General features: G+C 68.8%; 61 protein-coding genes and 1 pseudogene (1 of these 62 cut by a window edge). 28 read left to right on the forward strand and 34 right to left on the reverse strand.

The features are described 5' to 3' along the window. Positions 1–101: 101 nt before the first annotated feature. The 6 genes from ACFV4K_RS07255 to ACFV4K_RS07280 all read right to left on the reverse strand — a co-directional run bounded on the left by ACFV4K_RS07255 (position 102) and on the right by ACFV4K_RS07280 (position 6,965). The gene (locus tag ACFV4K_RS07255; RefSeq protein ID WP_357097430.1) at positions 102–527 is read right to left on the reverse strand and encodes a GyrI-like domain-containing protein; all 426 of its coding nucleotides are present in this window, start codon (positions 525–527) and stop codon (positions 102–104) included. A 7-nt stretch (positions 528–534) separates the two neighbouring features. Continuing rightward, the gene (locus ACFV4K_RS07260) at positions 535–1,137 is read right to left on the reverse strand and encodes an effector binding domain-containing protein (RefSeq protein WP_379272806.1); all 603 of its coding nucleotides are present in this window, start codon (positions 1,135–1,137) and stop codon (positions 535–537) included. Between the two features lie 28 nt (positions 1,138–1,165). Further along, on the reverse strand, positions 1,166–3,379 hold the full coding sequence (locus ACFV4K_RS07265; protein WP_379272808.1) for a transglycosylase domain-containing protein: 2,214 nt from the start codon (positions 3,377–3,379) through the stop codon (positions 1,166–1,168). A 276-nt stretch (positions 3,380–3,655) separates the two neighbouring features. Then, complete coding sequence (locus tag ACFV4K_RS07270; protein WP_379272810.1) at positions 3,656–4,546, reverse strand: carbohydrate ABC transporter permease; 891 nt, start codon at positions 4,544–4,546, stop codon at positions 3,656–3,658. Then, positions 4,546–5,481: a carbohydrate ABC transporter permease gene (locus ACFV4K_RS07275; protein WP_379272893.1), complete on the reverse strand. Its 936-nt coding sequence runs from the start codon at positions 5,479–5,481 to the stop codon at positions 4,546–4,548. The genes ACFV4K_RS07270 and ACFV4K_RS07275 overlap by 1 nt, the downstream gene beginning before the upstream one ends. 179 nt (positions 5,482–5,660) lie before the next feature. Continuing rightward, a complete protein-coding gene (locus tag ACFV4K_RS07280) occupies positions 5,661–6,965 on the reverse strand; it encodes an ABC transporter substrate-binding protein (protein WP_379272812.1) in 1,305 nt (434 codons plus the stop codon). Positions 6,966–7,114: 149 nt separating this feature from the next. On the opposite strand from ACFV4K_RS07280, the gene ACFV4K_RS07285 reads away from it, so the two are divergent. Together ACFV4K_RS07285 and ACFV4K_RS07290 are read left to right on the forward strand one after the other, a co-directional pair. Continuing rightward, positions 7,115–7,957 (forward strand): DUF2786 domain-containing protein, encoded by an 843-nt coding sequence (locus ACFV4K_RS07285; RefSeq protein ID WP_379272814.1) that lies wholly within the window; start codon positions 7,115–7,117, stop codon positions 7,955–7,957. Between the two features lie 11 nt (positions 7,958–7,968). After that, the gene (locus ACFV4K_RS07290) at positions 7,969–8,481 is read left to right on the forward strand and encodes a TIGR04338 family metallohydrolase (RefSeq protein ID WP_379272816.1); all 513 of its coding nucleotides are present in this window, start codon (positions 7,969–7,971) and stop codon (positions 8,479–8,481) included. Positions 8,482–8,489: 8 nt separating this feature from the next. Here the strand turns inward: ACFV4K_RS07290 and ACFV4K_RS07295 are convergent, their stop codons facing one another. Beyond that, positions 8,490–9,416: an o-succinylbenzoate synthase gene (locus ACFV4K_RS07295; protein ID WP_379272895.1), complete on the reverse strand. Its 927-nt coding sequence runs from the start codon at positions 9,414–9,416 to the stop codon at positions 8,490–8,492. Between the two features lie 580 nt (positions 9,417–9,996). Between ACFV4K_RS07295 and ACFV4K_RS07300 the strand changes: the two genes are divergently transcribed. Next, positions 9,997–10,443, forward strand: coding sequence for a hypothetical protein (locus ACFV4K_RS07300; protein ID WP_379272818.1), 447 nt, complete (start codon positions 9,997–9,999; stop codon positions 10,441–10,443). 56 nt (positions 10,444–10,499) lie between these two features. On the opposite strand, the gene ACFV4K_RS07305 is transcribed toward ACFV4K_RS07300, so the two are convergent. Further along, positions 10,500–11,669, reverse strand: coding sequence for a thiolase family protein (locus ACFV4K_RS07305; RefSeq protein WP_379272820.1), 1,170 nt, complete (start codon positions 11,667–11,669; stop codon positions 10,500–10,502). 98 nt (positions 11,670–11,767) lie between these two features. On the opposite strand from ACFV4K_RS07305, the gene ACFV4K_RS07310 reads away from it, so the two are divergent. Then, entirely contained in the window at positions 11,768–12,268 is a 501-nt protein-coding gene (locus ACFV4K_RS07310; RefSeq protein WP_357274614.1) for a helix-turn-helix domain-containing protein, read from the forward strand. A 30-nt stretch (positions 12,269–12,298) separates the two neighbouring features. Here the strand turns inward: ACFV4K_RS07310 and ACFV4K_RS07315 are convergent, their stop codons facing one another. After that, the gene (locus tag ACFV4K_RS07315) at positions 12,299–13,369 is read right to left on the reverse strand and encodes an ABC transporter ATP-binding protein (RefSeq protein WP_379272822.1); all 1,071 of its coding nucleotides are present in this window, start codon (positions 13,367–13,369) and stop codon (positions 12,299–12,301) included. A gap of 220 nt (positions 13,370–13,589) precedes the next feature. Here ACFV4K_RS07315 and ACFV4K_RS07320 point away from each other — a divergent pair, with 220 nt between their 5' ends. After that, positions 13,590–14,039, forward strand: coding sequence for a hypothetical protein (locus tag ACFV4K_RS07320; RefSeq protein WP_379272824.1), 450 nt, complete (start codon positions 13,590–13,592; stop codon positions 14,037–14,039). Further along, positions 13,981–14,601: a hypothetical protein gene (locus tag ACFV4K_RS07325; RefSeq protein ID WP_379272825.1), complete on the forward strand. Its 621-nt coding sequence runs from the start codon at positions 13,981–13,983 to the stop codon at positions 14,599–14,601. The genes ACFV4K_RS07320 and ACFV4K_RS07325 overlap by 59 nt, the downstream gene beginning before the upstream one ends. Here the strand turns inward: ACFV4K_RS07325 and ACFV4K_RS07330 are convergent. Continuing rightward, a complete protein-coding gene (locus ACFV4K_RS07330; RefSeq protein WP_379272827.1) occupies positions 14,521–15,192 on the reverse strand; it encodes a hypothetical protein in 672 nt (223 codons plus the stop codon). The two genes, ACFV4K_RS07325 and ACFV4K_RS07330, sit on opposite strands and share 81 nt — an antisense overlap. Positions 15,193–15,239: 47 nt before the next feature. Then, positions 15,240–15,488, reverse strand: coding sequence for a hypothetical protein (locus ACFV4K_RS07335; protein WP_379272828.1), 249 nt, complete (start codon positions 15,486–15,488; stop codon positions 15,240–15,242). 839 nt (positions 15,489–16,327) lie between these two features. Between ACFV4K_RS07335 and ACFV4K_RS07340 the strand changes: the two genes are divergently transcribed. From ACFV4K_RS07340 to ACFV4K_RS07355, 4 genes are all read left to right on the forward strand, one after another. Then, positions 16,328–17,221: a helix-turn-helix domain-containing protein gene (locus tag ACFV4K_RS07340; protein WP_379272830.1), complete on the forward strand. Its 894-nt coding sequence runs from the start codon at positions 16,328–16,330 to the stop codon at positions 17,219–17,221. Next, entirely contained in the window at positions 17,218–17,403 is a 186-nt protein-coding gene (locus tag ACFV4K_RS07345) for a DUF397 domain-containing protein (protein WP_379272831.1), read from the forward strand. Before ACFV4K_RS07340 ends, ACFV4K_RS07345 begins: the two co-directional genes overlap by 4 nt. A gap of 190 nt (positions 17,404–17,593) precedes the next feature. Next, positions 17,594–17,797, forward strand: a complete 204-nt coding sequence (locus ACFV4K_RS07350) for a DUF397 domain-containing protein (protein ID WP_379272833.1) — start codon at positions 17,594–17,596, stop codon at positions 17,795–17,797. Positions 17,798–17,968: 171 nt separating this feature from the next. Then, complete coding sequence (locus tag ACFV4K_RS07355) at positions 17,969–18,745, forward strand: LLM class F420-dependent oxidoreductase (protein ID WP_379272835.1); 777 nt, start codon at positions 17,969–17,971, stop codon at positions 18,743–18,745. 93 nt (positions 18,746–18,838) lie between these two features. Here ACFV4K_RS07355 and ACFV4K_RS07360 read toward each other — a convergent pair whose 3' ends face one another. Together ACFV4K_RS07360 and ACFV4K_RS07365 are read right to left on the reverse strand one after the other, a co-directional pair. After that, a complete protein-coding gene (locus ACFV4K_RS07360) occupies positions 18,839–19,549 on the reverse strand; it encodes a glycoside hydrolase family 25 protein (RefSeq protein ID WP_379272897.1) in 711 nt (236 codons plus the stop codon). A gap of 104 nt (positions 19,550–19,653) precedes the next feature. Next, complete coding sequence (locus tag ACFV4K_RS07365; protein ID WP_379272837.1) at positions 19,654–20,994, reverse strand: glycogen debranching protein; 1,341 nt, start codon at positions 20,992–20,994, stop codon at positions 19,654–19,656. 226 nt (positions 20,995–21,220) lie between these two features. Between ACFV4K_RS07365 and ACFV4K_RS07370 the strand changes: the two genes are divergently transcribed. The 4 genes from ACFV4K_RS07370 (at position 21,221) to ACFV4K_RS07385 (ending at position 23,607) form a co-directional block, all read left to right on the forward strand. Beyond that, a complete protein-coding gene (locus tag ACFV4K_RS07370; protein ID WP_379272839.1) occupies positions 21,221–21,925 on the forward strand; it encodes an SDR family oxidoreductase in 705 nt (234 codons plus the stop codon). An 85-nt stretch (positions 21,926–22,010) separates the two neighbouring features. After that, a complete protein-coding gene (locus ACFV4K_RS07375; protein WP_379272841.1) occupies positions 22,011–22,811 on the forward strand; it encodes a polysaccharide deacetylase family protein in 801 nt (266 codons plus the stop codon). A 110-nt stretch (positions 22,812–22,921) separates the two neighbouring features. Beyond that, positions 22,922–23,338, forward strand: a complete 417-nt coding sequence (locus tag ACFV4K_RS07380) for a type II toxin-antitoxin system Phd/YefM family antitoxin (RefSeq protein WP_379272843.1) — start codon at positions 22,922–22,924, stop codon at positions 23,336–23,338. Continuing rightward, on the forward strand, positions 23,335–23,607 hold the full coding sequence (locus ACFV4K_RS07385; protein WP_379272845.1) for a Txe/YoeB family addiction module toxin: 273 nt from the start codon (positions 23,335–23,337) through the stop codon (positions 23,605–23,607). The genes ACFV4K_RS07380 and ACFV4K_RS07385 overlap by 4 nt, the downstream gene beginning before the upstream one ends. Before the next feature lie 133 nt (positions 23,608–23,740). Here ACFV4K_RS07385 and leuS read toward each other — a convergent pair whose 3' ends face one another. Further along, positions 23,741–26,614: a leucine--tRNA ligase gene (gene leuS, locus ACFV4K_RS07390; RefSeq protein ID WP_379272847.1), complete on the reverse strand. Its 2,874-nt coding sequence runs from the start codon at positions 26,612–26,614 to the stop codon at positions 23,741–23,743. A gap of 272 nt (positions 26,615–26,886) precedes the next feature. Here leuS and ACFV4K_RS07395 point away from each other — a divergent pair, with 272 nt between their 5' ends. After that, the gene (locus ACFV4K_RS07395; protein ID WP_379272849.1) at positions 26,887–27,300 is read left to right on the forward strand and encodes an SdpI family protein; all 414 of its coding nucleotides are present in this window, start codon (positions 26,887–26,889) and stop codon (positions 27,298–27,300) included. A 1-nt stretch (position 27,301) separates the two neighbouring features. Here the strand turns inward: ACFV4K_RS07395 and ACFV4K_RS07400 are convergent, their stop codons facing one another. Genes ACFV4K_RS07400 through ACFV4K_RS07420 form a run of 5 tightly spaced genes read right to left on the reverse strand, consistent with a single transcriptional unit; the run spans position 27,302 to position 30,364 of the window. Next, a complete protein-coding gene (locus ACFV4K_RS07400; protein WP_379272850.1) occupies positions 27,302–27,733 on the reverse strand; it encodes a GNAT family N-acetyltransferase in 432 nt (143 codons plus the stop codon). A 14-nt stretch (positions 27,734–27,747) separates the two neighbouring features. After that, positions 27,748–28,170, reverse strand: coding sequence for a cupin domain-containing protein (locus ACFV4K_RS07405; RefSeq protein WP_379272852.1), 423 nt, complete (start codon positions 28,168–28,170; stop codon positions 27,748–27,750). Between the two features lie 27 nt (positions 28,171–28,197). Next, positions 28,198–28,548 carry a hypothetical protein gene (locus ACFV4K_RS07410; RefSeq protein WP_379272854.1) on the reverse strand — a complete coding sequence of 117 codons (351 nt, stop codon included), beginning with the start codon at positions 28,546–28,548 and terminating at the stop codon, positions 28,198–28,200. Further along, the gene (locus ACFV4K_RS07415) at positions 28,545–29,429 is read right to left on the reverse strand and encodes a DUF692 domain-containing protein (RefSeq protein WP_379272856.1); all 885 of its coding nucleotides are present in this window, start codon (positions 29,427–29,429) and stop codon (positions 28,545–28,547) included. Before ACFV4K_RS07415 ends, ACFV4K_RS07410 begins: the two co-directional genes overlap by 4 nt. Beyond that, the gene (locus ACFV4K_RS07420) at positions 29,426–30,364 is read right to left on the reverse strand and encodes a TIGR04222 domain-containing membrane protein (protein WP_379272858.1); all 939 of its coding nucleotides are present in this window, start codon (positions 30,362–30,364) and stop codon (positions 29,426–29,428) included. The genes ACFV4K_RS07415 and ACFV4K_RS07420 overlap by 4 nt, the downstream gene beginning before the upstream one ends. A gap of 127 nt (positions 30,365–30,491) precedes the next feature. Between ACFV4K_RS07420 and ACFV4K_RS07425 the strand changes: the two genes are divergently transcribed. Next, entirely contained in the window at positions 30,492–31,460 is a 969-nt protein-coding gene (locus ACFV4K_RS07425) for a bile acid:sodium symporter family protein (protein ID WP_379272859.1), read from the forward strand. On the opposite strand, the gene ACFV4K_RS07430 is transcribed toward ACFV4K_RS07425, so the two are convergent. The 4 genes from ACFV4K_RS07430 to ACFV4K_RS07445 are packed head-to-tail and all read right to left on the reverse strand — an operon-like array spanning position 31,414 to position 35,948. Continuing rightward, positions 31,414–32,532, reverse strand: coding sequence for an aminotransferase class I/II-fold pyridoxal phosphate-dependent enzyme (locus ACFV4K_RS07430; protein ID WP_379272861.1), 1,119 nt, complete (start codon positions 32,530–32,532; stop codon positions 31,414–31,416). The two genes, ACFV4K_RS07425 and ACFV4K_RS07430, sit on opposite strands and share 47 nt — an antisense overlap. After that, complete coding sequence (locus ACFV4K_RS07435; RefSeq protein ID WP_379272863.1) at positions 32,529–33,572, reverse strand: 3-oxoacyl-ACP synthase III family protein; 1,044 nt, start codon at positions 33,570–33,572, stop codon at positions 32,529–32,531. The genes ACFV4K_RS07430 and ACFV4K_RS07435 overlap by 4 nt, the downstream gene beginning before the upstream one ends. A 9-nt stretch (positions 33,573–33,581) precedes the next feature. After that, on the reverse strand, positions 33,582–34,241 hold the full coding sequence (locus ACFV4K_RS07440; protein WP_379272865.1) for an SRPBCC family protein: 660 nt from the start codon (positions 34,239–34,241) through the stop codon (positions 33,582–33,584). A gap of 3 nt (positions 34,242–34,244) precedes the next feature. Next, complete coding sequence (locus tag ACFV4K_RS07445; protein ID WP_379272867.1) at positions 34,245–35,948, reverse strand: thiamine pyrophosphate-binding protein; 1,704 nt, start codon at positions 35,946–35,948, stop codon at positions 34,245–34,247. Between the two features lie 156 nt (positions 35,949–36,104). On the opposite strand from ACFV4K_RS07445, the gene ACFV4K_RS07450 reads away from it, so the two are divergent. Continuing rightward, entirely contained in the window at positions 36,105–36,620 is a 516-nt protein-coding gene (locus ACFV4K_RS07450; RefSeq protein ID WP_379272869.1) for an EXLDI protein, read from the forward strand. 57 nt (positions 36,621–36,677) lie between these two features. After that, a pseudogene (locus ACFV4K_RS07455) lies at positions 36,678–36,982 on the forward strand (ABC transporter); the annotation flags it as partial. Positions 36,983–37,115: 133 nt separating this feature from the next. Here the strand turns inward: ACFV4K_RS07455 and ACFV4K_RS07460 are convergent. From ACFV4K_RS07460 to ACFV4K_RS07470, 3 genes are all read right to left on the reverse strand, one after another. After that, a complete protein-coding gene (locus tag ACFV4K_RS07460; RefSeq protein ID WP_379272871.1) occupies positions 37,116–37,841 on the reverse strand; it encodes an anti-sigma factor family protein in 726 nt (241 codons plus the stop codon). Continuing rightward, positions 37,838–38,344 carry a sigma-70 family RNA polymerase sigma factor gene (locus tag ACFV4K_RS07465; RefSeq protein WP_379272873.1) on the reverse strand — a complete coding sequence of 169 codons (507 nt, stop codon included), beginning with the start codon at positions 38,342–38,344 and terminating at the stop codon, positions 37,838–37,840. Before ACFV4K_RS07465 ends, ACFV4K_RS07460 begins: the two co-directional genes overlap by 4 nt. 176 nt (positions 38,345–38,520) lie before the next feature. Further along, a complete protein-coding gene (locus ACFV4K_RS07470) occupies positions 38,521–39,135 on the reverse strand; it encodes a YqgE/AlgH family protein (RefSeq protein ID WP_379272874.1) in 615 nt (204 codons plus the stop codon). Positions 39,136–39,250: 115 nt separating this feature from the next. On the opposite strand from ACFV4K_RS07470, the gene ACFV4K_RS07475 reads away from it, so the two are divergent. Continuing rightward, positions 39,251–40,012: a lysophospholipid acyltransferase family protein gene (locus tag ACFV4K_RS07475; protein ID WP_379272876.1), complete on the forward strand. Its 762-nt coding sequence runs from the start codon at positions 39,251–39,253 to the stop codon at positions 40,010–40,012. Positions 40,013–40,015: 3 nt separating this feature from the next. Here the strand turns inward: ACFV4K_RS07475 and ACFV4K_RS07480 are convergent, their stop codons facing one another. Continuing rightward, a complete protein-coding gene (locus ACFV4K_RS07480; protein ID WP_379272878.1) occupies positions 40,016–40,339 on the reverse strand; it encodes a GNAT family N-acetyltransferase in 324 nt (107 codons plus the stop codon). 98 nt (positions 40,340–40,437) lie between these two features. On the opposite strand from ACFV4K_RS07480, the gene ACFV4K_RS07485 reads away from it, so the two are divergent. Beyond that, positions 40,438–41,553 (forward strand): glycerate kinase, encoded by a 1,116-nt coding sequence (locus ACFV4K_RS07485; protein WP_379272879.1) that lies wholly within the window; start codon positions 40,438–40,440, stop codon positions 41,551–41,553. Here ACFV4K_RS07485 and ACFV4K_RS07490 read toward each other — a convergent pair. After that, a complete protein-coding gene (locus ACFV4K_RS07490; RefSeq protein ID WP_379272881.1) occupies positions 41,550–41,906 on the reverse strand; it encodes a winged helix-turn-helix transcriptional regulator in 357 nt (118 codons plus the stop codon). The genes ACFV4K_RS07485 and ACFV4K_RS07490 overlap by 4 nt on opposite strands. A 75-nt stretch (positions 41,907–41,981) precedes the next feature. On the opposite strand from ACFV4K_RS07490, the gene ACFV4K_RS07495 reads away from it, so the two are divergent. Then, positions 41,982–42,977: an NAD(P)-dependent oxidoreductase gene (locus ACFV4K_RS07495; protein WP_379272898.1), complete on the forward strand. Its 996-nt coding sequence runs from the start codon at positions 41,982–41,984 to the stop codon at positions 42,975–42,977. A 148-nt stretch (positions 42,978–43,125) separates the two neighbouring features. On the opposite strand, the gene ACFV4K_RS07500 is transcribed toward ACFV4K_RS07495, so the two are convergent. The 3 genes from ACFV4K_RS07500 to ACFV4K_RS07510 all read right to left on the reverse strand — a co-directional run bounded on the left by ACFV4K_RS07500 (position 43,126) and on the right by ACFV4K_RS07510 (position 44,417). Beyond that, positions 43,126–43,251, reverse strand: coding sequence for a hypothetical protein (locus ACFV4K_RS07500; RefSeq protein ID WP_379272883.1), 126 nt, complete (start codon positions 43,249–43,251; stop codon positions 43,126–43,128). 82 nt (positions 43,252–43,333) lie between these two features. Beyond that, positions 43,334–43,771 carry a type II 3-dehydroquinate dehydratase gene (aroQ, locus tag ACFV4K_RS07505; RefSeq protein ID WP_357097348.1) on the reverse strand — a complete coding sequence of 146 codons (438 nt, stop codon included), beginning with the start codon at positions 43,769–43,771 and terminating at the stop codon, positions 43,334–43,336. Between the two features lie 28 nt (positions 43,772–43,799). Then, the gene (locus ACFV4K_RS07510) at positions 43,800–44,417 is read right to left on the reverse strand and encodes a hypothetical protein (RefSeq protein ID WP_379272899.1); all 618 of its coding nucleotides are present in this window, start codon (positions 44,415–44,417) and stop codon (positions 43,800–43,802) included. A gap of 460 nt (positions 44,418–44,877) precedes the next feature. On the opposite strand from ACFV4K_RS07510, the gene ACFV4K_RS07515 reads away from it, so the two are divergent. Then, positions 44,878–46,431 carry an NTF2-like N-terminal transpeptidase domain-containing protein gene (locus tag ACFV4K_RS07515; protein WP_379272885.1) on the forward strand — a complete coding sequence of 518 codons (1,554 nt, stop codon included), beginning with the start codon at positions 44,878–44,880 and terminating at the stop codon, positions 46,429–46,431. Between the two features lie 7 nt (positions 46,432–46,438). On the opposite strand, the gene ACFV4K_RS07520 is transcribed toward ACFV4K_RS07515, so the two are convergent. The 3 genes from ACFV4K_RS07520 to ACFV4K_RS07530 all read right to left on the reverse strand — a co-directional run bounded on the left by ACFV4K_RS07520 (position 46,439) and on the right by ACFV4K_RS07530 (position 49,650). Beyond that, the gene (locus tag ACFV4K_RS07520; RefSeq protein WP_379272886.1) at positions 46,439–46,822 is read right to left on the reverse strand and encodes a DUF3054 domain-containing protein; all 384 of its coding nucleotides are present in this window, start codon (positions 46,820–46,822) and stop codon (positions 46,439–46,441) included. A 190-nt stretch (positions 46,823–47,012) separates the two neighbouring features. Beyond that, entirely contained in the window at positions 47,013–48,128 is a 1,116-nt protein-coding gene (locus tag ACFV4K_RS07525) for a YbhN family protein (protein ID WP_379272888.1), read from the reverse strand. 4 nt (positions 48,129–48,132) lie between these two features. Beyond that, positions 48,133–49,650, reverse strand: a complete 1,518-nt coding sequence (locus ACFV4K_RS07530) for an adenylate/guanylate cyclase domain-containing protein (protein WP_379272900.1) — start codon at positions 49,648–49,650, stop codon at positions 48,133–48,135. A gap of 220 nt (positions 49,651–49,870) precedes the next feature. Here ACFV4K_RS07530 and ACFV4K_RS07535 point away from each other — a divergent pair, with 220 nt between their 5' ends. The 6 genes from ACFV4K_RS07535 to ACFV4K_RS07560 all read left to right on the forward strand — a co-directional run. Further along, on the forward strand, positions 49,871–50,950 hold the full coding sequence (locus tag ACFV4K_RS07535) for an AI-2E family transporter (protein ID WP_379272901.1): 1,080 nt from the start codon (positions 49,871–49,873) through the stop codon (positions 50,948–50,950). A 21-nt stretch (positions 50,951–50,971) separates the two neighbouring features. Beyond that, the gene (gene macS / locus ACFV4K_RS07540) at positions 50,972–52,162 is read left to right on the forward strand and encodes a MacS family sensor histidine kinase (protein ID WP_379272902.1); all 1,191 of its coding nucleotides are present in this window, start codon (positions 50,972–50,974) and stop codon (positions 52,160–52,162) included. Between the two features lie 14 nt (positions 52,163–52,176). Further along, positions 52,177–52,839: a response regulator gene (locus tag ACFV4K_RS07545; RefSeq protein WP_379272889.1), complete on the forward strand. Its 663-nt coding sequence runs from the start codon at positions 52,177–52,179 to the stop codon at positions 52,837–52,839. Positions 52,840–52,945: 106 nt separating this feature from the next. Further along, on the forward strand, positions 52,946–53,590 hold the full coding sequence (locus ACFV4K_RS07550) for a DUF1707 domain-containing protein (RefSeq protein ID WP_379272903.1): 645 nt from the start codon (positions 52,946–52,948) through the stop codon (positions 53,588–53,590). A 42-nt stretch (positions 53,591–53,632) separates the two neighbouring features. Continuing rightward, positions 53,633–54,442, forward strand: a complete 810-nt coding sequence (locus ACFV4K_RS07555) for an alpha/beta fold hydrolase (protein WP_379272890.1) — start codon at positions 53,633–53,635, stop codon at positions 54,440–54,442. An 89-nt stretch (positions 54,443–54,531) separates the two neighbouring features. Next, positions 54,532–54,772, forward strand: partial view of a DUF2339 domain-containing protein gene (locus tag ACFV4K_RS07560; protein ID WP_379272892.1) — the 5' portion only. It continues 1,952 nt past the right edge of the window; the window shows 241 of its 2,193 coding nt (coding positions 1–241); its start codon is at positions 54,532–54,534; its stop codon lies off the right edge, out of view.

Here is a 54,772-nt window from a genome sequence, read left to right on the forward strand (position 1 = left end):
CCCGAACCCCCGATGGGAGATGTGGGGGCTCCGCCCCCACACCCCCGAAAAGAAAGGGCGGCATCGCAATCGCGATGCCGCCCTTTATTGCTCTTTCGACGTCAGTCGAGGGAGACGTAGACCTCGACGGACGTGGGACCGGTGTAGCGCTCGATCTCCGCGGCGTGGGAGCGGGTGATGGTGCCCGCGTTCTCGGCCTTGGCGACCTGGGCCCAGGCGGTGCGGAGCAGGTCGTAAGGCTTGTCCGAGACAACGAATTTCGCGTAGCGGCCCGAGGGGATGCGGGTCATCACGTCGCCGGTGTCCAGGTCGGGCAGGCCCGAAAGCTCGTACCCGAGAACGGCTACCGCGTGATCGTTCTGGCCGATGTAGGCGGCGACGCGTTCGGCCTTCTTCTCCCGGGCCAGGTAGCGGTCCCAGGTGAAGTTCACCAGGTCCAGGTCGCGGGCGGTGACCTCGCGGCCCGCCAGGGGGATGGTCAGCCCGCCGACCAGGAATTCCTCCAGGGTGACGATTTCGAAGTCCACTGCTCCCCTACCCCTCCGCGCTCTGATCCAGCGCGACGAAAACCTCCACCGTCCGGTTGTCCGGATAGTGCTCGAAATCCCCGGTGTAGGCGCGCACCAGGCTGCCGGCCGCCTCGAGGTCCCAGACCGTCCGCCAGATCGACACGATCACGTCGCCGAGATTGTCGCCGCTGCGAATGAAGCGCGCGAATACGCCGCCCGGGATACGCGCCAGTACATCGCCGGGCAATAGGTCGTCCGGATTCTTGCATTCGTAGCCGACGATATGGGTCAGATACGAACCGATCTCGGGTGCGTGATCCACGTACGCGGTCGCGGGCGGGCCCGGCAGATCACGTGCGATCGTTCGTTTCCAGGCCTCCTCGACCTTCGCGCGGCGCGGCCCTTCGACCGCGAGTGCCGGGCTGCGTAGCACCGTTCCGGCTACCAGCGTTTCGTGGCGTTCAACAACATTGAATTCCACCGGCGTCGCCCCTATGTCTCGTGCTGTCTCCGACCCCACCCTGCTCCCAACCCGCATCCTGCCACCGGCATTCGGAGTCGCTGAATCCGGTAGCGGGTTCCACAATATCCGCGGCCGCGCGCGGATGGAGCGGTAGGCACGAAACATGATCAACAGGACATGAATGTTATGAACGCTACCCGGGGACGGGGACGTTGAGGCCGGGGAAGATCTCGACCTCGCGGGGCGTGGGAGCGGGCGGGATGACCAGGACCGGTGCCTGCGCGGGGGCCGAGGTCGGCGGATTCAGGATGTCGTAATTGCTGTTGGCCGGGGGATTTCCGGCGACCGGCGCCGGACCGGGAAACTGGTCGACCGGTGTTCCGGCCAGCGCGGCGTCCATGGTCTGCTTCCAGATGTCGGACGGCATGCCGGAACCGTAGATGGCGGCGCCGCGGGCTGTCCGGATCGGTTGGGGCTGTTCGGTTCCCACCCACACCGCGGTGGACAGGGCCGGGGTGAAGCCGACCATCCAGGCGTCCTTGTTCTGGCCGGTCGTGCCGAGCTGGGTGGTGCCGGTCTTGGCCGCGGACGGGCGGCCGGCCAGGGCGTGGCCGTTGGAGTAGGCGGCGATCGGGAGCATGGCCTGGGCGACGGAGTCGGCGACGCCGGCCTGGATGCGCTGCTCGGACCGGCCGGGCGTGGCGTCGCGGTCGAGCAGCACCCGGCCGTCGCCGGTCACGACCTTCTGCACGAAATAGGGTGCGCGGTAGGCGCCGGAGGCGGCCAGGGTGGCGTAGGCCGAGGCCATGTCGATCGGGCGCACCGAGTACGCGCCCAGCACGATGGCGGGCAGCGGCGGGCCGCCGCCGTCCTCGGTCAGGGTCTTGCCGGACACGCCGGGGATCTGGTCGGGGATGCCGGCCTGGTGGGCCGCGTCGGCGATCGCCTTCGGGCCCTCGAACAGGGTTCCGGACAGCCGGTAGAAGCTGGTGTTGAGCGAGCGCTTGAACGCCTCCCTGAGCGAGCAGGTGCCGCAGGATTCGCCGTCGACGTTCTGGATCTTCTCGCCGTTGACGGTGAGTGGCGCGCTGTCGAGCTGGTAGGTCAGCGGAATTCCCTGTTCCAGCGCGGCGACCACCGCGAAAGTCTTGAAGGCGGAACCGGTTTGCAGCGGGGCCTGCGCGAAATCGAAGCCGATGCCGTCGGGTCCGCCGTAGTAGGCGCGCACCGCGCCCGTGCGCGGATCGACCGACACCACCGCCGAGCGCAGTTCGCCCGGCTGCCCGGCCAGCGCTCTGCCGACCGCGGTCAGCGCGGCCTGCTGGGCCTTGGCGTCGATGGTCGTGATGATCTGCAGGGCGCCGGTATTCAGTTCGCGCTCGCTGATCCCGGAGGCGCGTAGTTCGCGCAGCACCTGGGCGCGGATCAGGCCCTCGGGGCCGCGCGAGGTGCCGTCGTCCGCCGCCGTGCCCGGGATGATGAGCGGGAACTGGGTGGCGGCGCGGTCGTCGCGGGTCAGCGTGCCCATCTCGACCATGCCGTCGAGCACGTAGGCCCAGCGGGCGCGCAGCTGGTCGAGGTGGGTCTCCGGGTCCAGCAGCGACGGGGTGCGGATGACCGAGGCCAGCACCGCGCCCTCGGCCAGGGTGAGTTCGGGGGCGGGCTTGCCGAAGTAGGCGTGAGCGGCGGCGGAGATGCCGTACGCGCCGCGACCGTAGTAGATGGTGTTGAGGTAGGCGGCGAGGATCTCGTCCTTGCTCCATTCGCGGGCCATCTTGGCGGAGATGATGAGCTCACGCATCTTGCGGCTCAGGGTGCGTTCCGAACTCAGGAAGGCGTTCTTCACATACTGCTGGGTAATGGTGGAGCCGCCGCCCGCGTCGTCGCGGCCCAGCAGGTTGTCGCGGGCCGCACGCAGGAACGCCGAGGTGGAGTAGCCGGGATTGGAGTAGAAGTTGCGGTCCTCCGCCGATAGGACGGCCTGGCGTACGGGTAGCGGTACGTCGGTGAGCGGCACCGGCACCCGATTACCGTCCGGCGGAACGACCTTCGCGATCACGGTGGCGCCGTCGGAGGTGAAGATGGTGGCGATCTGGTTGGTCTGCACCGCGTTCGGGTCCGGGATCTCGGCGCTCCAGTAGGCGACGCCCAGCAGGGTGGTCGGCATGACCACCAGGACCAGGAACAGTGCCAGGACCAGTCGCCGGATCTGCTGGCCACGAGTGCGTGCCGGCGGAATGCCAGGCTGATCAGGGTCGACGGGCGGCTTGGCCCGCCGCCGTGGGCGGCTCGGCGACGGATGCCGCTGCCGATGGGATGCGCTGGCCGCCAGCTCGTTCCACTCCGCCCTGGTGGCGGACGCTTCCGGTTCTCCTGCGTGCCGGTCGTGGGACGAGCTCACGAGCATCCCCTTCCGGAGCGTCGACAAAGCGCGGTTCGACCCCACCGGGGCGGGGAGCGTACAGAAACCCCGTGACACCGGCCGCGGCTCGCCCCATGCTAATCGACGCTCCGGCCACTCGGCGCAATTGACGGGGCCGACGGCTACGCCACCGGGGCCGGAAGACCCGGTGGTTCGCGGCGCGTCTCGTTCTGGACCGAGTGGAGCGGGGGAGCGGAGGGAGGGAAGAACGAGACCTCCAGCGCCGCGAACCCAGCCGGAGCGAAGCGGAGGCAATCAAATTCAGCTCTTGACGCCGCCCGCGGTGAGGCCGGAGATGATGCGGCGCTGGAAGAGCAGCACCATGATGACCAGCGGAATGGTGACGATGGTGCCCGCGGCCATGATCGCCGTGTACGGCTGGACCAGCGGGTTGTTGCCCGAGAAGCGGGCCACCGCGACCGTCACCGGTTCGGTCTTGTCGCTGGAGAGCAGTCGCGCCAGCAGGTATTCGTTGACCGCCGCGATGAACGCGAGGATGGCGGTGGTGAACACGGCGGGCGCGGCCAGCGGCAGCATGATCAGGCGGAACGCCTGGAACCGCGACGCGCCGTCGATGCGCGCGGCTTCTTCGAGCTCCCAGGGGAGTTCGGCGAAGAAGGACGCCAGGATGTACACGGTCATGGGCAGCACGAACGAGATGTTCGGGATGATCATGGCCTGGTAGTGGCCGATCCAGCCGAGGTCGGTGAACAGCTGGAACAGCGGGGTCACCAGCACCACCACGGGGAACATGGAGGCGGACAGGATGAGTCCGGACACCAGGTACTTGCCCTTGAAGGTGAGCCGCGCCAGCGCGTAGGCGGCCATGATGCCGATCAGCAGCGCCACCACCGTGGTGGCCGCGCCGATGATCACGCTGTTGCCCAATGCCCGGCCGAAGTTGTTGCCGCGGCTGGTGTCGAAGGCGTTGCGGAAGTTCTCGAGCGTGACGTGGGTGGGCCACGGCGTGTTGTCGAAGGTGTAGGCCGGATCGCGCAGCGCGGTCACGACCATCCAGTAGAACGGTCCCAGACCCCACACCAGCACGATCAGCGCGCCCAGGTAGACGCGGCCGGACGCGAGTCGCTTGCTCCACGGAACCGCTTGCGGCGCGGGCTTGTTCGCGGCCCGCTCGACGACGTTGGTGCTCATCAGTGGGCCTCCCGCTGTTCTTCCTGGGTGCGAACGGCATTCGCGCCCAACACCTTCACCAGGAAGAACGCCACGGTGAAGATGAGCAGGAAGGTGATCACCGACAGCGCCGACGCGCTGTTCGGGCCCTGGCGCACCTGATCCACCACCAGCATGGAGATGGTGCGGGTGGCCGGGTTGGACTGGGTCATGATCGCGGGCAGGTCGTACATGCGCAGCGCGTCCATGGTGCGGAACAGCACCGCGACCAGCAGCGCCGGCTTCAGCAGCGGCAGGGTGATGTGCCGGAACCGCTGCCACGCGGACGCGCCGTCCACGCGCGCGGCCTCGTACACGTCCTCCGGAATCACCTGCAGGCCGGCGAGGATCAGCAGCGCCATGAACGGGGTGGTCTTCCACACGTCGGCGGCGATGACCGCGAAGCGGGCGGGCCACGGGTCGGCGGTCCACAGGATGTGGGTGCCGAAGATGCGATTCACCACGCCGTCGTACTGGAACATGAACTCCCACAACCGCGCCGTGACGGCGGTCGGGATGGCCCACGGGATGAGCACGGCGGCGCGCAGCAGGGCGCGACCCTTGAAGGTCTTGCCCATGATGACCGCCATGCCGAGGCCGATGGTGGCCTCCAGCGCGACGGTCACGACGGTGAACAGCAGAGTGACGCCGATGGCGGCCCAGAACTGCGAGCCCAGGTTGCCGGTCGGGCAGTCCACCGTCTCGCCGAGCGAGTTGGTGCACTGCTGCAGCAACCAGTGCGTGTAGTTGCTGAAGCCGGCGCCGCCGCCCTCGACGAACATGCCGGTGGACTTGTCCAGGCCGGAGTCCTTCTGGAAGGACATGATCACGGCCCGGACCACCGGATAGCCGATGACCACGGCCAGGGCGAGCAGCACCGGTGTGACGAACACCCATGCCCGGGCGGAGACGCCCAGCCGATCACCCCGGCGCTTGGTCTGCGGCGCGTTGTTCTGTGGCGCTACGGATTTCACGCTCGGCTCCGTACGGTCGGGCGACTCGATATCGGTCGCTCCCGAAGGACGTGACACCTGTTCTCTTCTCCTACGGGACTCGGCCCTTGATCGTTCTCCGGGGCTTCGCCGTCGAGCACGCCCTACGATCCGGCGGTCTCGATGCCCTTCTGCATGCCCGCGATGGCATCGTCGACCGACTTGTTTCCGGTCAACGCAGCATAGGCGTTGTCCTGGATGGCCTTCGACACCGCGGGGTAGAAGGGGGTCACCGGCCGCGGCACCGCGGAGGCGATGGATTCCTTCAGTGCGGGAAGATACGGCATCTTGGCGATCAGCGCCGGGTCGTCGTAGACCGAGGCGCGGACCGACGGCAGCGCGCCGGAGGCCACGATGTGCTGGGCGTCCTCGCTGATCAGGAAGCGCAGGAAGTCCAGCGCGGTGGCCTTGTTCTTGGAGAAGGCGCTGATCGCGGCGTTGTAGCCACCGAGGGTGGAGGCGCCGACGCCGTCCTTGCCGGGCAGCGGGGCGACGCCGAACTTGTCCTTCACCGCGGAGGCGTCGGAACCGGCGTCGCCGAAGGTGGACGGCCAGCCGCGCATGAACATGAGCTTGCCGGTGACGAAGGCGTTCTGCGACTCCGGTTCCTTGAAGGAGATGCCCTCCTTCGGGATGTCGCCGTTCTTGTAGGCGTCGACCAGGGTCTGCAGGCCGGCCTTGGACTGCGCGCTGTTCACGGTCGGGGTCTTGCCGTCGGCGCCGACGAAGCTGCCGCCGAAGGCATTGATGACCTCGGCGGTGTTCACGGTCAGACCCTCGTAGGGGGCCAGCTGGCCTGCGTAGCAACCGATTCCGGCGTCCCGGGCCTTCGGGCACAGGGAGATCATCTCGGCCCAGGTCTTGGGCGGCTCCGCCGTCAGGTCCTTGCGGTAGAACAACAGGCCGCCGTTGGTGTTGCGGGGCGCCGCGTACAGGGTGCCGTTGTAGGTGGCCGAGGCGACCGGCGGCGACAGCAGCGTGGAGGTGTCGATCTGGAAGGAGTCCTTCAGCGGCTGGATCCAGCCCTTGGCGGCGAACTCCGCGGTCCACGGCACGTCCAGCGCGACCACGTCGTAGTCCGACGCCTTGGCCTGCATGTGCTGCTTCAGGTCGTCGTACTGCTGGGAGGCGTCGTTGGACTGCTCCTTGAACGTCACCTTCTCGTCCGGGTGGGCGGCGTTCCAGCGCTCGACCAGCTGCTTCACCGCACCGGTCTCGGTGGTGTCCTTGCCCTCCACATAGGTGATCGGGCCACGGCCGGTGAGGTTCTCACCGATCGATCCGTTGCCGCTGGAGCTGCTCGAGCAGCCGCTGGCGAACGTCGCGGTCAGCAACGCCGCCGAGGTGACGGCCAGCACGGCACGCGGCACCAACGTCGAACGTAGGGAGGACACCTTCTTCAAAGCCATCGCGGATACTCCAGGGTCGAGACGTGAGCGGCGGCACACCCAGCCGGTTGCACAAGGGAAGATACATGGTGGCCGTTGCCCGTGCCGGGAGTACCTGGTCCGATCGCGCGTGACCACCGCGATCACCGATACCGCTACGCTGGGTCGCGATGTCTTCTCAGGACAAGATGCTCACGCGGATCGGGGGCTTGCTGCGGCAGGCCGAATCGACCGATAACGAGCATGAAGCCGAGGCCTTCCTCTCGGCCGCGCAGCGGCTCGCGACCGGCTCGTCGGTGGATCTGGCGGTGGCGCGGGCGCATATCGCGAACCGGGAACGACGCCCCACGCCGACGCAGCGGGTGATCCCGATCGGGGAACCCGGAAAACGTGGTCTACGCACGTATGTTCAGCTGTTCGTGGCCATCGCCGCCGCCAATGACGTGCGCTGTGATGTGGCCCGCAGTTCGACGACGGTGTACGCCTACGGTTTCGACACCGATATCGACACCTGTTCGGCGCTGTACACCAGCCTGCTGGTGCAGATGGTGCGTGCCTCCGACCACTACATCAAATCGGGCGCGTACAAGACGGCCACCGCGCAGAAGGTCGTCGTCGAAAGAAAATACGGCCGCGTCTACCACCATCCGGTGGAGGTGCCGGTCGCGGCGGTGACGGCTCGCCTGAACTTCCAGATGGCCTTCGCCGCGCGGATCGGCCGCCGGCTCGGCGAGGTGAAGGCGGAGGTCGAGAAGGAAGCCGTGCGGGCCGATGCCGCCGGAGCCGCGCCCACGGGCACCGCGCTCGCGTTGCGGGACAAGGAACTCGAGCTCACCGACTACTACTCCCGCACCTCCGAGGCGCGTGGCACCTGGCGCGGCCCGCAGGCCTCGGCCGGGTACTCGGCGGCCGCCCGGCGGGCCGGGGACCGGGCGGGCAAGGCCGCGCGACTGGGCGGCGCCGCCGAACTCGGTGGCGCGCGCGGGCAGTTGCCGCGCGGTTCGGGCGAATAGCGAACGCGCGCATGGCTGCCCGGGATGCGCAGCGGTCCCAGGTGTACGACGCCGAGGGGCTGGTGCGCGGAATGTTCGACCGCGCCGACGAATTCGAGACGCGGACGGTCGAGGTGCACGGATCGCAGCTGACGCTGCCCATCGAGCGGCGGTTCGGGTCGGTGGAATCGGTGCAGACCTACGCGGACCGGGTGCTGGCGCTGAACTGGGTGCGTGCCCGGTGGGATCGGGCGGGGGCGCCGGTGGCGGTGCGCGCCCGGGCCGGGACCAAGGCCGCGCACTACGAGTCGGCGGGCGCCGTGCTCGCGGTGCCGCTGCACGCCGGGGGAAGTGCCTGGGCGCTCCGCGAATTGGTGATCTTGCACGAGCTCGCGCACCATCTGGACCCGGAGCTCACCGAGGCCGCGCCGCACGGCCCCGAGTTCTGCGCCCGATATGTGGAGTTGGTGGACGGCGTCATCGGGCCCGAAGCCGCATTGTTGTTGCGCACCACGATGTACTCGTGCGGCGTCCGGATCGCCTGAACAGCGCGCTAGGGCAGCAGTTCCCGGACCCGGGCCAGGCGCTGACGCCACCATTCGGTGCGTTCGGCGTCGGGGTGGCGGTACCGGTCCAGGAGTTCGGGGTCCGGGGCCGGGGGAGTGCGCGGCACGTCCAGCCAGCCGTCGACCGGGCGTAGCGGCGCGGTGACCACATCGCCGGTGAGCAGCGACAAAGTGTCGAGGCCGCAGGCGAAATCGAGGTGGGGGAGGGCTCCGGCCAGCGCGACCTGCGCGGCCAGTCCGACGCTGGTCTCCAGCGCCGACGACACCAGGCACGGCAGCCCGGCCGCCTCGGCGACCTCGAGCGCACGCCGCACCCCGCCCAGCGGAGTGCATTTCAGCACCGCCACATCCGCGGCGCCCGCCACCGCCACTCGCAGCGGGTCCTCGGCGCGGCGGATGGACTCGTCGGCGGCGATGCGGACCTCCACCCGCTTGCGCACGGCCGCCAGTTCCTCGATGGTCCGGCAAGGCTGCTCGACATATTCCAAACCGCCTGCGGCCCGGTCGATCCGCCCGATCCGGTCGATCGCGGTGTCCACGTCCCAGAGGCCGTTGGCGTCGACGCGCACGGCCCCGTCCGGTCCGAGCGCGTCGCGCACCGCCGCGACCCGTTCCAGGTCCTCGCCGAGCGATTCCGGATGGTCGGCCACCTTGACCTTCGCGGTCCGGCACCCCGACGCCGTCACGATCTCGTACGCCCGTTCGGGCCCGACGGCCGGCACGATGCAGTTGACCGGCACCCGATCCCGCACCGCCTCCGGCCATCCCACCGTGGCCTGCTCCACCGCCGTGGCCAGCCACGACGCGGCCTCGCGATCGTCATATTCCGGGAACGCGCAGAACTCGCCCCACCCGGCGGCCCCGGGAATCAGCATCCCTTCGCGAACGGTGATCCCGCGGAACCGGGTTCGCATCGGAATCGCGTACACCACCGCCGACTCGAAATCCACCGTGCTCTCGTTCACCCACCGCACCCTACCCACCGTCCGCGCCGACCCGAGGTGGCGGCGCGGCCCGCTCCCGGCGACAATGCCGAAGGAAGCCATTCCGGCTCCACAGCCCTGCGCCTTGGGGGAGACCGCAATCATGAACCCGCCCAACGAGCCCCACCGCCCGCGACCGCCCGGACCGGGGGGACCCACGGACGGGTTCGGTCCGGCGGGACCGGAAGGCCCAACCCTGCCCAGTAGCGGCAGGCAGGCCCCGCCGCCTCCGCCGCCCGGACCGCCGGTCGGCGGGCCGCGTCCCGGCCCGGGGGATCCCGCCGCCGCCACCGTGCACCTGGGTGGCCGTCCGGCCCCACCGCCCCGGATTCCGCCTCAGGCACCCGTAAACGCCGGTCCCCCATCGCGATCGGGCGGGCCGGTCGGTATGCCGCAGGATTCGCGCCGGCCCCCGCCCACCGGCCCGCGCGGACCGCAGCAGCCGCCACGGAATCCCGCGGCGAACCAGGTCCCGCCGCCGGGGCCCGGCAGTCTCGTCGTGGGATCGCCGGTGGATGCGGACGATCGCACCATGCCCGCCCCGCTGCCGCAGGCCGAGACGGCAGCACCGGCGCAGACCGCCGCACCCGACGAACGGAAGCCGCTGCACCGCAAGGACATCGCGCTGTCGCTGGGCCTCTACCTGCTCGGCGTGGTCGCGGCCTTCGGCTTCGGCTACGACCTGTTCGCGAAGCTGTTCGACCTGGTCCACAACCGCTGCACCGCGAAAAGGGATTTCTCGGTGCAGTGCATCGTGATCCGCCCGCCCGCCTCGGCCCTGTGGGGCTTGCTGATCGGCGGGGGCGGCATGTTCCTGGCGCTGGTGGGGGCCATGGTGCTCGCCTCGGTGGCGGCCATGACCGGTCGTCGCGCGTGGATCTGGACGGCCATCGCGCTGCCGGTGATCCTCGTCGCGGGCGGTGCGGGGCATGTCCTGGTGGCCACGGCCATCAGCTGAGCGCGCCGCGCTTCGATGAGTCGCCGCACCGGTGGTTGCCGGGGCGGCGTTCGGTTTCAGAGTCGTTCGTAGATGGTGGCGTTGGCGAGACCGCCCGCCTCGCACATGGTTTGCAGGCCGTAGCGGGCGCCGCGGTCGTGCATGGCGTGCACGAGGGTGGTGGCCAGGCGGGCTCCGGACGCGCCCAGCGGGTGGCCGAGGGCGATGGCGCCGCCGTTCACATTGACCTTGGACAGGTCGGCTCCGGTTTCCCGGGCCCAGGCCAGGACGACGGAGGAGAAGGCCTCGTTGACTTCGAACAGGTCGATGTCGGCGAGGTCGAGTCCGGAGCGCCGCAACACCTTCCGGGTCGCGGGGATGACCGCGGTGAGCATGAGCAGCGGGTCGTCGCCCGCGACGGCGAAGCTGTGCACCCGGGCCAGCGGACGCAGGCCCAGCTGGGCGGCGCGTTCGCCGGTCATGATGAGGGTGGCGGCGCTGCCGTCGTTGATCTGGCTGGCGTTGGCGGCGGTGATGTTCCAGCCGATCTGCGGGAAGCGGGCCGCCATCTCCTCGCTGTAGTACGCGGGGCGCAGCGCGGCCAGGGTCTCGAGGGTGCTGCCCAGACGGATGCCCTCGTCCTCGGACAGTCCGTTGAAGGGCGACAGCTGGGCCTCGAAGGCCCCGTTCTTGGTTGCGGCGGCGGCCTTCTCGTGGCTGGCGAGCGCGAACTCGTCGAGCTGGGTGCGGGTCAGCCCCCACTTCGCGGCGATGAGCTCGGCGCTGATGCCCTGCGGTACCAGGCCCTCCGGATACCGTTCGGCGAAGCCGACCCCGGCGATGTCCTCGGCTCCGATCAGATTGGCCCCCATGGGAATCCGGCTCATGGATTCCACGCCCGCGGCCACCACGATGTCGTAGGCCCCGGCGATCACGCCCTGGGCGGCGAAGTGGATGGCCTGCTGGCTGCTGCCGCACTGCCGGTCCACGGTGGTGGCCGGGACCGATTCGGGATATCCGGCGGCCAGGGCGGCGCGGCGGGTCAGGTTGGAGCCCTGTTCGCCGACCTGGGTGACGACGCCGCCGATCACATCGTCGATCAGCGCCGGATCGATCTCGGAGCGTCGCACCACTTCCCGCAGGCTGTGCGCGAGCAGGTCGGCGGGGTGCACGCCGTGCAGGGCGCCGGTGGCCTTGCCCTTGCCGATGGGAGTGCGGACGGCTTCGACGATGACTGCGTCTCTCATTGACGTTCCCTTCCGAGCGGGCATCTGACTAGATGTCTCTAAAGTCAGAGTAAGAGCTGGCCATAGTGAAGGCAAGTCAGCAAGGTATGATGTACGCCATGTCGGCCGTACTGGAGGGAAAACTCAGCGACCTGAGCTCGTGGAAGCCCGAGGAGTGTTCGATCGCCAAGGCGATGGACATCGTCGGAACCCGCTCGGCCGTGCTCATCCTGCGGGAGTCGTACTACGGCACCACACGCTTCGACGGCTTCGCGGCGCGGGTGGGGATCACCGACGCGGCGGCCTCGAGCGCCCTGCGCAAACTCGTCGACGCCGGACTGCTGGCGAAGCGGCCCTACCAGGAAGAGGGCAAGCGCACCCGCAACGAATACGTGCTCACCCAGATGGGACGGGACCTGCTGCCCGCCGTGGTCGCGCTCTGGCAGTGGGGTGACAAATACCTGCAGGACGGGCCCGCGCCGCTGGAACGGCTGGAGGACTCCAGCGGCGAGCCGGTCCGCGCCGAACTGCGCAGCGCCTCCGGAAACGAAGTGCCGCTGGAGAACCTGCGCATTCGGGTGAACGACGAATGGCGGCGGAAAGCCCGCCGCCATTCCTGAAACCTGAACCGTCGGTGCGAACCTGAGCCGTCAGTGCAGCCGGCTGCCGTCCTCCGGGTGGAAGAAGTAGGTGTGCGCCGGGTCCGCGACCAGCGAGAGCTGCGCGCCCTTGGTCGGCGGGTTGCGCCAATCCGCGCGCGCCACAATCGATTCCCCCTCACCGAAGGTGCGGCCGTAGATGTAGGCGTCCGAGCCCAGCTCCTCGACCACGTCCACCTCCATGGCGATGCCCACCCCGGTGCCGACCAGGTCCAGGTGCTCGGGCCGGATGCCGACCACGACCCGCTCGCCGGTGGCCGCCGCCACCGAGCGCGGCAGCGGCAGCGGGCAGCCGCCCAGCGTCACCGAGCCGTTGCCGACCGGCAGCGTGAACAGGTTCATGGCGGGCGAGCCCATGAAGCCCGCGACGAACAGGTTGGCCGGATCCCCGTACAGGTCGCGCGGGGACGCGCACTGCTGCAGCAGCCCGTCCTTGAGCACCGCCACCCGGTCGCCCATGGTCATGGCCTCGACCTGGTCGTGGGTGACGTAGACGGTGGTGGTGCCGAGCCGGCGCTGCAACTGGGCGATCTGGGTGCGGGTCTGCACGCGCAGCTTGGCGTCCAGGTTCGACAGCGGCTCGTCCATCAGGAACACCTGCGGGGACCGGACGATGGCGCGCCCCATGGCGACACGCTGGCGCTGACCGCCGGACAGGGCCTTGGGCTTGCGGTCCAGGTAGGGCTCCAGGTCCAGCAGCTTGGCGGCCTCGAGCACGCGCTGCTGCCGCTCCTCCTTGGAGACCTTGGCCATCTTCAGCGCGAAGCCCATGTTCTCGGCCACGCTCATGTGCGGGTACAGCGCGTAGTTCTGGAACACCATGGCGATATCGCGTTCCTTGGGCTCGGCGTGCGTGACGTCCTTGTCCCCGATCAGGATTCGGCCGTCGCTCACCTCCTCGAGCCCCGCGAGCATGCGCAGCGAGGTGGATTTGCCGCAGCCCGAGGGGCCGACCAGCACCAGGAACTCGCCGTCGGCGATCTCCAGGTTCAATGCGTCGACGGCGGGCTTGCCCGAGCCGGGGTATAGCCGGGTGGCCTGGTCGAAAGTCACCGTTGCCACGGTTAACACTTCCCTTCACCGGCAGGAACGTGCCGGACGATCCGTAGTAGAGGGTCGGCCCAGAGCGTAGCGGAGGAGCGGGGTGGCCCAATCGATCGCCTGGAGCAGGGGTGCTACAGGATGTTCCAGCTGATCGGCCTAATCCGTACGCAGCGTGCGCAGTTCCCGAAGATCCCTCGCCCTACCGTTCTCTGCCTCGTCCTCGATCTCGATTTCGCTCGTGCTCCTGCCGCTCATGTTCGTGACGGGCTCGCTGGGCCGCCTGTTCGGCCTGGCCGGTCCGTTCTCGCTCACGTTGGGCCTGGGCTTCCGACGGCGTCATGTTCGAACGGGCGAATGTGCGAACCACGTCGTCGGGCGCGTTAGGCATCGCCCGCCTGAGTTCCTGCTCCCGGGTCTCGAACTCGCGTTCACGCCCTTCGCGACTTTGTGGACGTTCCCGCTCGCGCTCGGCGGCCAGTCGTTCTCGCTCCCGTTCCTTGGAACGTTCTACGGCCTCGTGCAGTCGAGCTTGCTCCCGAACCCGGGCGAGTCGTTCCCTCTCGCGCTGCTCGCGGAGCAGTTCGGCGATGTCGTGAAGTTCACCCTGGTCCCCTTTCGGGAAGCCATTTTTGAACGCCGAGTTGTTCGGCGCGCCTACAGTGTTCTCGGCTCTCGCGCTCGACATTGAACCGCCCAGGAAATCGTGCTCGCATTCGATCCAGCTGACGCTGAACGATCTGGTCGACTTGGGTATTCTCGCGCATGATGTAGTTCTGCACGTACTGCTGGTTCGTCTCCAGGATTTCCCAAATCTTCGCCAGCTGTGGAAGTTCTCTGGCGTCGAGGCGGCGGCGGTTCTTGTATTCCGACCCCTCGCGAAGCCGTCCCCTCTCGTCGTCCCGCGCGGTGTCATGGCGTCGACCGCCGAGGCTCGTTTCCGTGGTCTGTTCGTGCTTCCACCCCTTGTCCGGGGTCTCCCCCCTGAGCTGGGCCATGCCCTCGTGGAAGTTCCGCCCGCGCTCGTTGGACTTTCGGGCCCGTTCACTCCGGCGTTCTCGTTCTTTGCGTTCGCGGCGCGCGGCCTCGGCTGCCCACTGTTCCCGCTGACGACGTTGCTGATCTTGCTGTTCTTGGTCTTTGTCGGTCGCCACTGGGCACCGGCCACCGACTCAAGAACGACCGCGCTGGCCCGTCACTTCGTCGTCTGGATACGGGTGCCCGAGCGTCTTCTTGTATTCGGCGACCCGTGAGTAGATGCCGGTGCTGATCACACCGAAAGCATCAGGCCCGCCGTCGATCTCGACCGCCTCATAGAACATGTCGGTGAGGTCGTCCGAGCCCTGCCAGTTCCAGCGGTAACCGACCTTCGGGGTGAACTCCAGGTCGAACAGGGGTGAGGGATACTTGGTGCCGCTAGCGAACCACTCACCGTTGGCCAGAATGCGCAGCGCCTCGCCGAAGTAGGTGACGAGCTGTCCTGCCACGGCGCGATTCTCCGGTGCCTCCAGCGCATCTACATCCGTGAAGATCTCGTCGAAGACTTCCTCGCAGAGCCAGTCGATCATCTCGAAGCTGAAACGATCGACGTTCGGCGGCTTCTTGCGGCGGGCAGGGACGGTGTCGGCGAACAGTGCGTCGATCCGGGCGGCGATGGCATCCGGCTGCACCCACGCGACCCACAAGGGGTTTTGCTGGGCGGCCTCGTCGAAGGTGCCGGGGCTCAACTCGTAGTCATCGCTGCTCACGGATTTGATCACCCCCTCGTCGGCGTAAGGCACGATCAGTCTAGCCGCCGGGCGCGGCGCGGCCTGCGATAACCGGTGCGGGGTGTCGGTGGTCATGGTTACTCCCGATATTGATCGGTGCCGGTATGTCCGGCGTCGGGTTGCTATTGACTGGGATCTGTTCTGTCCAATAGGAATCGGATGACTTCGGCCAGGCCGTCGGTAGGTTCGGTGCAGCCGGCGATCTCGATCGCGGCCCGCTTGCGCAGGCAGTCATGCGGCACGCAACCGATGTGGATGGTTAAGACCTCGATGGCGTGGGCATGGTTCATCGGGGGATCTCCGGGTGGAATGTCGCAGAAGTGCAAACGCTCGAGGTCCCTGCCGATGATCCGGTAGTCGTTGTTACGCAACGGAAGGCCGTCGTCCCCCAACGCCGCGCCGAGTGGTCATCGGATCGGAATCTCGGGTCCATCATTACCTCCCGCGGCGCGAGCGAGCCTGGGGTGCCCGCCTCGGATCGAGGGCTCCAGTGGAGAGCGTGGGGGACGTGGTCGGCCGTGGCCACGACCAGCCGCGCTCTTCATGGATCTTGGCGAGTTGCGCTAAGGCGCTGCACGATTGGCGGGTGTTGCCGCTACCCACGATGCAGTGGCGGTGCGGCCAAATCCAGACCTTCACCGCGTCCGACGTTGGCGGCGAATCCGGCGACAACAGGAGTCTGGAATGGCTTATGCGCGAGTAGGTCCGCGACATCAGGGGTACCGCCGGTGGCGCGCCCGACCTGCGGCCGCCTCTACCGTCAGCAACGGCAGTCGTTTGCCGTTCAGAAGTTCGACCGTCCGGTCCCAATTCGGCTCCCTGTCACGGAAGCCCAATGCGGTGCAACCGATGATGACGAACAAGGACGGAATGATCGGGAATACGAGTGACCACCATTGACTGAACATCATTGTGTCCCTTGGTAGCTGCTGAGTTGAATGACCCGAAGTCGGAGATGCAAGGCTTCGCCGTTCAGCCCGCTCACTTCGAACTGGTTGACGCCCTCCGACGTTCGTAGGGGGTTTCGAATCACTGGAGGTCACCCCGGCTCCGGGTACCTTCCAAGTAGACACCAAATTCGCCTCTTGGAACGTCCACCAAATCGTTTTCCACGAAATATGCTGGAATCACACAGTGGACTGGTTCACCAATGAGCGGTCCAGCTTACGGCGGTCCACCCTGGCGATCCTCAGATAGCGAGGCTAACGAAATGGCCGGAAGTACAGTCCCCCGCAGGGCATTCGGTCGGTTCCTTCGCACCCTGCGCGGCGACAGATCGCTTCTATCCGCTGGCGTCCACGCCGACACGTCGAAGCAGACTGTCATGCGGATGGAGGAAGGGCTGCCGACGAAACTCTCTACCCCCCAACTGGAACGCCTGCTCGACTTCTACGAGGCAGGCGCCGATGAGCGCCGCGAGGCGATGACGCTGTGGGATGAAGTCCGAAAACTGGCGAAAGCGGCGAAAGAGCAAGGCACACACAAGGGCTGGTGGCAGTCCTATGCGGGGCAGTACGGCAGTTGGTTCGACCACTACCTGAAGCTGGAGACCGGTGCGCGGCGAATGACCTCCCACCAACTAGCGCTCATCCCAGGAATTCTCCAGACCTCCCAGTATCGGCGCGCAATCATTATGGCGACGATGCCGGGGTTGTCGGCCGTCGATATCGAACGCCGGCTGGAGCTGGCGGCCCGTCGACAGGCTCGGCTGGTCGATGACGATCTTCACCTCGACGCACTGATCTCGATGTCGGTACTACACCATCAGCCCGGCGGCGCACCCGCCATGGTCGAACAGCTGAACCGACTGGCGGAGCTGTCCGAGCGACCGAATGTTTCAATCCGAGTCGTTCCACATGGGGCAGGCATGCACCCCGGGCTTGTGGTTCAATCGTTCACCCTTCTCGACTTCCCACCCACGGCCAGCCGGCTCATCGAACCGCCCGTTGTCTACACCGAGGGCGCGGAAGGTGCGCTCTACCTGGAGCGTGACGACGTGATCACCCGATACAGGCAGGCCATCGAGGGGATTCAGAAGGTAGCGTTGGATGATGACGACACCAAAGAACTGGTGCTGAAGATGGCGAAGGAGTACGCGGCGTGACCAACAACCCGCCCACCCGCACTTGGTTCAAGTCCAGCCGTTCCGCGCAGGGCAATGAATGCGTGGAGGTCTATCTCGACGGCGACCAGGTCGGCGTCCGTGATTCGAAGAACCCTGGCGGGCCTGAACTGTTCTTCACCGGTGAGCAGTGGGACAGCTTCATCCGCTTCGCGGGCCAGTAGCCCCAGCAACGAAGCCCCGAGCCGAAAGCGGCGGGTTCACGCGATCGTCGCAACGCCCTCGATTTGAGGGGTTGTGGCGATCGTGTCGTTTTCGGGGTTAATCCCCTTCGGCCGAACACATTCAGCGGCTAGCGTTGGATGAAGAAGACACCAGGAAACTGGTGCGTGCGATGGCGGAGGAGTGTGCGGCGTGGCCGTGGATCTGTCCGGCGCGAGATGGTTCAAGAGCAGCTTCAGCCAGCCCAGCGGGGACTGTGTCGAGGTCGCCGTCGTCGTCGGCGACGCCGCGCGCCAGGTCGGCGTGCGGGACTCCAAGGACCCCGCAGGCCCGGCGCTGGTGTTCCCTGGCGAGATGTGGGACTGCTTCCTCGCCAGCGACATTTGGATGCGCTGAGCCCAGGCGCAGCAAGCCACCTCCTCGGCGGGACGTCTCAGCTTCGGCCTCGCCCACAAAATCACCGCCGCGCGGCGCATCCCGCCGTAGCTCGCCGGTTCATGCGTATGCGCCTGCTGGGTTTGCCGAGGGCAGAATGGGCGGCAGTGATCACCGAGACCAGGAGCATTCATGAGCCGACCGGTTCGTATCGGAGTCCAGCTTCAGCCGCAGCACGCGCCCGCATACGGGTTGATTCGGGATGCGGTGCGGCGGTGTGAGGACGTCGGGGTGGACATCGTCTTCAACTGGGACCACTTCTATCCGCTGTACGGGGATCCGGAGGGGGCGCACTTCGAGTGCTGGACCATGTTGGGGGCGATCGCTGAGCAGACCGAGCGGGTGGAGCTGGGGGCGCTGGTTACCGGCGGCGGCTACCGGAATCCGGATTTGCTGGCGGATATGGCACGGACCGTGGATCACATCAGCAATGGGCGGTTGATTCTCGGTATCGGTGCGGGGTGGTTCGAGAAGGACTATGACCAGTACGGGTACGAATTCGGTACGGCGGGAAGCCGTCTCGCGGAGTTGAAGGAGGCGATGGCCCGCATCGCCGTCCGGCTGGCCAAAGTGAATCCGCAGCCGGTGCGCGATATCCCCATCCTGATCGGCGGCGGTGGCGAGAAGAAGACGCTGCGGCTGGCGGCCCAGTACGCCGACATCTGGCACAGCTTCTCCGACATCGACGTGCTGCGGCGCAAGATCGGCATTCTGGGGGAGCACTGCTCCGCGGTCGGCACCGATGCCGCCGCGATCGAGAAGTCGGTGGCCTGGCCGGGCCTGGACCAGGCCGACGACTATCACGCGGCGGGCGTCACCTTGTTCACGGTGGGCACCGGCGGACCCGACTACGACATCGCCCGGGTTCAGGAGGCGGTGGCCTGGCGCGACCGCGTCAATCAGGGGTAGACCGAGTGGTGCCAGTTCCTGCCTCGAGTGCTGTGACCGCGACCAACTCTCGGACTCTCAGGGGTACCCCCTGAAACCCCAACAGCGAGTGGGTCAGCTGCTGCCCGCGAAAGGCAGGTTCGCGTACCGCGCGAAATCCCCCTGGGCTCCGCTGTAGACGTTCATGTCCACGCCCGCGGCGATGCCGGGGATCCGGCCGGCGTCGGTGGTCTGCCAGAACGTCCAGTGCGGCCAGCCGCCCGGGACCTCGGGCTGGTCGTTGCCGCGGTAGTCGGCGATCCACAGCGGGTAGGCGGTGAACTCGTTGGAGTCGGCCATGGCCGTCTGCCAGAAGCGCGGATAGGTGTAGATGATCGGCATCCGGCCGGTCAGGGCGCGGACCGTGTTCAGGTAGCGGTGGGTCCAGTCGATGAGCGCGGCCGGGGGCAGCCCGCCGGAGTCCTCGAGGTCCAGCACCGGCGGCAGGTCCATGGGCCCGTTCTGGCCCAGGACCAGGGCCGAGTAGAACGCGGCCTGCGCCTCGGGGAGCAGGTTCGGGCGCGCGAAGTGATAGGTGCCGCGCGCGACGCCGGCCACCCGCATGGACAGGCTGTCCTGCACGAAGTACGGGTTCACGTAGTTGAGGCCCTCGGTCGCCTTGAGCATGGCGAACGAGTATCCGGCGGCGCGCACGCCGAACCAGTTGATGCTGCCGCCGCCGGGGTGTTGCCACGAGGCCACGTCCGGGCCCTCGATATCGGCGGCAGCCACTCCGGCGGGGGTAGCCATGAAGATGCCTGTAGCCGCGACAGTTAGCACTTTCATCAGTGTGCGTCCGGTCATGCCTGAAAACGCTAGGACGAACCGCCGCCGGAGCGGTGAAGGCGCGACTGTCTAATTCGCCAATCGTTAGCCGGACTGTCCGGCAGTCAGCCGAGCCAGTCCAGCACCGACGCCGCGGTCCAGGACTGCTGCATGCTGCCCAGGGGTTCACCGGTGAACGGCTCGTAGTACTCGGCGAAGCTGCCGTCACTGGCCTGGCGCAGTCCCTCCGCGCGCAGCATGAACGAGCGCTCGGCCCAGCCGCGGCGGGCGAACACCCAGGAGAACAGCCAGCTGATCACCGGCCACACCGGCCCGCGCCAGTACTCGCGGGACCGGAAGTCCCGCGCCACCGGGGAGGTCGACGGCGGCAGCGCGTAGCGCAGGTCCGGGTGCCCGCACCAGCGCGGGCCCTCGAACAGCCGCAGCAGCCGCCGTTCGGCGTCGCGGGGGAGTCCGCCGCTGAGCAGCGGCGCGAAGCTCGCGAGCGTCTCGGTCTCGATCCATTTGTCCGCGCGCACGTCGAAGTCCCGGGCCACGCCGGTGCGCGCGTCGGTGGTGGCGATCACGCCCGCGCGGAAGTAGTCGGCCCACTCGTAGAGTTCGCGCACGTCCGCGTGCGGCTGCTTGTAGTCCTCGCCGATATTGGCGAGCACGTCGCAGGCCAGCGCGAAGATGGCGGTCACGAACACGTCCTCGACCGCGAAGCTCATGGTGGAGGCCAGCTGGTAGTCGTCGTATCCGGCGCGCCGCATCTGCTCGACCAGCCACAGGTACCGGTCGTACTCGCGGTCGGAGGGACGCTGTGTCGGGTCGCCCACCACCTGGGTGTCGGCGCGCTGGTACGGCGGCAGGTCCGGACCGGGAATCACGTTCTCGTAGGCGCGATCCCAGCGCGGCGAGTTGTCCATGCCGGATTCCCAGCCATGGTAGAGCGTGATTCGCCCGTGCTGCTTGGGATCTCGCGCGTAGGCCAGCCAGCGGTGCCAGCGCATCAGGTCGGGCCAGCGCCGGTTGAGGAAGTCCTCGGCGACCGCGCGGGTGCTGCGTCCGTGCCGACGCGAGTGGTCCAGAATCCGTTGCACCGCAATGGCATGCACGGGCGGCTGGGTGATTCCCGACGTGTCGGGCCCGTCGGGCGCGTCGGCGGCGAGGCGGCGGCATTCCCAGCGGGAGGGGCCGGGGAAGTAGCCGTCCACCCCGTTGGCGAAGACGATGTGCGGGATCATCCCGTTGCGCCACTGCGCCGACAACAGGGTGTCCAGTTCCAGGGCCGCGCGTTCGACACTGAGCGGCGCCAGACCGACCGCTACGAATGCCGCGTCCCAGCTCCACATGTGTGGATACAGCTTGGGCGCGGCGCTGGTCATGGTGCCCAGGTCGTTGCCGCGCAGCAGGTAGGCCGCGCGGGCCGCGAGCTGGGTGGGCGTGAATCCCGGGTGTGTCATCGCCCTATTCTGCGCCGGTACCCGTAGGTATGCGCGATAGGGCGAGGAGATGTGGCTCGACGCTCGGTCGATCGTGGATGACGCGTGGACAGTGGACTGCGCTGGGTCGCCCGTGGACGACTCCTGATCGCCAGATTGCACTTCGTTCGCCTTCTCATGAATCAGCTAGCGGTGGTGTGCCCGTCCGGAGCATCGCCGGACCGTCGCGGCCGGTTACGGTGATCACATGGCGAATTCCGCGAGGCCCGAATCCGACCGGCCGACAGCGTTGATCACCGGGGCCAGCCGGGGGCTGGGGGCGGCGATTGCGCGGGAACTGGCTCCGGCACATCGCTTGTTGCTGGGCGCGCGCACGCGGCAGGCCCTGGAACCGATGCTGCGCGAGCTGCCCGGCAGTGCCGGATGGCCGGTCGATCTCACCGATTACGCGGCGGTGGCGCGTGCGGTGGACGGCATCGAACGGCTGGATGTCCTGGTGCACAATGCCGGGATCGCCGACCTGGGAACGATAGCCGATTCGTCGGTGGCGCAGTGGCGGAATACGTTGGAAGCCAACCTGATCGCCGTCGCGGAGTTGACCAGACTGTTGCTGCCCGCGCTGCGCGCCGCCAATGGCCATGTGGTGCTGATCAATTCGGGCGCCGGGCTGCGGGCCAATCCGGGCTGGGGCGTGTACGCGGCCAGCAAATTCGGTTTGCGCGCCTTCGGTGACGCGCTGCGGCTGGAGGAACCGGCCTTGCGGGTGACCTCGGTGCATCCGGGGCGGATCGACACCGACATGCAGCGCGAGATCATCGCGGGGGAGGGGCGCGACTACGACCCGAACGAGTTCCTCACCGCGGAGACGGTGGCGTGGGCGGTCCGCAATGCCGTGGAGACCCCGCGCGACGCCCATCCGACCGAGATCGTGCTGCGTCCCATCGCCCGCTGAGAGGAACCTGAATTTATGCGCTGAATTGCGATCATTTCGCACAGAATTGGTGACCGGTTCACGCCGTATGGATATAACGAACGCGATGGACAGACGACAGCTGCTCGCGATGCTCGCCGCGGGCACTGCGGCCGCCTTGACCGGGTGCTCTTCGGAGGGCCCCACCCCGAAGGTGACCCCGCGGATCAGTGGACCCGTCGCGACGCCTACGCCGTCCGCGGCGCCGAAGTCGATCGCCGGGCCGCCCGCCGCGCCGAAGTCCGCGATTCCCGCGGGCACGATCACGGCGCTGCCCGGGCACGGCAACAGCCTGGCCCTCACCGTCGACGACGGCGCCAGCCCCGAGGTGGTCGGGGCCTACGTGAAGTTCGCCAAGGACACCGGGGCCCGCTTCACCTTCTTCGTCACCGCGTACTACGACTCGTGGACCACGCACAAGGCCGCGCTGCGGCCGCTGGTGGAGTCCGGTCAGATCCAGCTGGGCAATCACACCTGGGATCACCCGGACCTGACCAAGCTGTCCACGACCGAGATCGCCGCCCAGCTGACCAAGGCGAAGTCCTTCCTGCACAACAACTTCGGCGTGGACGGGACCCCCTATTTCCGTCCCCCGTTCGGCCGCCACGATGCTACCGTCGACAAGGTGGCAGCCGATCTCGGTTACACCGTCCCCACCATGTGGTACGGCTCGCTGTCCGACTCCGGTGTCATCACCGAGGACTATCTGATCGAGTGCGCGCAGAAGTACTTCAACGCGCAGGCCATCGTGATCGGCCACGCCAACGCCCCCGCCGTGACGCACTGCTACGACCGTCTGGTCGAGATCATCCGTGCGCGCAACCTCTCACTGGTGACCCTCAACGACGTGCTGGTGTCACCGGCCTGACGGCTGCGCCGGGGGCGCCTGAGTTTCGTTCGGATGAGTAGGTGAGGGCAGGGGCCGGGAGGGGAAGGAGACCCTGGTTCGACTGTACAGCTTTCTGTACAGTAGTGGGCATGAAGCCCATGACCTACACCGAAGCGCGCGCCAACCTCGCGTCCGTCCTCGACACCGCCACCGAAGACCTCGAGGAGGTCGTCATCACCCGCGCCGGACATGAACCGGCCGTAGTGGTGTCCCTGCGTGAATACGAGGCACTCAAAGAGACCGCCTACTTGCTCGGCTCCCCCGCCAACGCCCGGCGGCTGTACGCGGCCCTCGAGGCCGACCGCTCCGGTGGTGGCACCGTGCGTGAACTGGTGGACGTACCCGCCGACGACCTACCCGCCCCTACCAGCGCCCGCTCGGCCAAGGTGCGCGAATTCGCCCTCGCCGACGTGACATTCGCCGCCGAACCGGTCAAGGTCGCAAAGGCGGTTGCCGCCAAGCGCCCCCGCAAGGTTGCGGGCCGCAAGGCCAAGGCGGCGAAATGACCAGTGCCACAAAGCTTCTGTTCATGGAACAGGCGTGGGAGGACTATCAATGGTTCCTCACCAACGACAAACAGACCGTGCGTCGGATCAACCGGCTGATCGAGGACATCAAACGCAACGGCTATGAGGGCCTGGGCAAACCCGAACCGCTGCAATACGACTTCAAGGGCTACTGGTCGCGGCGCATCACCTCCGAGCACCGCATCGTGTACCGGATCGAGGACGACACCGTGCACATCCTGCAATGTCGCCACCACTACGGGGACTAGTTCGGGCTCCGGGTCGCGGGCCATCGACACCTGGACAACAACCGGCCCCGCACCTTCGACCGCCCCCGAACCCCCAAAAGCCCGGGCCCGCGTGCGCAATGCACACGCGGGCCCGAATGTTCGGGATTCGGTGTCAGGCGACGATGTTCACCAGGCGGCCGGGCACCACGATGATCTTGCGCGGCGGCTTGCCGCCCAGCAGCTCGGCGATCTTCTCGTCGGCCAGGGCGGCGGCCTGGACCGCGGCCTGATCGGCGTCGGCGGGGACGCTGATCCGGCTGCGGACCTTGCCGTTGACCTGGATCGGGTACTCGACCGAATCCTCCACCAGCAGTGCGGGATCCGCCTTCGGGAAGGGGCCGTGCGCCAGTGCGGTGTGGTGGCCCAGGCGTTCCCACAGTTCCTCGGCCACGTGCGGGGACATCGGGGCCAGCATCAGGACCAGCGGCTCGACCAGCTTGCGGGGAGCGCCGTCCCCGTAGTTCTTGGTCAGGTAGTTGGTCAGCTCGATCAGCTTCGCGCCCGCGGTGTTGTCGCGCAGGTTGGCGTAGTCGTCGTCGACCCCGGCGATGGTCTTGTGCAGCAGGCGCAGCGCCTCGGCCGAGGGCTCGGCGTCGGTGACCTTCAGCGCGCCGGTCTCCTCGTCCACGGTCAGTCGCCACACGCGCTGCAGGAAGCGGTGCGCGCCGACGACGTCCTTGGTCGCCCACGGGCGCGAGGTGTCCAGCGGACCCATCGACATCTCGTAGAAGCGGAAGGTGTCCGCGCCGTACAGGTCGCACATCTCGTCGGGGGAGATGGCGTTCTTCAGCGACTTGCCGATCTTGCCGTACTCCTGGAAGACCGCCTCCTCGACGCCGGAGGCGTTGGTCCAGAAGAACTTTCCGTCCCGCTCCACGACCTCGGCGGCGGGCACGTAGGCGCCGCGCTCGTCGGTGTAGGCGAAGCCCTGGATGTAGCCCTGGTTGAACAGGCGGCGGTACGGCTCGAAGCCGGACACGTCACCCAGGTCGAACAGCACCTTCTGCCAGAAGCGCGCGTACAGCAGGTGCAGCACCGCGTGCTCCACGCCGCCGACGTACAGGTCCACGCCGCCCGGATCCTTCGGACCGTGCTCGGCGGTCCGGGGGCCCAGCCAGTACTTCTCGTTCTCGGGGGCGCAGAAGGCCTCGGTATTGGTCGGGTCCGCGTAGCGCAGCTGGTACCAGGAGCTGCCCGCCCAGTTGGGCATGACATTGGTGTCGCGGCGGTACTGCTTGGGGCCGTCGCCCAGATCCAGTTCGACGTGCACCCATTCGGTGGCCTTGGCCAGCGGCGGGGACGGCTCGGAGCTGGCGTCGTCCGCGTCGAAGGTGACCGGCGCGAAGTCCTCCATCTCCGGCAGCGTCACCGGCAGCATGGATTCCGGCAGCGCGTGCGGCGCGCCGTCCTCGTCGTAGACGATCGGGAAGGGCTCGCCCCAGTAGCGCTGGCGGGCGAACAGCCAGTCGCGCAGCTTGTACTGAACGGTGCCCTTGCCGTGGCCGTCGGACTCCAGCTGGGCGATCACCTTGGCCTTGGCGGTGTCGATGTCCAGGCCGTCCAGGTATCCGGAGTTCACCAGGGTGCCGTCACCGGTGTAGGCGGCCTGCGAGATGTCGCCGCCCGCCACGACTTCCACGATGGGCAGCCCGAAGGCGGTGGCGAACTCCCAGTCGCGCGGGTCGTGGCCGGGGACGGCCATGATGGCGCCGGTGCCGTAGCCGGACAGCACGTAGTCGGCGATGAAGATCGGCACGCGGGCGCCGTTCACCGGGTTGGTGGCGTAGGTGCCCAGGAAGACGCCGGTCTTCTCCTTGTTCTCCTGGCGCTCCAGATCCGACTTGGCCGCGATCGACTTGCGGTATGCCGCAACGGCTTCGGCAGGGGTGTCGGCATTGCCGAAGGTCCAGCGGGCCTCGGTGCCGGACGGCCAGGTGGTGCCGGTCAGCCGGTCCACCAGCTCGTGCTCGGGCGCGACCACCACGTAGGTGGCGCCGAACAGGGTGTCGGGGCGGGTGGTGAAGACCTCGATGATGTCCGAGCCGGCCTCGAACTTGACCTGCGCGCCCCGCGAGCGGCCGATCCAGTTGCGCTGCATGGACTTCACGTTCTCCGGCCAGTCCAGCTCGTCCAGGTCGTCGACCAGGCGATCGGAGTAGGCGGTGATGCGCATCATCCACTGCCACAGGCGCTTGCGGAACACCGGGAAGTTGCCGCGCTCGGAGCGTCCGTCGGCGGTGACCTCCTCGTTGGACAGCACGGTGCCCAGGCCCGGGCACCAGTTGACCATCGAATCGGTCTGGTACACCAGGCGATAGGAGTCGACCACGGCGTTGCGCTCGACCGGCGACAGGTCGGCCCAGGCCCGGCCGTCGGCGGGAGACCGCTTGCCGGAATCGAATTCGGCGATCAGCTCGGTGATCGGGCGCGCCTTGTTCAGGCCCTCGTCGTACCAGGCGTTGTAGATGCGCAGGAAGATCCACTGCGTCCACTTGTAGTACTCGGGGTCGGTGGTCGCGAACGACCGGCGGCGGTCGTGGCCCAGGCCCAGCCGGTCCAGCTGCCGCTGCATGGTCGCGATGTTCGACATGGTGGTGTCGCGCGGGTGCGCGCCGGTCTGCACCGCGTACTGCTCGGCGGGCAGGCCGAAGGCGTCATAACCCAGCGCGTGCAGCACGTTCCGGCCGTGCATGCGGTGGTAGCGGGCGAACACGTCGGTGGCGATGTAGCCCAGCGGGTGTCCGACGTGCAGGCCCGCGCCCGACGGGTACGGGAACATGTCCTGGATGAACAGCTTGTCGGCGGGAACGCCGGCGGCCAGCGGGCCGACCGGGTTGGGCGCGAAGAAGGTGCCGCGCTCCTCCCAGCTGCGCTGCCACTTGCGTTCGACGCGGCCGGCGAGGTCGGCGTTGTAGCGGTGTGCGGGAACGTCGCCGCCCCCCGCCGCGGTCGCGGTGGGTGTTTCGGTTGCACGGGTGTCCTGCACGGTCCTGCCTTCGCTGTCCAGCCAATCCCCGATAAAGGTCGCTCACCAGGGTAAAGCGCGCCCACCCCACGCCCCAAAAAGGGGTCCGCCCCGGCAACCGCCTTTGTGACCGCGTCTACAGGTTCGCGGCCGTCCCGATTCTGGACTGCGGCTCGATAGACCTCCGCCTTGGAGCGGGGGAGCGAAGCGGAGGAGCGGAGGAGGGAAGAATCGGGACCAGGGGCCGCGAACCCGCCCGGAGCGAAGCGGAGGGCAATCAGATCCCGTGTACCGTGAGCCGAGTGTTCTTCCTGGCGCTGATCCTCTTTGTCCTCGCGGCTGTGGCCGTGGTCACGGGTGTGCTCGGACTCACCGGCACCCTGCCCGGCAACCGCTATTTCGGGGTGCACTCCGACGCGGCGCTGAAGACCGAGGAGGCCTTCGAGCTGGCCAACAAGGTGGCCGGGCCGACCTCCATCGTCGCGGGTCTGCTGCTCGCGGCGAGCGGCGCGGTGGCGCTGGTGTCCGGGGGCGTCCCGGCCCTGGTGCTCGCGGCGGTCGCCGTGGTGATCGCCCTGTTCACCATGGGTGCGGGCGCGGCGGCGGCGGAGAAGGCCATCGCGAACGCGTTCCCGGAGGAGAAGGTCGGCGGGTGCGGCAGCGCCTGCGGCGGGTGCTCGCTGCGCGACACCTGCGAGACCGCCTGACTCAGTCGGTGAGCGAGCGCCGCATCCAGATGTGCGGGATGCCCGCGTCCATGCCGATCTCCCCGAACTGCCGGTAGCCCAGCTTCTCGTAGAAGCCGGTGGCGTGGGTCTGCGAGTGCAGTTCGATCGCGACCAGTCCGCGGGCCCGCGCCCGCTCCTCGATGGCCCGGACCAGGGCCGCGCCGAGCCCGGTGCCGCGGGTCTCGGCCAGCACGGCCAGCCGCCCGAGGATCCCGATCCCGTCGCGCACGAGGAGCCGCCCGGCCCCCGCGGGCCGGCCGTCCAGCAGTCCCAGGAAATGATCGGCGACCTCGTCTAGCTCGTCGATCTCGATCTCCTCCGGCACGCCCTGCTCGGCGACGAAGACCTTCAACCGCACGGCGTAGGCGTCGGCGAGTTCCCGCTCGGTGCTGACGGTGACGACCTCGATCATGAACCCAGCATGCCTCAGTGCGCCGGATCACTCGCCGAGGGTTCGCCCGCGCAGGGCGGGGTCGGAATGCCCCGCGAGAGCGGGCTGCCCTTCGGATTCACGTAGAACACGGTCAGCATGACGGGCCGCCCGCCGCTATTGCGTGCCAGATGCGCGTGCGCGGCACCGCTGGGTTCCCGGAAGATTCGCCACGGCCGCACGGTGACGGGCGTGCAATCCGCCCGCGGATGATCGAGCACGCCACCGGTGACCAGCACGAACAGGGTTCCGTCGTGGTAGTGCCAGCCGGTCCGGCCGCCCGGCTGGAGGATCGTCCGGCGCAGCACGAATTCCCACCGCGCCACACCGAATCGGAACAGCACCCGACTGGCCGTCCCGGTCGCCGGTGCGGGATTGGGCCGGAAGCCATGTCGCGGATCACGCCTGGAGAAGACCACGATCCATCATTGCCGATCCGGTCGGCGTCAGTGCCGACCGCGGCCGAACAGTCGCGCCCGCAGGCCGCGGCGCGGGCGCGGGTCGGGCAGGCCGGCCGATGCGGCGAAGGCGGCCGCGTCCTCGGGGGTGCTGGTCTTCGGGCGGGTGCGCGCCCACGCCAGATACCGGGCGCGGAAATCGGGTCCGGCGGCGACGGCCAGTCCCGGGAAGCGCCGCGCCACCTCGTCGGCCCGCTTGTGCAGCAGGCCGTGGGCGGTGGCCGCCAGGTCGCCGGTGTCGAAGCCGGGCGGCGGACTGTCCCCGGCGACCAGGGCGCGCACGATCGCGGCCTGCTGTTCGGCGAGGGTGCCCGCGGCGCGCTCCGATTCGATGGTCATGCCGGAATCGCCTCCGGGCGCAGGGTGACGGGCGCGCGGCCGGACGCCGCGGCGATGGCGTTCAGTTCGGCGGCGAGTTCGGTTGCGGGCGGGTAGTTTCCGTCGCGCTCCAGCATGAGCGGGACCGATCGCCCGGTGGCGAACGCGGCGACCAGGTCCAGGACCTCGGCGGGGACGCTGTGCACATGCGTGTCGATGTAGCGTCCGTCCGACTCGTGGCCGCCCGCCACATGGCAGTAGGCGACCCGTTCGGCGGGCAGTCGCAACAGCTCGGTCAGTGGGTCACGTGACGTATTGCGGGCATTGGCATAGACATTCGCGATATCGAGCAGTAGATAGACGCCGGTGCGCTCGACCAGTTCCTGTAGGAACTCCGCCTCGGTGTAGTCGGCGTCCGGCCATTCGAACAGCGCCGCGATGTTCTCGACCGCCAGCGGCACATCCAGCTGCCTGCTCGCACGGAAGATATTGCGCTCCAAGGCATCCAGCGCCTCCCGGGTGCGCGGCACCGGCAGCAGGTGACCGGCTTCCAGTCCGCCCGCGCGCACGAAGGCGATGTGCTCGCTCACCAGCGGCGAACCCAGGGCCCGCGCGCAGTCGGCCAGATGCGCGACCCGCCGGTCGTCCACCGCTTCCGCGCCGCCCAGGGACAGCGAAACACCGTGCGGCACCGCCGGTATCCCGCGCGCCGCCAACGCGGCGAGTTCCTCCGGCACGACTGCCCCGGCGCTCCGCCCGCGCCGGCGCCCGGAACCGTTCGGCGCCAACGTCTCCGCGATGACCTCGCAGAAGCCGATGCCGTCCAGCGTGGCGACCATGCCGCAGATCTCGCGCCGCCAGCCGATGCCCAGCGCGCCCTCGGGAAGCGGTGATCCGGTCATCCGCCGCAGCCTCCTCCGCCGCAGCTGCTGCCGCAGCTGCTGCTACTTCCGCAACTGCTGCCGCCTCCGCTGTCGCTGGTGCCGCAGCTGGATCCGCTGCCGCACGAACTGCTTCCGCCGCCACTGGCTCCGGCCGCGAGATCGGCGGCCCCGGCGAGGGCCGGGTCCAGGGTCCACAACACGAGCGAGCCGTAGAGCGCGACCGCGAGGGCGGCGCTACCGGCGCCGTACGCCGCGTAGGCGGGCGCGTTGGCTGGTCGCAGATGCAGGTTGTTGCTGCGGGCCTGCTCGATGGTGTCGCGGCCGCGTCGGGTCAGCCGCGGCGCGCGCCCCACCACGATGGTGACGACGTCCAGCACGATCATGACGATCACCAGGAAGACCACCGAATGATGGCTCGCCACACCGGCGATCAGGCGGGCCAGTCCGAGCAGCAGCACGGCGAAGAGCGGAAACCTGGCCGTCCGCAGAGCTTTTCGCTGCTGGTCGCCGAAGAGGTAGCCGCGGTAGCTGAGATCCTTGCGCATCCGATCGGTGACGCCGGCGGTCGCGACCAGCATCGACGTCATGTTCAGCTGGTCGGACCGGCTCAGGCTCGCCCACAGGGTGCGGGAGATCTGATCCAGGTCCGAGGCCTCGCCGGCGCTGTAGGGCCGGACCGGTTTGCCGCTGGAATCGATGATCCCGTGGCCGCGCAGCTGTGCGAGCGCCGCCAGCACCGGCCGCCGGTCGTCGACGAGCAGGGCGGTCTCACTGGGCGTCAGGGATCCGGCGGGCGGCCAGGCCGGGTCGATCCGCCGTAGCACGCTCGCCCGGATCGCGTATCCCGCAGCGATCGCCAGCAATCCGGCGATGACATAGAACAAGAGGAAGGCCGGGCCGGATATCCCCCAGGTGTTGGTCGCGGCCGCGGCCGTGACGGTCCCATGGACCATGGCGATTCCCCTCGGGAGTCGTCGTGACAGTCGATCAACTCCAGTATCGCGGCTGCGCGGGTGCCGTGTTATCCGAGCGACCGCGGGGTGGTCATCCGAGGAAACTTTCGGTGATTAGCCTGATCCGGTGCGATTTCTCAGCAAGTTCTACATCGATGGGTTCATTCTGTCGATCCTCGGCATGGTCGTCCTGGCCAGCATCTTCCCGGCCCGGGGCGATGCCGCCGAGGTCGTGAACTGGCTGACGAAGATAGCCATCGCGCTGCTGTTCCTGCTCTACGGCACCCGCCTGGCGCCGCACGAGGCGATCGAGGGCCTCAAGCACTGGCGACTCCACGTGACGGTGTTGGCCTGCACGTTCATCATCTTCCCGCTGATCGGCCTGGCCGCGCGGGTGCTGGTGCCGCACATCCTCACCCCCGACCTCTACACCGGTGTGCTGTTCCTGTGCCTGGTGCCGTCGACGGTGCAGTCCTCGATCGCGTTCACCTCCATCGCCAAGGGCAATGTGGCGGGCGCGATCGTGAGCGCCACGGTGTCGAACCTGCTGGGCGTGTTCCTGACCCCCGCGCTGGTGATCCTGCTCATGAACACCACCGGACAGGCGAGCGTGGATCCGTCCGCGGTGGTGGACATCGTGTTGCAGCTGCTGGTCCCGTTCTTCGTGGGCCAGTTGATCCGGCCCAAGGTGAAGGGCTTTCTGTCCCGCTACGCCGAGCCGACCAAGCTGGTGGATCGCGGGTCCATCCTGCTGGTGGTCTACAGCGCGTTCAGCGCGGGCATGGTGGAGGGCATCTGGCACGCCATGTCGCCGTGGCGGATCCTGGGCCTGGCGGCGGTGTGCTGCGTGATCCTGGCGATCGTGCTGACGGCCACCGGTTTCCTCGGCGAGGCGGTGCGGTTCGATCGCGCGGACCGGATCGTGGTGGTGTTCTGCGGTTCCAAGAAGAGCCTGGCCACCGGGCTGCCCATGGCGACGGTGCTGTTCGCCGGTCACTCGGTGGGCCTGGTCGTGCTGCCGCTCATGATGTTCCACCAGATTCAGCTGATCACCTGTGCGGCCCTCGCAGGACGCTGGGCTCGTACCGCGCCGTGAGCGAGAGCAGCCGGCTGTCCTCGCGCCGCAGCGCGCGGTGCAGTCCGGCGGAGGGCCGGTCGGCCAGGGCGTGCAGCACGGCGCGGTGCGCGCCCGGGTCGCCCACCGCGATGCGGGCGCTGCCGTCCGGGTAGCGCTTGGCCGCGATCCCGGCCCGGGCCAGCGCGGGCGCGATGTCGCGGCCGGGCAGGTACAGGAAGTTGGCGCTCGAGCGCGGCACCCGGATGCCCGCGCGGCGCAGGTCGATCCGGAGCAGCTCGCGTTCGGTGGTGATGCGCAGAATCCGTTCGCCCAGTTCGGCTTCCGCGGCGTAGGACGCGCGCACCGCCGCCACCGCCGGGCCGGGCACCCCGAACGGCAGTTGCACCCGCCGCACCCGCCGCAACGGATCCGGCGCGCCGAAGGCGTAGCCGATCCGCAGCCCGGCCAGCCCGTACGCCTTGGAGAAAGTGCGCAGGACCAGCACATTGGGATGCCTGTGGATAAGTTCGAGCGGGTCCAGTGCGTCGGCCGCGCCGAGGAATTCGACGTACGCCTCGTCCAGGATCACCGGCACCCGGGCCGGGATCGAGCACAGGAACGCCTTCAGTTCGCTGGCCCCGACCACGGTGCCGGTCGGATTGTGCGGGCGGCACACCGCGATCAGTCCGGTGCGGTCGCCGACCGCGCGCGCCATGCCCCACAGGTCCTGGCGGCCGTTGGCGTCCAGCGGCACCGCCACCGGCCGCAGTCCCACCATGTTCGCCATGATCGGATAGCCGTCGAAGGTCGGTGTGGCGTAGACGAATTCGGATCCGCGGCGGGTGAGGGTCTGCATGATCTGCATGGCGACCCCGGTCGCGCCCGTCCCCACCACGATCCGGTCGGCGTCCACCCCGAGGTGCTCGCCGATCAGCCGGGGCAGCCGCTGCGGCAGGAATTCCGGGTACCGGTTGACCCCGCCGAGACTGGTGTCGATCGCGGCGATGACGGAAGGCAATGGCGGAAACGGATTCTCGCTCAGACTCAGGTCGTAGCGGACGGCGCCCGAGTCGCCGCGCAGCCCCGTCGGCCACGGCACCGGGCGCGTCATCGGGCGGCTCCCCAGCGCACGGCGGCGGCTCCCGCGAAGTCACCCGCGTGCGCGAAGGCGGCCATCAGCACCACCGAGCCATTGCGCAGCCGCCCCGCCCGGTTCTCGGCGTCGAGGGTCACCGGAATGCCCGCGGCGAACAGGTTTCCGCAGCTGTCGAAGGTGTCGGGATGCCGTTCGGGCGGCAGTTCCATGGCCTCGTTCCAGTTGCGCAGGAACAGCCGGTTGGGCTGGTTGGTGACGAAGGTGTCGAGATCGCTGGACTTCACGCCGATCCGCTTGCACACCGCCTGCGCGACCTCCGGCACCAGCCGATTGCCGCGCGTCATCACCTTGGCCACTTTGGATTCGGTGAAGCTGACGCAGCCCTGGCCCTCGCCCGGCTCCCAGTACTTGCGGTCGCCATTGGTGCTGAATTCCATATCGCCCGCGAACTCCGGATAGGTGCGGCATTCGATGTCGAGAATGGGCGCGGAGCTGTTCTTCACCAGCAGCCCGACCCCGCAGCCGTCCCCGGGGACGGGGGCCTGCGCGAGCCCGCGGATATCGGGCTGGGTGAACACCGGGCCCGCGCAGTTCTGGGTGCAGGCGATCAGCGCGGTGCGCGCGTCGGTGGTCTGCAGGATCATGCGGGCGGTCCACATCATGTGCACGAACGCCGCACAGCCGCCGTTGTGGATGTCGAAGACCCAGCGCGGCTTCATGTTCAGCCGCCGCGCCACCTCCGGTCCCGCCCCCAGCACGGGATTGTCGGGCAGCTGGGTGTGGGTGAGCAGCACGTCGATGTTCGAGATCTCCGGTGCGCCATGGCGTTCGATGAGCGGGGCGACGGCCTGCTCGACCATGTCCACGGCGGTCTCGTCGCGGCCCACATGGTGACGACCCTGGGGAGCGCGGAACATGACGTTCTTGGCCATCCGGTCCGAGCGTGAGAACTGCGTGAAGTACTCGGTGCCGACCGGATCGCCGGGCAGGTACCCGGCGACATCGACCAGACTGACCGCCGGCGGCATCCGCAGGGCGGGATCGGTGAAGTCCATGGCGCATCCTCACTTCATCCAGGCGGGCTTGATGGGCAGTCCGTGCGAGGCCCGGTACTCCGCGATGACCCGTAGGTTGTCGAGCTCCAATTGGTGCCCGGCGGAGAACATCTCCCAGAAATCGCCCACCCACACCTTGCGCTTGTCCGGCGCGGTGTCCTTGTAGGGGTTCTCGTCGTAGAACGGGTGATGGCAGTTCGTCCACAACACCACCGAGCCCGGCTTGTCGAACACCACCTGGGCGTCGACCACCCGCATCAGATAGACCATCCACAGGTGTTCGCGCTGATCCCAGGCGCAGTGGTAGTCCACGGTCATGGCTTCGGGATTGGCCACCGTGCGGGTGTAGATCCGGGTGCTGTCGCCCATCCGGTCGTAGGACTCCCACAGTCCGGGTTCCTCGGTCTCGGTGAATCCGCGCAGGCTGTAGGTCCACTCCTCCAGGCACCGGGTGTCGGCGAGGTACTCGTACAGGTCGCGGGGCGGGGCGTCGATATAGCCCTGCACCGGGCAGAAGTCGCCGAAGATCTGGTCGTGGGGATACACCGAGCGGAGCATGTCCAGGATGATCGGGGTGGTGGCGTCGCGATCGGAGTTCTCGATCCGCAGCACGCCGGGCACGACTCCGCCCGGAATGTCACTGAGGGCGGGCAGGGCGCTGGTGGTCACGGATTACCTCCTGGGTGGCGTCAGGAACGGTGTGAACGGCGGGATTTCGTCGGGATCGCAGTCGATCGCGACGAACGACGGACCCGGGCGGTCGAGGCAGTGCCGCAGTGCCGCGGCGAGCTCGGCCCGGTTCTCCGGTGCGTGGGTGCACAGATCCGGGAACATGGCGGCCATCCCCGCGCCCGGATACGCGGGACGAAATCGGTTGAAGCTGTACCGATCCCCGTAGTACAGCTGTTCACGCGTGACGCACATGGCGTGCGCGTTGTTGTTGAGGACGACGAAGGTGATCGGCAGCCGGTGCTCGACGGCGGTGTGAATCTCCATGCCGTGCATGAAGAACGCCCCGTCCCCGGCGATCACGAAGGTGCGCCGCGGACCGCCGTCGGGGCGGCGGTGGCGGGCGAACGCCGATCCGATACCGGCCCCGAACGCGTACCCCATGCCGCCCATGCCGAGCGCCACCGTGAACCGGCCGCCGCGCGGCAGCCGCAGGTGATGCACCACGGCCGCACCGGTATTGCCCGCGTCGGCGAATACGTCCGCGCCCGGCGGCAGCGCGTCGTTGATGATCTCGACCACCTCGCGATACCGCAGTCCGGGACCGTGTGCGGGCGGGACGGGCAGCGGCGTGAGGGCGGGCTCGCGGTGCGGGTGCGGTCGCAGCGGAATGATCCGGGCCGTGTCCTCGGCCGAGCCGGAATCCAATTCGGCGATCAGCTCGTCGAGTGTCTTGGCCAGATAGTTACTGTGCGCGTGGGCGGTGGGCAGGAACGGCGGCAGCGCGCCGACGCTCGCCAGCGGCACGGCCGCCAGCGCGTCCTCCATGCCCGCCCGCGCGGTGACCGGCATGCGGGTGCCGATCAACAGGCACAGGGCGGCGCCCTGCAGCGCGTCCAGCAGTTCCGGATTGCCCATGCTGCCGGAGACGCCGCAGAACCCCGGGTCGGCGTGGTGGTAGACGTCCTTGGCATCGGGCGCGACCCCGACGGCCGCGTCCAGCCGGGCGGCGAAGCGGGCCAGTTCGTCACGGGCGTCGTCGCGGGCCACCTGGTCCCCGGCGATGATCACGATCTTGCCGAGGGCCCGGGCGCCGCGCACGATGTGCACCACTCGCCACAGGCTCTCGATCTCCCGGCGGTAGGCGCGCGGGGGCGGCACGAAATCCGACGTGACCAGGTCGGCCTGCTGAATGTCCTTGGGCAGCAACAGCACCGCGGGGCCGCCGCGGCGGGCGGCGGTGACGGCGCGGGCGAGGTGCGCGGGCAGGTCGGCGGGGGCCTCCACGCGCGCGCAGTACCGCGAGATCGGCGAGTACAGCGCGACCGCGTCGAAGCTGCCCGCCTGCCCGCTGGAGTCCTGGAACGCGCCCTTGCCCTCCAACGCGGTCGGGGACTGGCCGATCAGGGCCAGTACCGGCACCCGGGAGGCGAAGGATTCGGCGAGTCCCGCGACCAGGTTCACGGCCCCGCCGCCGGAGGTCGCGCAGACCACCCCGAGGCCCGAGGTGGAGCGCGCGTAGCCGTCGGCCATGGTGGCCGCGCCGAACTCGTGCGTGGCGACCACCGCGGTGATCAGGCCGCGCTGTTCGTAGGCCGCGTCGTACAGATCCTCGATATTCGCGCCGCCGACCCCGAACAGGTGCCGGACGCCCAGCGTCGAGATCGCCTGGACCAGCCGGTCCGCGACCCGTGTACCGCTATGCATGGGCGATTCCTTTCGGTGGTCGCCACCGGTGACCGAGTACCGCTGACTCGGGATACGAAATCCGGGTAGTCAGCGGTTCAATGCTGCTGCTCGACTTCCGGCGTTTCTCGAACCGGAACCTTGCCGTGTATGTATACGTCTACGTATAGTTCGGTCATGCCGAACAAGACGATCTACGTTTCCGATGACGACCTCACACTCTTTCAGCGGGCTCAGGAGCTGGTCGGGGGCAATCTTTCGGGGGCGATCGTGACGGCGTTGCGGCGCTTCATCGAGCTCGAGGAGGGCCGCCAGCAGGGCTACGACGAGGTGGTCCTCAAGGTCGGCAAGGACGGGATCCGACAGGTTCGATTCTCCGCCACCCTGCTGACCGACTGGCACCAGGTGACCAATGAGCGCATCGAGGACATCCGGGTGTACCGCACACGCAAAGGCGCGTTCGCGGTACACAGCCACTTCTCCAACTGGTCGGAGTTCCCGGCCGACACCAACATCCTCAAGGACTGGCGGCAGTGGCGGCGCTTCCTCGGTGTGGGGGAACAGAATTGGGGGGACTTCACCCTCGAGGTCTTCGACACCGTGCGGGAGTTGAAGGGCACGATCCCGGATCGGCTCTACGCCCGCGTCATCGACGCCACCGAACATCCGAACGTCGAGGACCTCGACATCTGATCCGACAATCCCGATAGCACAACCGAACAGCTGTAACCGACAACCTTGACCGCGAGCCTCACCATCTTCCTCACCACCCAGTACCTCGAAGAAGCCGATCAACTAACCGACCGAATCGCCGTGCTGCATCAGGGGCGGCTGGTGGCCGAGGGCACGGCGGATAGCTCGAGCGCATGGTGCCGGGCGGATACATCCGGCTCGACTTCCTCGAACGCGGTGAATTCGACTCCGCCGCACAGTTGTTCGGCGATGCGGCGCAGGTCAACGGTGATCTCACGCCGGCCGTTCCGAGCGACGGCGCGGTGCGCTCGGTCCGTGAGGTGCTCGACCGGCTGGACGCGGCGCGGGTGGAGCCCGCGGGACCGGAATGGCTGGCGGCGTTCGCGCTGCTCGGGCTGATGGTGGGCACAATGGGGCGCTCGCCGTCGGCTGGTGCGTGGTGATCACCGTCGCCGGATACTTCTGGGCCACCACGACTTTCCGTCGCAAGACCGCCTAGAGCCCGGCCGCCAGCAGGATCTTGCCGGACAGGTTGCGGATCTCCACCGTCTTCAACTGTTCCGGCGAGGCCGACGCGGTGCCGTCCAGGGTCAGGCTCTGGCCCGACTTGACCGTCCACTCGGCGAGTTTGGACTGCACGCCGTCATCGCGGGTCACCCACATCGACAGCGTCCACCCGTACACCTCATCCTTCTCGTCGGACGGCGGGTAGGAGCACCACATGTCCACCCGGCTCTGGCCGTTGATCGACACCACCTTGAAGGTGGCCTGGATCGGGGTGTCGGTCTGCGGCTTCAGCGGTCCCTGCGCCACCACCTGCTGCACCACCGCCGGACGGCCGGACCGTGCGACGGTGGCGGTCACCGGCACCGCGATCGCTACCGCCGCGGCCGCCGCGGCCACCGCCGCGCCGATCGACCACCGGCGGCCGCGCCGGCGACTCGCCAGCGCCCGGTCCGCCAGGGTGGGCAGCAGGCGTTCGGGCGGCGGCGGCACGCTCGCGGACGGATCCTCTTGCGCCGCAATCGACAGCGCGGTCTCCGGGTCCACCAGGGCCAGCAGGCCGGGCAGTCCCGCCAGTTTCGACACGGCCGCGCGGCAGGACTCGCATCCGGTCAGATGCTCCTCGTACTCGCGGCGGTCGTCCCGGGCGAGAGCGCCGAGCACATACGCGCCATCCCACGTGGTGTAGCCATCGCACAGCTCATGGCTTTCGGTCATCTCGTCACCCCCATCTCCTGCAGCGCCAATCGCAACGCCCGCATGCCGTAGTGCATGCGCGACTTGACCGTGCCCTCCGGGATCTCCAGTTCCCCCGCGATCTGATGTGTGGACAGACCCCGGTAGTAGGCGCGGACGATGACCTCGCGGTGATCGACGCTCAGCCGCGCCAGCGCGTCCGCCACCAGCCAGCCGTCCAGCGCTCGATCGGTCTTGTCCGGTTCGGGCACCTCCGGCGGGTGATCGGTGCGGAACTCGCGCCGGCTGCGCGCGCTGCGATGCTCGTCCACCGCCAGGTTACGGGCGACCGTGAACAGCCACGCCCGCGCGGAACTGGTGGACTGATCCAGCACGTGGGGCCGCTGCCAGGCGCGCAGCAGGGTCTCCTGCACGATGTCCTCGGCCCGGCCCGGATCCCCGACCAACCCGTAGGTGTAGCGCCACAGTGCCCCCGCGTGCTCCTCGTACAGCGCACGGAGCAAGGCGGCCTGGTCCTCCGGCATCCCGCTAACCCGCCTCTCCGCGACTCTTGCCGACGGCCGGGTGCCACATCGGTCGCGCACCGGACCGGCGGTGTGAAGCTGGTCGAGTTCTGGGTGTACCCGGTGAGTTACCCATAGGTCACCAGATCAGTTGTCGCGTTCAGGACGGCAGTGTGTGCCATACCGGATCCACGATCCTAGTTGCGTTCCAGTTCGATCGGGTGCGTGGCGAGGAGGGCGAGGGGGAGGGGTTGGCGGCGCAGGACGTGGGCCCAGAGGTCGACGCGGCCGGCCAGAGGGTCGGTGGGCAGGGCCGAGAGGACGATCCAGTCGCCGCGGTCCAGTTCGCCTTGCAGCTGGCCGAAGGTCCAGCCGGCGTAGCCCGCGAAGACCCGGATGCCGTCGACCAGACCTTCGATCTGGTCGGGGTCGGAATCCAGGTCCACCAGGGCCACCCGGCCGTCGACCCGCCGCACGCCGGCCACCCCGGCGATGGACGCGCCCACCTTGATGGTGGCCAGGCAGAGTGCCGCATCGCGTTTCACGGGGCCGCCGATGTAGAGGGCGCGCGGTCCGGCGGCGAGTTCGGACCAGTTGGGGAGCACATCGTGCAGGGCGGTGTCGCTGGGCTTGTTGAGCACCACGCCCCAGGTGCCGCCGTCATTGTGCTCGAGGATGTAGACCACCGAGCGCCGGAAGGACGGCTCGGTCAGATCGGTTGCCGACACCAGCAGAGTTCCTGGCCGAACCACCTGGTCCTCATGCCGGAATTCGCGTCGAGATCGGTCACCGTGTTCCTCTGCACGTGCCACTCAGCCATCATCGCACTGAGACACGGCAATTGCCGAGATAAATTGCCCTCCGCTTCGCTCCGGTCGCGAACCTCTGGGTGGCTGTCCTAGTGGGCGCGTGATTAGGGTGATCGGTATGGAACGCCCCGAGGTCATCCTCGAGAACGCCGATACCGTGTACGACTTCTACCGCGATCACCAGCAGAACGCGCTGAAGGCGAAGGCGGCCTACTGGCTGCTCGGTCGTCGCTACCGGCCCCGTATCACCTACGCGGCCGGGGCGCGGGAGAAGTTGCGCGAGTTGATCTCCCAGCGGCGTCCGCTGCTCATCGCGGTGAACCACCTCTCCCAGCTGGATCCGTACACGGTCGCCGCCGCGGCCTGGCGCAGCGCCATGCGGCCGGTCATCGGGCGCACCCGGGTGCTGGCCAAGGACGAGCTGTTCACCGAGCCCGAGCTGCGCGAACGCATCGACATGATGGGCGGGATCCCGGTCTTCCGCGGCAAGGACCACGGGCTGCGCGCGGTCAACGCGGCCGGACAGCGCATGATCGACATCTGCGCCGACCGCATGGCCCGCGGGGACGGGATCGCGGTGTTCCCGGAGGGGACCTGCAACGATGTCGACCCCACCCAGGTGCAGACCATCGGAAGCGGCATCGGGCACATCGCCTTCCGGGCCAAGAAGCTCGGCGCCGAACCCGCGCTGGTGAGCCTCGGGCTCAGCTACGGACCGCGCCTTGATCCGGCGGTGGAGCCCACCAAGGAGGAGGCGTACTCGGCCAGCTTCTACTTCGGGGTGCCGGTCGCCGAGCTGCCCGCCAAACCCGCCGAGATCACCCGGGTGGTCCGCGACGAGCTGCAGGTCGCGCTGGACGGAGCGGTGAAGGCGTACTAGGCGTCAGTGCTGCGGCAGGTTGAGCCGTTCCCGGGACCAGTGCGGCACCAAAGCCAGGTATTCGGGCCGGGATTCGACGAAGTGGTGCACCATCGGGCACAGCGGCAGGATCCCGAACCCCGCGTCCCGGGTCTGATCGAGCGCGCCCTGCACCAGCTTGCGCCCGTAGCCCTGCCCCTCGAACTGGGGATATATCTCGGTGTGCACGAAGGCCCGCTCATTGGCGGTGTCCTGATACGCCGCGACGCCGGCGAGGTAATCGCCGATGTACAACTCGAACCGCTCCAGCGCGGAGTTCTTACGGACCTCGATCGACTGACTCGGCATGCGTGCGACGCTAGTTCCCCGGCCCTGGCAATTTGTCCGTTTGACCGAACCATGCCGCCTGGCGTGTCGCTTTCCGGCGCAGCGATCACACTTGACGCATGACGGACCCACGGCCGCGCCGGGTGCTGCTCGCCCCGGACAAATTCAAGGGCTCACTGACCGCCGCGCAGGTGGCGGACGCACTCGCGGCGGGAATCACCCGCGCCGACCCGGGCGCCGAGGTGCGGCGCTCACCGGTGGCCGACGGCGGCGACGGGACCGTGGACGCCTTCGTGGCGGCGGGCTGGGAGCGGGTCGAGGTCGAGAGCTTCGGGCCCACCCTCGCACCGGTGACCACCTTCTACGCGGTGCGCGGGCGCACCGCCGTGGTGGAGCTGGCCGCGGTGAGCGGGTTCGCGAAACTGCCGGACGGGCAACCGGATCCCCTGCACGCCAGCACCTACGGTGTGGGTGACGTGATCGGCGACGCGCTCGACCGGGGTGCGCGCGACATCGTGCTCGGATTGGGCGGCAGCGCCTCCACCGACGGCGGCGCGGGCCTGCTGCAAGCTCTCGGCCTGCGCATCCTCGACGTCGACGGCAACGAATTGCCCTGCGGGGGAGCGGCGCTCGCGCGCGCCGTGCGGGTGGACCGCGGCGATCTGCATCCCGGACTGGCCGATGCGACCGTGACCCTGGCCAGCGATGTGGACAACCCGCTGCTCGGTCCCGACGGCGCGGCCGCCATCTACGCCCCGCAGAAGGGCGCGAACCCGGAGCAGGTCGCCACTCTCGAAGCGGCACTGAAGAATTGGGCCGCCGTGCTCGGGCCGGAATGGGCGGACCGCGCGGGCGCGGGCGCGGCGGGCGGCGCCGGATTCGGGGCGCTCGCCGCCCTCGGCGCGCGGCTGCGCCCCGGCATCGAGTTGATCCTCGACCTCATCGACTTCCCGGCCCAGCTGAAGGACGCCGACCTGGTCGTCACGGGGGAGGGCTCGCTGGACGCGCAGAGTCTGTCCGGCAAGGCCCCGATCGGAGTCTGCCGCGCGGCCCGGGCGGCCGACCTGCCGGTCATCGCGGTCGCGGGCCGGGTGCGACTGACCCCGGACCAGGTGCGGGACGCCGGATTCGAGGCGGCCTACGCCCTGTCGGAACTGGAGTCCGACCCGGCCCGCAGCATGGCGGACGCCGCGGACCTGCTGGAACGGATCGGTGAGCGGATCGGCGGAGCCTAGGCGGACGGGGTGAGCGCGCGGCCGGGAATCCGGTTCCGATTGCGGTCGCCCCACTCCTCCAGCGGTCGCAGCGCCGCGCTCAGCTCCTGGCCCAGTTCGGTGAGCGAATACTCCACGCGCGGTGGGATTTCCGGGAAGATCTCCCGGTGCACCAGCCCGCTCGCCTCCATCTGCCGCAGGTTCTCGGTGAGCACCTTCTCGCTCACGCCGGTCAGCAGCTGCCGGATCTGCCCGAAGCGCTGGGTGCCCTCGGCCAGCACCCACATCAGGTGCAGTTTCCATTTGCCGCCGACCGCGCCGATGGCGATGGACATGCCGCACACCTCGTGATCCCCGTCACCGCCGGTACTCATCGCGCCCTCCTGACCAGATTGCCAACCTCCGGGTAAGCAACCGCACCCGCGAGTGCGGTCTTCCCGAGGCTACCGATCCCGGACCACCATCGATTCCGGCGCGCCACCGCAGAACAGCCGAAATCGAAGGGGTACAGCATGTCCGATCAGCGCAATTCCGTCACCGTCATCGGCCTGGGCCCGATGGGCCGGGCCATGGTGAAGGCCTTCCTGAAGGCCGGGGTCGAGGTGACGGTGTGGAACCGCAGCCCCGAGAAGGCGGACGCCATGGTCGAGCTCGGGGCGAAGCGCGCGGGCACCGTCGCCGAGGCGCTCGACGCCAACGAGGTGGTGGTGCTCAGCCTCACCCACTACGCCGCCATGTACGACGTTCTCGGCCCGGTCGCGGATCGCCTGCGCGGCAAGGTGGTCGCCAACCTGTCCTCGGATTCGCCCGAGCAGGCGCGCCGGGGCGCGGCGTGGGTGCGGGAGCACGGCGCCGAATTCCTGTCCGGTGGCGTCATGTCGGCGGGCAACAATATCGAGCACCCGGCGTCGTACATCTTCTACAGCGGCCCGCGCGCGGTCTTCGACGCGCACGCCGAGCTGCTGCGCCCGCTCAGCCCACCGGAGTACCTGGGCGTGGATGACGGTCTGGCCCAGGTCTTCTACCAGGGCCTGCTCACCATCTTCCATCCCTGGCTGCTGGCTTTCGACCAGGCCACGGCCATGATCGCCCGGGCGGGCCACGACATCGCGCAGTTCGTGCCGTTCGCGGTGCGCTCCAATGCCGCCTTCCCGTACTTCATGGAGCAGTTCTCGGTGCGGAACGCGAGCGGCGGCTGGGCCGATCTGGCGGGTCTGCGCATGATGGACGCGGGCGCGCAGCACGTCATCGACGCCAGCGAGGAGGCCGGCGTGGACGCCACGCTCTCGCACACCGCCCAGGCGTTCTGGCGCCGGGCGGTGGCCGCCAGCCTGGCGGCCGGGAGCCCGGTGTCGACCTATGAGCTGATGGCTCAGGCCGTTTCGGAGCCGATGCGCGGGGACGGGGCGGTGGAGAAGATGACCTCCACCGGCACCTCGAAGTAGGTCGCCAGCTGCAGGCTCGGGCTGTACTCGCCGCGCTCCAGAAGGCCGACCGTCTGGTAGTGCGCGCCCAGGGCCCCGGGCCAGTTCCCGCCGCGAGATCCCGCGCTCGGCCCGCAGCATGGCGATCCGGTGGTAGATGACCTCGCTGTCAGTAGGCACGCGCCATGGCCCTCTCGCGGCGGGCCGCCACGGCCGCACCGGATTCGCGGCGGGCCATGCGGCGCAGCACCATCGGCGCGATCAGGACGCCCGCGACCGCCCACACGCCCAGCACCGCGACGGTTTCCAGGTGTCGCCAGGAAGATCCGGGCCCTTCTGCGAAGGATCCGCACCGGTCGGCGCGGGCGCGGAACCGGTCAGCGCGTGCTGAGGAACTCGACGGCCGCCGCGTAGCCCTGGATGCCCATGCCCGCGATCACCGCGGTCGCGATCGGGGACACGAACGAGTGGTGCCGGAACTCCTCGCGGGCGTGCACATTGCTGATGTGCACCTCCACGATCGGCACCTCCGGGATCACCAGCGCGTCCCGCAGCGCCACCGAGGTGTGGGTGAGCCCGCCCGGATTGATGACGATGCCGGACTCCACACCGCGGGCGGCGTGGATGCGATCGATCAGCGCGCCCTCGTGATTGGACTGGAACGCCACGATCTCGCGATCGAACCGCGCCGCGGTCTTGCGGCACAGTTCGACCACATCGTCGAGCGTGTCGGCCCCGTACACCTCGGGCTGACGGGTGCCCAGCATGTTCAGATTGGGGCCGTTGAGCACCAGGATCGGGCCGGTAGCAGGCATGCGCCCACTCTATCGGCCGGTCGGGCGATCACAGGCCGCGCGGTCCTTCCGTCCGCAGGTCGTCGACTTTGCGCATGGCCGTGCGCAATTCCCCGAGCCACTCCTCGGCGTGCTTGCCGGCCAGCTTGACCGTCCAGGCCAGCGCGTCGGAGCGGGAGCGGGCGACCCCGGCGTCGACCAGGGTGTCGAGCACCTTGCGCTCGGGCTGGCGCAATCGGGTCATGACCGGCACGGCCAGATGCGTGAACATGATTCGCTCGCCGTCGACGAGCACGCCCCAGGCGACATTGCGGCCGTAGCGGGCCTGCGCCTCCTGGGCGATCTGCATGCGGGCGGGCCGGGTGGACTCCCGGAAGCGGGCGAGCAGGCCCTCGCGGGTGGCCTGCGGGACGCCGGCCGGGGCCGCGTCGGTGTCGGGGGCGTCCGCGCCGGGTTCGGCGGCGGGGGTGGATTCGGCTGGGGGGAGGGGGAGTTCGCCGAGGACGACGATTTCGTCGCGATCGACCTCGAGGGTTGCGGGACCGGTGAACCAGTCGGCTGGCAATCTGCCAGCGAACCAGTCGGGGGCGTCCGAGACGTCGGGGAGGTCGGCCTGCTGCCAACCGCCGGTACGTCCGAAGCCGGGTCCACGATGTCCGTGTCTCATGTTGGTCACACTCACTTATGGCATGGAGTTGTAATGCTGATTACAACGTTACGTCGAAATCGGGTGCACGGGTTCCGCTCTGGGAGAACGGGGTCTCGAGGCATGGTCACGAATCGCGCGCGGGGCTGTCACCAGTGAGAACCGAACGGTCTGCCGAGTCCCGAATACGCCAGTGCTGTAACCGACCGGTGATCATGTAACTGGTCCCTACTGAAGGATTTCGGCACTATGGTGATGCTCAGTACGTGCGCACCTGGTGGAGAAGGTGGCGCCGCGGCGTTCGGAGCGCGGTACCGTGGACCTGATGCTGATGTGGCCAGAGTGAAGAGTGGGCGATATGGATGTGTGGGGATCCCGCCGCTTCCGAGTTCGGGGTGCTATCGCACTCGCGGGTGTGGCGGCCGTCGCGATCGCGATGGGGTCGTGTGGGTTTCGGGACAAATCGACGGGCGCGGAGAATGTGGTCGATCAGTTCACCTCGCTGATCGACAAGAAGGACTATGACGGAGCGTCGCGACTGACCTCCTATCCGGCGGGCGCCTCGGCAACGCTGAAGCAAGTCTTCGAGGGCCTGGGACCGGGTAAGCCCGAGTACCGCGTCACCCAGTTCATCAAACTGGACGGTACGACAGGCCTCTTCTCCATGACCGGCGCCTGGAACTTCGGCGAGAACCGGAACTGGAAGTACGACCTCAACGGCACCGTCCGCAAACTCAGTGTGGGCTGGCGCATCTCGTGGGATCCCGCCCTGGTCATGCCGCAGCTCGACGCCAAGCGGACCGCCAAACTGGTCCGCACCGAAGCCCAGCCCTCCCCGCGGGTGAACGACATCGTCGGCCAGCCGCTCATGACCGAGCAGACCATCAATGTGGTCAAGCTGGACCCGGCCAAGATCACCGACCCGGTCGCCTCCACCAACGCGCTCGCCGCCGCCATCGCACCGGTCGCCCCGCTCATCGACGGACCGGCCCTGATGCAACAGCTTTCGGCCGCGCAGGGCAAACCCATCACCGCGGTCAACCTGCGCGACGGCGACTTCGCCATCCTCGAACCCCGCATGGCCCCGATCCCGGGCGTGGTGCTGGAGAAGCAGCCCAAGCTCATCTCCGCCGACCGCCGGGTGTGGTCGCCCATGCTCGACGCGCTCACCAAGGTGTGGGACGAGAACCGCGACCGCCACTCCGGCTGGGGCGTGCAGCTGTTCGAGCCCAACGGGGCCATGGTCACCCAGCTCGCCGGGGAACAGGGCCCGCCCGGACCCGACGTCCCGGGAACCATGGACCAGCACCTGCAGCGCGCCGCTGAGGACGCCGCGGTGAGCACCGGCTCGCCCACCTCCATCGTGGCCATCCAGCCCTCCAGCGGGGCCCTGGTCGCGGTCGCCCAGAACAGTCAGGCCAGTGAGCGCGGCAATATCGCGTTCACCGGGCTGTACCCGGTCGGCGGCATGATCGAGCTGTTCAAGAATGTCGCCGCTGTCACCAAACACAAAGCACCGCAGGATGTCTCGGTCGGCGATGCCGCCGACGCGGCCAGCCTGCTCGGCATCGGCATCGACTTCCGGGTGCCCGGCCTCGACGAGACCACCGGCCGCCTGCCCACCGGCAAGAACACCGCCGAGAACGTCGGCCGCGGCGGCGCCGCCGACTCGCTGATGGCGAGCCCCTGGGGCATGGCCATCGCCGCGGCCGCGGTCGCGCGCGGGCAGGTGCCCAAGCCGATGATCGCCATCGGCCAGCCCGCCACCACCGAAGCCGACCTGCCCGCGTTGCCGCCGGAGGCCACCGACCGGTTGCGCGCCATGCTGCACGACGGCGGCGGCGCGCCGGAGATGGCCGCCCTCGGCCGGTATCGCGATGTCCAGGTCTACAGCGCCACCACCGGCAACAACGGGTGGCTGGTCGCGACCCTCGGGGATCTGGCCTTCGCCATTCACATCGATGATCCCGACAGCAGCGACCTCACCGCGCGGGTGGCCGCCCGGCTGTTGCAGTCGCTGGCCACCCCGGACTAGCGGCGGTTCAGCGAGAGGACAGCGCCTGCGCGGCCGCGCGCCAGCCGACCAGGAACAGACCCAGGAAGGTCGCGGCCACGATCACGAAGCTCACTGCGACACCCTGACCCGACACCGCGCGCAGCAGCATGCCGCCCGCCAGCGTGCTCAGCCACACGATCACACCGGTCGGCCACACCGCGCGGGCGTCGAAACGCCGTGCCGCCGAGACGCCTTCCCGGCCCGCCGCCACCGCCGCCGACAGCACCCAGCCCAGCAGCAGCCCGGTGCCGAACGGCCAGAACGTGCGCAGCAGGCCCGCGAGGATCGCCTCGTCGTGACTGCGCCGCCCGATCACGCAGAACACGATCACCAGGGTGATATCCACGACGAAGGGCACGAGTTTCTTCACGCGGCAAGCGTATCGGCGGCTCGCATGCACCTGTGCAGCGACGTCGCGCCTTGCCTGGTCAGTCGCGCACGGTCATTCTTCGACTGCCCAGGCAACAACTGGTTTCGTGCCGTTCGGGGTAACTCACCGGGTACGCCCGGAATTGTTTCGGCTCGTAACCGAGGCACGGACGCGATGCAGGTGACGGCACTCAGCTGTCCGCTGAAGGCCCGGGCAGGCGGGGGAGTCGGCGCTCCTCGAACTCCTTCTCCAGTTCGGCGTCGCCGGCCTGCGGCTTGCGGAACAGGAACAGGAAGACGATCCAGCCGACGATCGCCACCAGAATGAAGCTCACCAGCCGATAGAGGAAGGCGGCGGCCACGGCCTGCGCGGCGGGCAGCCCGGCCGCGGCGGTCAGCGAGTAGATGAGGGTGGCGTCCACGTAGACGATGCCGCCCGGCGCCAAAGGAATGGTGCCCACGGCCTTTCCGGCCGCGAAAGCCAGCATGAGCGCCGCCCAGCGCGGGTCCGCGCCCACCGCGTAGCAGGCGAATCCCAGGCAGGCGACGTCGGCGAGCCGGTGTACCAGCGCCCAGGCCGCCACCCACGCGCCATCGCGTTTGCCCAGGTCCACCGATTCCAGCTGGGACATGATCTCCTCGATCTTGTCCATGCCGTCGTCCGCGGGTCTGCGTCTGATCCGGTTGACCAGGTGCAGGATTCGCTGCAGCAGGCCCTGCACCCCGTCCGGGTGCCGGGACACGTAGTTCACCGCCCAGATCAGCAGCGCGACCGTGCCCAACGTCAGGATCACCTTGACCGGACCCACCCGGTCCCCGGCCAGCACCGTGCCGAACAGGCCCAGTAGCGCCAGCCCCGCCGCCGCCACCACGCCCGACATCACCAGCTGCCAGGACGCCACGATCGGGCTCGCGCCCCAGCGCCGGGTCTGGCGGTAGGTGAAGGCGGTCGAGAACACCTGACCGGCGGGCAAGGTCAGCGACATGCCGGTGGAGCCGTACACCACCGACACCGACTTGCGCTGACTCACCTCCACGCCGCCGGCGTGCAGGAGCTGTTTCTGGATGCGACCGAATCCGGACATGGAAACCGCCTGCATGAGGATGCAGGCGGCGACCCAGCCCCAATGGATTTCGGTGAGGTTCTTCCAGGATTCGTGCAGGCGCGGATATAGGTAGATGCCCTCGGAAATCAGCAGTCCCACAAGCGCGGCGCCCAGCACCCATTTGGCCCACCAGAATCTGCCACGGCGCGCGTTGTCCGCGGGCGGCGCGGGTTCGCCGTCCAGCTCACCATGGGCCGTCACGTCGTCAGCCTAACGAACTCGCCGCCGCCTCGTCTGCAGCAGCGGGGTCGGTGCCTGCCCGCGGCCACGCCAGCCGGGTCTTCCGGCGGCGGCCACGCAGTTGCACTTCTTCTCCGGTCTGCCAATGCCGCTGCTCGTTCTCATCGGCGAAGAACAGGGCACTCGACGAGGTCAGGACCCGTTCGGGCCGGTCTTTCGCGAGTTCGGTCAGGCGCGACGCCTCATTCACCGGATCGCCGATCACGGTGTATTCGAAACGATTTGCCCCGCCGATATTCCCGGCCACCGCGAGTCCGGCCGAGACGCCGATACCGATATCCAGGCCGACCACCTCGCGCAGGGCTTCGCGCAGTTCACGGGCCGCGGCCAGGGCCGCGGTCGGCGCGTCGGGGCGATCCAGCGGCGCGCCGAAGATGGCCAGCGCGGCATCACCCATGAATTTGTTGATGAGCCCGTGATGGCGGTCGATGACATCCACCACGACCCGGAAGAACTCGTTGAGCAGGCTGACCACTTCGGTCGGCGGGCGTTCCGCCGCGGTCGCGGTCGAGCCGACCATATCCACGAACAGGACCGCTACGAATCGGGTTTCACCACCGAGTTCGGTGCCGTACTCCAGCGCCCGCCGCGCGACATCCTCGCCGACGTGCTGACCGAACAATTCCTGCAGTTCCCGTCGTTTCGCGGCCTCGCCCATCATTCGGTTGAAGCCAACCTGCAGCAGCCCGATCTCGGAACCGTCGAAAACTTCCACCTGCACATCCCGGGCGCCTTCCTGCACCCGGTCGATGGCCTGGCTGAGCTGGCGGATCGGATCGGAAATGGAGGAGCCGGTGAGCATCGAAAGCGCCAGTGCCTGCATGATCACCACGCCGCACAACAAGAGAATCGAGACCGCCAGCGACTGCGCGGAAAACTGGACGCGAGAAGAAATCTGGGTGACGCACAGCAGCACGATGGCGATGGTCGGCGCGAAGGTGCCCATCCCCCAGGTCATGGCCATCCGGGTGCCGACCCCCGCGGTCAGGGTGTGGTCGAAGGCCCCCACGGTCAGCGCCTCGGCCGCGACCGGCCGCAGAATCCGTTCCCCCAGCATGTAGGTGAAGCCGAAAACGATGGTGGCGGCCATACATTCGGTGACGATCACCGCCGCCGCCAGCCCCGGAGCGCGCACGATGATCAGCGAGGCCAGCACCGCGCCGCCGACCAGCCACAACACCAGATGCACAATGGCCTGCCGCAACGGGGCGTGCAGCGCCGCCATCTGCTCCTGCCGCGACGGCGGCCCGCCCCGCATCTGCCACCGCATCACCGGCCGCAGCATCAGCGCCGACGCCGTCACGCTCAGGAATCCGCCGATCACGAAGACCAGCGCGGGCACCAGCAGCCCGGTCTCGCGAGTCGCGCTGGTGCCGCCCTCCGGCACCGGCAACCCGTACTCGATGAACGCCCACACCAGGACAGCGCCGAACGCGTTGGCCGCGAGCATCGAAGCTAAGTACAGCGGCCAGCGGGTATGCATGGTCTGTTTGACCGCTTCCAGGGGCGCTGACACCGCTCCAATCTAGCGTTTGCATCGCCGGTACATGCCTGCGGAGGTTCCGGCCGTTAGGCTCGCTCAGGTGAGTGAGGCGCAGGCGGTGTCCAGCGGGTCCGTTGAAACGAGTCAGGTACGGCGGCGCGACGTGGAGGCTGTGCACCCGCTCGTCCGGCAGACCGCGGAGTGGTGCTGGCGGCTGCTCATGATTCTGGCGGCGGTGATCGCGGTCGCGTATCTGGCGCGGCGGCTGTCGACGGTGACGATTCCGATTTCCATCGCGCTGCTGGGCGCGGCTCTGATGGCGCCGCTGGTCAATTGGATGCAGCGGTTCGGGGTGCCGCGGGCCATCGGGGTGCTGGTCGCGCTGATCGGGTCGCTCGGGATCCTGGCCGGGATCATGACCTTCGTCGTGGAACAGTTCGTCTCCGGTGTGCCGCAGCTGTCCGACGAGTTCAAAACCTCCGTGCACCAGGTGCAGGACTGGCTGATCAACGGGCCGCTGCACCTGAGCAACGATCAGATCCGCAATGCGGGCGACACCATCGTCAAGACCGTCGAATCCAACAAGGACGCGCTCACCAACGGGGCGCTCACCACCGCCACCGTCATCGGCGAGTTCTTCACCGGCACGTTCCTGACGCTGTTCATCCTCATCTTCTTCCTCTACGGCGGCGACCAGATCTGGGAGTTCTGCACCCGCATCGTCCCGACCGCACACCGCTCCAAGGTGCGTGAGGCGGGGCGGCTCGGCTTCGGCACCCTCACCGGTTTCGTCCGGGCCACCGTGCTGGTCGCGGCGGTGGACGCCATCGGCATCGGCGCGGGCCTGGCGATTCTCAATGTGCCGCTGGCGCTTCCGCTGGCCTCGCTGGTCTTCATCGGCGCGTTCATCCCGATCGTGGGTTCCTTCATCGCGGGCTCGGTGGCGGTGTTCATCGCGCTCATGACCAAGGGCCTGGTCACCGCGCTCATCGTGCTGGGCATCACGGTCGCGGTCATGCAGCTGGAAGGCCATGTGCTGCAACCACTGCTGATGGGCCGCGCGGTGCGCATCCACCCGCTGGCCGTGGTGCTGGCCATCGCGGCGGGCGTGGTGCTGGCCGGGCTCGCGGGCGGTCTGCTGGCGGTGCCGTTCGTGGCCGTGGTCAATACCGCCATGCGTTCGCTGCTCGCCGACTCGCCCGAGGAGGCGTATCAGGAACTGCACACCGGCGATCCGGACCAACCCATGTACGCCGCCACACCCGACGGTCCCGACGGCCGAGCGGTCACGGAGGACTGAGTGGGGCGCGGGACCGAACCGGTGCCGGGCGGGACCGGGCCCGATCCCGCCTGGGCCGCCACCGCGCCGCTGTGGCGGGCGGTGCAGGCCTTCCGGCTGGTCACCCTGTTGTACGCGGTCGGCCAGCAGGTGGCCTCGGTGCCGCACTACACCAATCAGCGGCTCAGCTGGGCGCTGATCGCGGTCATGGCGGTGTGGTCGGGCATCTCCGCGATCCTGTTGTCGCAGTGGCGGATCCGCAACGAGCCGCGGGTGCGCACCGGGGTGGTGATCGGCGACCACGTGGTGGTGATCGCCCTCATCTTCGCCACCCGGCTGGTCGCCCCGTACGACTGGTACCACGGCCATCAGACCCTGCCCACCACGCTGTGGGCCGCCAATGCCGTGGTCTCCGCGGCGATCCTGTGGGGCCCGTTCGGCGGCATCTGCTCGGGGCTGGTGGTCTCCGCCGCCGTCATCACCGCCCGCGCCCAATGGGATGTCGACGTCTGGCGCGACGCCACGCTGCCGGTGCTGATCTCGGTGGGCCTGGCCCTGGGCCTGGCCTCCAACACCGCCCGCCGCGCCCACGCGCAGCTCCAGCGGGCCATCCGGCTCACCGCCGCCGCCCAGGAACGCGAGCGCCTGGCCCGCCAGGTGCACGACGGCGTCCTCCAGGTGCTCAGCCACATCAAGCGGCGCGGGCACGAGATCGGCGGGCCGACAGCGGAACTGGCGCAGCGGGCGGGGGAGCAGGAGGTCGCCTTGCGGGTGCTCATCTCCGAACAGGGCGAACCCGCCGACGTCAGCGGGGTGGACGAGGACTTGCGTCCCCTGCTCACCGCGCAGACCACGCCGTCCGTCTTCGTCTCCACGCCCGGCGATCCGGTGCTGCTCGGGCACTGGGCGGCCCGCGAGGTCGCCGCGGCCGTCGCCGCCGCCTTGGCGAATGTGGTCCAGCACGCCGGACCGGGCGCGAAAGCCTATGTGCTGCTGGAGGATATGGGTGACGAGCTGATCGTGAGCGTGCGCGACGACGGTCCGGGCATTCCGCCCGGGCGGCTCGTGGAGGCCGAAGGGCAAGGGCGCATGGGTGTTTCGCGCTCCATCATCGGCCGGGTCGCCGCGCTCGGCGGCACCGCGCAGCTGCTGTTCGAAGCGGCGTCCGGGGACGGCGACGAGGGCGCGGGCGCGGAATGGGAGTTCCGGATTCCCGTCGAACGGCCACAATGAGAGCGGAGGCGGACATGAGCGAAGCGGCGGACCGGATCACCGTGATGGTGGTCGACGACCACCCGATCTGGCGCGACGGCGTCGCCCGCGACCTGGCCGAGGCCGGATTCGACGTGGTCGCCACCGCCGACGGCGTGCGCTCGGCCGGCGCCCGCGCCGCCGCCGTCCGCCCGGCCGTCGTGCTGATGGACATGCAGCTCCCCGACGGCAATGGCGCCGACGCCACCGCCGAGGTGCTGCGGGTCTCCCCGCGCACCCGGGTGCTGGTGCTGTCCGCGTCGGCCGAACGCGATGACGTGCTCGACGCCATCAAGGCCGGGGCCACCGGCTACCTGGTCAAGAGCGCCTCGTCCACCGAACTCCTCGACGCGGTGCACGCCACGGCCGCCGGACAAGCGGTGTTCACCCCCGGCCTGGCCGGGCTGGTCCTCGGCGAATTCCGCCGCATCGCCAACACCCCCGCCGACCGCGACGAACCCCACCGGCCCGCGCTCACCGACCGCGAGACCGAAGTGCTGCGGATGGTGGCGAAAGGCTTGTCCGCCAGGCAGATCGCCACCCGGCTGGGCCTGAGCCACCGCACCGTCGAGAACCACGTGCAGTCCACGCTGCGCAAACTCCAGCTCGGCAATCGCGTCGAACTGACCCGGTACGCCATCGAACAGGGCCTCGAGTAGGGGAGCGGTTCAGGGATTGCCCTGATGCGGTGACCGGCCCGGGCTCGCTAGCCTCGAAGACATGGGAGGTCCTGAAGCGGTTTCCGCGCTCGAGACCGGCACCGTGATCGGCGACCGGGATCTACGGGTATCTGATGTAGAACGCGAACATGTCGGCCGGCTGCTGCAGCGAGCGGTCGGGTTGGGCATGCTGTCGCTGGGGGAATTCACCGAGCGCATGGACACCGCGCTCGCGGCCAAGACCCGCGGCGAACTCAACGCGGTGCTGATCGATCTGCCGGGGGTCCGGCTGGTCGGGCAGCCCGCCCCCGCCGCGCCGCACTACGTGCCGCCGCAGCCCCGATTCGTGGCCGGGCCGCCGCGCCTGCCGCAACCCGTGCCCGGCAATGTGATTCGCGCGCGCATGTCGAGCGTGCACCGCAGGGGCGTCTGGCACGTGCCGCCCAGCCTCGTGCTGAACAGCATGATGGGCAGCGTGCACCTGGACTTCACCCAGGCCGTCATGTCCACCCAGGTGGTGGAGATCCACGTGAACGACACCTGCAGCTCGCTGGAGCTCATCCTGCCCGCCGAGGCGACCGTGGACCTCAATGCCATCGACCTGATCGGGTCGAGCGCCAACACCAAAGTGCGCAGCGGGCCGCCGATGGGTCCGCTGCACATCATCGTGCACGGGAGCCTGCGATTCAGCTCCGTCACCGCCAAGCACCCGTTCGGGACCAACTGGAAGCGCTTCCTCAACGGGGCGTGAACCGGTCGGCGGGACCCGGAGCCGGACGGTAGGGTCACGCCCATGGTGGAAGGCGTCCCGGCCCCCGAGGCAGTGCATCGAACCGGCCGCGGCGAACCGTTGCTGCTGTTGCACGGCGTGCTGCTCACCTGGCAGTCCTGGGGCGGCGTGCTCGACGACCTGGCCGCGAGCCACACCCTGCTCGCCCCCACCCTGCCCGGGCACTGGGGCGGACCCGAGGCCGCGCGTCCCGCCACCGTGGCCGCGCTGGTCGACCACTGCGAGCGGCTGCTCGACGAATCCGGTTGGGACACCGTCCATATCGCGGGCAACTCGCTGGGCGGCTGGATCGCCCTGGAACTCGCCGCCCGCGGCCGGGCTCGCTCCTGCACCGCCATCGCACCCGCGGGACTGTGGCGCACCCCCGCCGCCGCGGACTCGCTGCTGCGCCGGTTCCGTGCCTTCGGGCCGCTCATCGGACTGGGCCCCGGCCAGCAGCCGACCATGCCCTCGCTCTTGCGCAGCCTGCTGTTGCCGCTGCTCGCCTACCGGCCCGCCGTCGTGCCGAATCCGCTCGCCAAGGCCATGACCGCGGCCATCACCGAATGCGCCATCGTCGACGACCTCGCGACCGACCCCGAGCTGCCCGTCGGCTTCACCGGCCTGGCCGAGCTCGACGTCCCCACCACGATCCTGCTGCCCGAACACGACCGGGTGCTGCCGCCGCACGTCTACGCGCCCCTCACCCCCACCGCGGCCGTGCAGATCCGCCCGCTCCCGGACCTGGGGCACGTCCCCATGCTGGAAGCCCCCGACCTGATCACCGCCGAGATCACCGCGACCATCGCGCGCGCTGCCGCCCACTCCGCCTGAGCGCCCGGCCGCGACTCGCGTAGTAATCGCCCGCCACCCGGGTGTTTCTACTCATGTGGCAGAACCCCCAGGTCGGGAGCATTGCGGGCATGAATCCCGCCATCGATCCCCGCCTGATCGCGCGGCTGTCGACCGAATTCACCGCGCTCGGCGAGCACCTGAACGTCCTCGGCCGCGACCTCGACACCCTGCACACGCAGGTTCTCGCCGAAACCATGCGGACCGCGGCACAGACCGCGACCGGCACGGGCGTTGCCGGGGCGGGCGGGCCTGAGGTCCCCTCGACCGTCTCCGCCACGGAACAGCGGCCGGAACAGGGCGTTCCTGGCG

The sequence above is a fragment of the Nocardia sp. NPDC059764 genome (assembly GCF_042732555.1).
Taxonomy (GTDB): Bacteria; Actinomycetota; Actinomycetes; order Mycobacteriales; family Mycobacteriaceae; genus Nocardia.

Bases quoted from the DNA above. Each gene is read 5' to 3' on its own strand.
- ACFV4K_RS07490 (WP_379272881.1), bottom strand. From the start codon at position 41,906: ATGAGTACCGGCGGTGACGGGGATCACGAGGTGTGCGGCATGTCCATC.
- aroQ (WP_357097348.1), bottom strand. From the start codon at position 43,771: ATGCCTGCTACCGGCCCGATCCTGGTGCTCAACGGCCCCAATCTGAAC.
- ACFV4K_RS07310 (WP_357274614.1), top strand. From the start codon at position 11,768: ATGTCGGCCGTACTGGAGGGAAAACTCAGCGACCTGAGCTCGTGGAAG.
- ACFV4K_RS07295 (WP_379272895.1), bottom strand. From the start codon at position 9,416: ATGCGAACCCGGTTCCGCGGGATCACCGTTCGCGAAGGGATGCTGATT.
- ACFV4K_RS07305 (WP_379272820.1), bottom strand. From the start codon at position 11,669: ATGAGAGACGCAGTCATCGTCGAAGCCGTCCGCACTCCCATCGGCAAG.
- ACFV4K_RS07370 (WP_379272839.1), top strand. From the start codon at position 21,221: ATGGCGAATTCCGCGAGGCCCGAATCCGACCGGCCGACAGCGTTGATC.
- ACFV4K_RS07400 (WP_379272850.1), bottom strand. From the start codon at position 27,733: ATGATCGAGGTCGTCACCGTCAGCACCGAGCGGGAACTCGCCGACGCC.
- ACFV4K_RS07420 (WP_379272858.1), bottom strand. From the start codon at position 30,364: ATGGTCCATGGGACCGTCACGGCCGCGGCCGCGACCAACACCTGGGGG.
- ACFV4K_RS07260 (WP_379272806.1), bottom strand. From the start codon at position 1,137: ATGTTTCGTGCCTACCGCTCCATCCGCGCGCGGCCGCGGATATTGTGG.
- ACFV4K_RS07385 (WP_379272845.1), top strand. From the start codon at position 23,335: ATGACCAGTGCCACAAAGCTTCTGTTCATGGAACAGGCGTGGGAGGAC.
- ACFV4K_RS07435 (WP_379272863.1), bottom strand. From the start codon at position 33,572: ATGGACTTCACCGATCCCGCCCTGCGGATGCCGCCGGCGGTCAGTCTG.
- ACFV4K_RS07265 (WP_379272808.1), bottom strand. From the start codon at position 3,379: ATGCTCGTGAGCTCGTCCCACGACCGGCACGCAGGAGAACCGGAAGCG.
- ACFV4K_RS07465 (WP_379272873.1), bottom strand. From the start codon at position 38,344: ATGCCGGAGGACCAGGCCGCCTTGCTCCGTGCGCTGTACGAGGAGCAC.
- ACFV4K_RS07340 (WP_379272830.1), top strand. From the start codon at position 16,328: ATGGCCGGAAGTACAGTCCCCCGCAGGGCATTCGGTCGGTTCCTTCGC.
- ACFV4K_RS07355 (WP_379272835.1), top strand. From the start codon at position 17,969: ATGAGCCGACCGGTTCGTATCGGAGTCCAGCTTCAGCCGCAGCACGCG.
- ACFV4K_RS07330 (WP_379272827.1), bottom strand. From the start codon at position 15,192: ATGACCACCGACACCCCGCACCGGTTATCGCAGGCCGCGCCGCGCCCG.
- ACFV4K_RS07285 (WP_379272814.1), top strand. From the start codon at position 7,115: ATGTCTTCTCAGGACAAGATGCTCACGCGGATCGGGGGCTTGCTGCGG.
- ACFV4K_RS07290 (WP_379272816.1), top strand. From the start codon at position 7,969: ATGGCTGCCCGGGATGCGCAGCGGTCCCAGGTGTACGACGCCGAGGGG.
- ACFV4K_RS07555 (WP_379272890.1), top strand. From the start codon at position 53,633: ATGGTGGAAGGCGTCCCGGCCCCCGAGGCAGTGCATCGAACCGGCCGC.
- ACFV4K_RS07280 (WP_379272812.1), bottom strand. From the start codon at position 6,965: ATGGCTTTGAAGAAGGTGTCCTCCCTACGTTCGACGTTGGTGCCGCGT.
- ACFV4K_RS07430 (WP_379272861.1), bottom strand. From the start codon at position 32,532: ATGACGCGCCCGGTGCCGTGGCCGACGGGGCTGCGCGGCGACTCGGGC.
- ACFV4K_RS07480 (WP_379272878.1), bottom strand. From the start codon at position 40,339: ATGCCGAGTCAGTCGATCGAGGTCCGTAAGAACTCCGCGCTGGAGCGG.
- ACFV4K_RS07360 (WP_379272897.1), bottom strand. From the start codon at position 19,549: ATGAAAGTGCTAACTGTCGCGGCTACAGGCATCTTCATGGCTACCCCC.
- ACFV4K_RS07365 (WP_379272837.1), bottom strand. From the start codon at position 20,994: ATGACACACCCGGGATTCACGCCCACCCAGCTCGCGGCCCGCGCGGCC.
- ACFV4K_RS07475 (WP_379272876.1), top strand. From the start codon at position 39,251: ATGGAACGCCCCGAGGTCATCCTCGAGAACGCCGATACCGTGTACGAC.
- ACFV4K_RS07450 (WP_379272869.1), top strand. From the start codon at position 36,105: ATGCCGAACAAGACGATCTACGTTTCCGATGACGACCTCACACTCTTT.
- ACFV4K_RS07380 (WP_379272843.1), top strand. From the start codon at position 22,922: ATGAAGCCCATGACCTACACCGAAGCGCGCGCCAACCTCGCGTCCGTC.
- ACFV4K_RS07530 (WP_379272900.1), bottom strand. From the start codon at position 49,650: ATGCATACCCGCTGGCCGCTGTACTTAGCTTCGATGCTCGCGGCCAAC.
- ACFV4K_RS07510 (WP_379272899.1), bottom strand. From the start codon at position 44,417: ATGAGACACGGACATCGTGGACCCGGCTTCGGACGTACCGGCGGTTGG.
- ACFV4K_RS07375 (WP_379272841.1), top strand. From the start codon at position 22,011: ATGGACAGACGACAGCTGCTCGCGATGCTCGCCGCGGGCACTGCGGCC.
- ACFV4K_RS07410 (WP_379272854.1), bottom strand. From the start codon at position 28,548: ATGACCATCGAATCGGAGCGCGCCGCGGGCACCCTCGCCGAACAGCAG.
- ACFV4K_RS07270 (WP_379272810.1), bottom strand. From the start codon at position 4,546: ATGAGCACCAACGTCGTCGAGCGGGCCGCGAACAAGCCCGCGCCGCAA.
- ACFV4K_RS07460 (WP_379272871.1), bottom strand. From the start codon at position 37,841: ATGACCGAAAGCCATGAGCTGTGCGATGGCTACACCACGTGGGATGGC.
- ACFV4K_RS07415 (WP_379272856.1), bottom strand. From the start codon at position 29,429: ATGACCGGATCACCGCTTCCCGAGGGCGCGCTGGGCATCGGCTGGCGG.
- ACFV4K_RS07445 (WP_379272867.1), bottom strand. From the start codon at position 35,948: ATGCATAGCGGTACACGGGTCGCGGACCGGCTGGTCCAGGCGATCTCG.
- ACFV4K_RS07485 (WP_379272879.1), top strand. From the start codon at position 40,438: ATGACGGACCCACGGCCGCGCCGGGTGCTGCTCGCCCCGGACAAATTC.
- ACFV4K_RS07545 (WP_379272889.1), top strand. From the start codon at position 52,177: ATGAGCGAAGCGGCGGACCGGATCACCGTGATGGTGGTCGACGACCAC.
- ACFV4K_RS07535 (WP_379272901.1), top strand. From the start codon at position 49,871: ATGATTCTGGCGGCGGTGATCGCGGTCGCGTATCTGGCGCGGCGGCTG.